Source organism: Xanthomarina gelatinilytica (genome assembly GCF_000348685.1).
GTDB classification, from domain to species: Bacteria; Bacteroidota; Bacteroidia; order Flavobacteriales; family Flavobacteriaceae; genus Xanthomarina; species Xanthomarina gelatinilytica.
On the sequence record NZ_ANLA01000024.1, the window covers coordinates 1 to 56,950 of the forward strand.

At 35.7% G+C, this 56,950-nt stretch carries 62 protein-coding genes and 1 other RNA gene (1 of these 63 cut by a window edge); 25 read left to right on the plus strand and 38 right to left on the minus strand.

The genetic code is table 11. The annotated features are described in order from the left end of the window. Positions 1 to 61 precede the first annotated feature (61 nt). The 6 genes from D778_RS13010 to D778_RS13035 all read right to left on the minus strand — a co-directional run bounded on the left by D778_RS13010 (position 62) and on the right by D778_RS13035 (position 6,696). Positions 62 to 697, minus strand: a complete 636-nt coding sequence (locus tag D778_RS13010; RefSeq protein WP_040492536.1) for a hypothetical protein — start codon at positions 695 to 697, stop codon at positions 62 to 64. A 103-nt stretch (positions 698 to 800) separates the two neighbouring features. Continuing rightward, positions 801 to 1,574: a DJ-1/PfpI family protein gene (locus D778_RS13015; RefSeq protein ID WP_007651498.1), complete on the minus strand. Its 774-nt coding sequence runs from the start codon at positions 1,572 to 1,574 to the stop codon at positions 801 to 803. 226 nt (positions 1,575 to 1,800) lie between these two features. Next, positions 1,801 to 2,319 (minus strand): hypothetical protein, encoded by a 519-nt coding sequence (locus tag D778_RS13020; RefSeq protein WP_007651500.1) that lies wholly within the window; start codon positions 2,317 to 2,319, stop codon positions 1,801 to 1,803. A gap of 133 nt (positions 2,320 to 2,452) precedes the next feature. Then, the gene (locus tag D778_RS13025; protein WP_007651502.1) at positions 2,453 to 2,944 is read right to left on the minus strand and encodes a hypothetical protein; all 492 of its coding nucleotides are present in this window, start codon (positions 2,942 to 2,944) and stop codon (positions 2,453 to 2,455) included. 62 nt (positions 2,945 to 3,006) lie between these two features. Beyond that, a complete protein-coding gene (locus D778_RS13030) occupies positions 3,007 to 4,206 on the minus strand; it encodes a tyrosine-type recombinase/integrase (protein WP_007651504.1) in 1,200 nt (399 codons plus the stop codon). 1,461 nt (positions 4,207 to 5,667) lie between these two features. Then, positions 5,668 to 6,696 (minus strand): serine hydrolase domain-containing protein, encoded by a 1,029-nt coding sequence (locus tag D778_RS13035; protein WP_007651507.1) that lies wholly within the window; start codon positions 6,694 to 6,696, stop codon positions 5,668 to 5,670. Positions 6,697 to 7,063: 367 nt separating this feature from the next. Here D778_RS13035 and D778_RS13045 point away from each other — a divergent pair, with 367 nt between their 5' ends. The 10 genes from D778_RS13045 to D778_RS13090 all read left to right on the plus strand — a co-directional run bounded on the left by D778_RS13045 (position 7,064) and on the right by D778_RS13090 (position 16,276). Beyond that, complete coding sequence (locus tag D778_RS13045) at positions 7,064 to 8,836, plus strand: ABC transporter ATP-binding protein (protein WP_040492573.1); 1,773 nt, start codon at positions 7,064 to 7,066, stop codon at positions 8,834 to 8,836. A gap of 11 nt (positions 8,837 to 8,847) precedes the next feature. Then, positions 8,848 to 9,483: a DEAD/DEAH box helicase family protein gene (locus D778_RS13050; protein ID WP_007651510.1), complete on the plus strand. Its 636-nt coding sequence runs from the start codon at positions 8,848 to 8,850 to the stop codon at positions 9,481 to 9,483. Between the two features lie 68 nt (positions 9,484 to 9,551). Beyond that, a complete protein-coding gene (gene ahr / locus D778_RS13055; protein ID WP_007651512.1) occupies positions 9,552 to 10,562 on the plus strand; it encodes an NADPH-dependent aldehyde reductase Ahr in 1,011 nt (336 codons plus the stop codon). 9 nt (positions 10,563 to 10,571) lie between these two features. Continuing rightward, positions 10,572 to 11,672: a sensor histidine kinase gene (locus D778_RS13060; RefSeq protein ID WP_007651513.1), complete on the plus strand. Its 1,101-nt coding sequence runs from the start codon at positions 10,572 to 10,574 to the stop codon at positions 11,670 to 11,672. Positions 11,673 to 11,675: 3 nt separating this feature from the next. Further along, positions 11,676 to 12,998, plus strand: a complete 1,323-nt coding sequence (locus D778_RS13065) for a sigma-54-dependent transcriptional regulator (RefSeq protein ID WP_007651515.1) — start codon at positions 11,676 to 11,678, stop codon at positions 12,996 to 12,998. A gap of 185 nt (positions 12,999 to 13,183) precedes the next feature. After that, the gene (locus tag D778_RS13070) at positions 13,184 to 13,378 is read left to right on the plus strand and encodes a hypothetical protein (protein WP_007651516.1); all 195 of its coding nucleotides are present in this window, start codon (positions 13,184 to 13,186) and stop codon (positions 13,376 to 13,378) included. A 10-nt stretch (positions 13,379 to 13,388) separates the two neighbouring features. After that, on the plus strand, positions 13,389 to 14,684 hold the full coding sequence (locus D778_RS13075) for a Glu/Leu/Phe/Val family dehydrogenase (protein WP_007651518.1): 1,296 nt from the start codon (positions 13,389 to 13,391) through the stop codon (positions 14,682 to 14,684). A gap of 15 nt (positions 14,685 to 14,699) precedes the next feature. Beyond that, entirely contained in the window at positions 14,700 to 15,116 is a 417-nt protein-coding gene (locus D778_RS13080; RefSeq protein WP_007651520.1) for a GreA/GreB family elongation factor, read from the plus strand. Beyond that, positions 15,116 to 15,493, plus strand: coding sequence for a hypothetical protein (locus D778_RS13085; RefSeq protein ID WP_007651522.1), 378 nt, complete (start codon positions 15,116 to 15,118; stop codon positions 15,491 to 15,493). Before D778_RS13080 ends, D778_RS13085 begins: the two co-directional genes overlap by 1 nt. Positions 15,494 to 15,646: 153 nt before the next feature. Continuing rightward, a complete protein-coding gene (locus tag D778_RS13090) occupies positions 15,647 to 16,276 on the plus strand; it encodes a MarC family protein (RefSeq protein WP_007651525.1) in 630 nt (209 codons plus the stop codon). Between the two features lie 86 nt (positions 16,277 to 16,362). Here D778_RS13090 and D778_RS13095 read toward each other — a convergent pair whose 3' ends face one another. From D778_RS13095 to D778_RS13130, 8 genes are all read right to left on the minus strand, one after another. After that, positions 16,363 to 16,923 carry a DUF1579 domain-containing protein gene (locus D778_RS13095; RefSeq protein WP_007651527.1) on the minus strand — a complete coding sequence of 187 codons (561 nt, stop codon included), beginning with the start codon at positions 16,921 to 16,923 and terminating at the stop codon, positions 16,363 to 16,365. 39 nt (positions 16,924 to 16,962) lie between these two features. After that, positions 16,963 to 18,693, minus strand: a complete 1,731-nt coding sequence (locus tag D778_RS13100) for an APC family permease (RefSeq protein ID WP_007651528.1) — start codon at positions 18,691 to 18,693, stop codon at positions 16,963 to 16,965. Positions 18,694 to 18,766: 73 nt separating this feature from the next. Next, on the minus strand, positions 18,767 to 20,308 hold the full coding sequence (locus tag D778_RS13105; RefSeq protein ID WP_007651530.1) for an acyl-CoA carboxylase subunit beta: 1,542 nt from the start codon (positions 20,306 to 20,308) through the stop codon (positions 18,767 to 18,769). Between the two features lie 104 nt (positions 20,309 to 20,412). Continuing rightward, the gene (gene accC / locus D778_RS13110; RefSeq protein WP_040492551.1) at positions 20,413 to 21,855 is read right to left on the minus strand and encodes an acetyl-CoA carboxylase biotin carboxylase subunit; all 1,443 of its coding nucleotides are present in this window, start codon (positions 21,853 to 21,855) and stop codon (positions 20,413 to 20,415) included. A gap of 142 nt (positions 21,856 to 21,997) precedes the next feature. Continuing rightward, positions 21,998 to 22,483: an acyl-CoA carboxylase biotin carboxyl carrier protein subunit gene (locus D778_RS13115; RefSeq protein WP_007651532.1), complete on the minus strand. Its 486-nt coding sequence runs from the start codon at positions 22,481 to 22,483 to the stop codon at positions 21,998 to 22,000. 100 nt (positions 22,484 to 22,583) lie between these two features. After that, positions 22,584 to 23,258 carry a PrsW family intramembrane metalloprotease gene (locus D778_RS13120; protein WP_007651533.1) on the minus strand — a complete coding sequence of 225 codons (675 nt, stop codon included), beginning with the start codon at positions 23,256 to 23,258 and terminating at the stop codon, positions 22,584 to 22,586. 18 nt (positions 23,259 to 23,276) lie between these two features. Beyond that, positions 23,277 to 23,825, minus strand: coding sequence for an NUDIX hydrolase (locus D778_RS13125; RefSeq protein WP_007651534.1), 549 nt, complete (start codon positions 23,823 to 23,825; stop codon positions 23,277 to 23,279). Between the two features lie 117 nt (positions 23,826 to 23,942). Then, positions 23,943 to 25,031 (minus strand): M42 family metallopeptidase, encoded by a 1,089-nt coding sequence (locus D778_RS13130; RefSeq protein ID WP_007651536.1) that lies wholly within the window; start codon positions 25,029 to 25,031, stop codon positions 23,943 to 23,945. A gap of 147 nt (positions 25,032 to 25,178) precedes the next feature. Between D778_RS13130 and D778_RS13135 the strand changes: the two genes are divergently transcribed. Together D778_RS13135 and trhA are read left to right on the plus strand one after the other, a co-directional pair. Continuing rightward, complete coding sequence (locus D778_RS13135) at positions 25,179 to 25,841, plus strand: DUF4294 domain-containing protein (RefSeq protein WP_007651538.1); 663 nt, start codon at positions 25,179 to 25,181, stop codon at positions 25,839 to 25,841. Then, positions 25,842 to 26,468, plus strand: coding sequence for a PAQR family membrane homeostasis protein TrhA (gene trhA, locus D778_RS13140; protein WP_007651540.1), 627 nt, complete (start codon positions 25,842 to 25,844; stop codon positions 26,466 to 26,468). Between the two features lie 14 nt (positions 26,469 to 26,482). Here the strand turns inward: trhA and D778_RS13145 are convergent, their stop codons facing one another. The 4 genes from D778_RS13145 to D778_RS13160 are packed head-to-tail and all read right to left on the minus strand — an operon-like array spanning position 26,483 to position 28,957. Beyond that, complete coding sequence (locus D778_RS13145; RefSeq protein ID WP_040492553.1) at positions 26,483 to 27,016, minus strand: hypothetical protein; 534 nt, start codon at positions 27,014 to 27,016, stop codon at positions 26,483 to 26,485. 48 nt (positions 27,017 to 27,064) lie between these two features. Beyond that, positions 27,065 to 27,493: a DUF4268 domain-containing protein gene (locus D778_RS13150; RefSeq protein ID WP_007651546.1), complete on the minus strand. Its 429-nt coding sequence runs from the start codon at positions 27,491 to 27,493 to the stop codon at positions 27,065 to 27,067. Between the two features lie 4 nt (positions 27,494 to 27,497). Next, a complete protein-coding gene (locus D778_RS13155) occupies positions 27,498 to 28,172 on the minus strand; it encodes a ZIP family metal transporter (RefSeq protein ID WP_007651547.1) in 675 nt (224 codons plus the stop codon). Positions 28,173 to 28,225: 53 nt separating this feature from the next. Continuing rightward, positions 28,226 to 28,957: a class I SAM-dependent methyltransferase gene (locus D778_RS13160; protein WP_007651548.1), complete on the minus strand. Its 732-nt coding sequence runs from the start codon at positions 28,955 to 28,957 to the stop codon at positions 28,226 to 28,228. Positions 28,958 to 29,175: 218 nt separating this feature from the next. Here D778_RS13160 and D778_RS13165 point away from each other — a divergent pair, with 218 nt between their 5' ends. After that, a complete protein-coding gene (locus D778_RS13165) occupies positions 29,176 to 30,333 on the plus strand; it encodes a THUMP domain-containing class I SAM-dependent RNA methyltransferase (protein ID WP_007651549.1) in 1,158 nt (385 codons plus the stop codon). On the opposite strand, the gene D778_RS13170 is transcribed toward D778_RS13165, so the two are convergent. The 6 genes from D778_RS13170 to rlmD all read right to left on the minus strand — a co-directional run bounded on the left by D778_RS13170 (position 30,330) and on the right by rlmD (position 34,420). After that, positions 30,330 to 30,941 carry a MarR family winged helix-turn-helix transcriptional regulator gene (locus tag D778_RS13170; protein ID WP_007651552.1) on the minus strand — a complete coding sequence of 204 codons (612 nt, stop codon included), beginning with the start codon at positions 30,939 to 30,941 and terminating at the stop codon, positions 30,330 to 30,332. The genes D778_RS13165 and D778_RS13170 overlap by 4 nt on opposite strands. Positions 30,942 to 31,006: 65 nt before the next feature. Next, a complete protein-coding gene (locus tag D778_RS13175; protein ID WP_007651554.1) occupies positions 31,007 to 31,270 on the minus strand; it encodes a DUF2024 family protein in 264 nt (87 codons plus the stop codon). Between the two features lies 1 nt (position 31,271). Further along, complete coding sequence (locus tag D778_RS13180) at positions 31,272 to 31,505, minus strand: hypothetical protein (RefSeq protein ID WP_007651556.1); 234 nt, start codon at positions 31,503 to 31,505, stop codon at positions 31,272 to 31,274. Positions 31,506 to 31,715: 210 nt separating this feature from the next. Beyond that, on the minus strand, positions 31,716 to 32,447 hold the full coding sequence (locus D778_RS13185; protein WP_007651558.1) for a DUF6048 family protein: 732 nt from the start codon (positions 32,445 to 32,447) through the stop codon (positions 31,716 to 31,718). Then, on the minus strand, positions 32,413 to 32,934 hold the full coding sequence (locus tag D778_RS13190; RefSeq protein ID WP_007651560.1) for a DUF6452 family protein: 522 nt from the start codon (positions 32,932 to 32,934) through the stop codon (positions 32,413 to 32,415). Before D778_RS13190 ends, D778_RS13185 begins: the two co-directional genes overlap by 35 nt. Positions 32,935 to 33,010: 76 nt before the next feature. Further along, positions 33,011 to 34,420 (minus strand): 23S rRNA (uracil(1939)-C(5))-methyltransferase RlmD, encoded by a 1,410-nt coding sequence (gene rlmD, locus D778_RS13195; protein ID WP_040492555.1) that lies wholly within the window; start codon positions 34,418 to 34,420, stop codon positions 33,011 to 33,013. A 351-nt stretch (positions 34,421 to 34,771) separates the two neighbouring features. Here rlmD and rocD point away from each other — a divergent pair, with 351 nt between their 5' ends. Then, positions 34,772 to 36,016, plus strand: a complete 1,245-nt coding sequence (rocD, locus tag D778_RS13200; RefSeq protein ID WP_007651562.1) for an ornithine--oxo-acid transaminase — start codon at positions 34,772 to 34,774, stop codon at positions 36,014 to 36,016. Between the two features lie 111 nt (positions 36,017 to 36,127). On the opposite strand, the gene D778_RS13205 is transcribed toward rocD, so the two are convergent. From D778_RS13205 to D778_RS13230, 6 genes are read right to left on the minus strand one after another with little or no spacing between them, the layout of a single operon-like run. Then, positions 36,128 to 36,541, minus strand: coding sequence for a DUF2752 domain-containing protein (locus tag D778_RS13205; protein WP_040492557.1), 414 nt, complete (start codon positions 36,539 to 36,541; stop codon positions 36,128 to 36,130). Next, positions 36,525 to 36,803, minus strand: coding sequence for a CD225/dispanin family protein (locus D778_RS13210; protein ID WP_007651566.1), 279 nt, complete (start codon positions 36,801 to 36,803; stop codon positions 36,525 to 36,527). The genes D778_RS13205 and D778_RS13210 overlap by 17 nt, the downstream gene beginning before the upstream one ends. An 11-nt stretch (positions 36,804 to 36,814) precedes the next feature. Further along, positions 36,815 to 37,156 carry a CCC motif membrane protein gene (locus D778_RS13215; protein WP_007651568.1) on the minus strand — a complete coding sequence of 114 codons (342 nt, stop codon included), beginning with the start codon at positions 37,154 to 37,156 and terminating at the stop codon, positions 36,815 to 36,817. 16 nt (positions 37,157 to 37,172) lie between these two features. Then, positions 37,173 to 37,457, minus strand: a complete 285-nt coding sequence (locus tag D778_RS13220) for a DUF2752 domain-containing protein (RefSeq protein ID WP_040492558.1) — start codon at positions 37,455 to 37,457, stop codon at positions 37,173 to 37,175. Positions 37,458 to 37,498: 41 nt separating this feature from the next. Next, entirely contained in the window at positions 37,499 to 39,355 is a 1,857-nt protein-coding gene (locus D778_RS13225; RefSeq protein WP_162138299.1) for a T9SS type A sorting domain-containing protein, read from the minus strand. A 1-nt stretch (position 39,356) separates the two neighbouring features. Further along, complete coding sequence (locus D778_RS13230; protein ID WP_007651574.1) at positions 39,357 to 40,484, minus strand: hypothetical protein; 1,128 nt, start codon at positions 40,482 to 40,484, stop codon at positions 39,357 to 39,359. A 111-nt stretch (positions 40,485 to 40,595) separates the two neighbouring features. Here D778_RS13230 and D778_RS13235 point away from each other — a divergent pair, with 111 nt between their 5' ends. Next, complete coding sequence (locus D778_RS13235) at positions 40,596 to 40,805, plus strand: hypothetical protein (RefSeq protein ID WP_007651578.1); 210 nt, start codon at positions 40,596 to 40,598, stop codon at positions 40,803 to 40,805. After that, positions 40,777 to 41,358, plus strand: coding sequence for a Smr/MutS family protein (locus tag D778_RS13240; protein WP_007651579.1), 582 nt, complete (start codon positions 40,777 to 40,779; stop codon positions 41,356 to 41,358). Before D778_RS13235 ends, D778_RS13240 begins: the two co-directional genes overlap by 29 nt. On the opposite strand, the gene D778_RS13245 is transcribed toward D778_RS13240, so the two are convergent. Further along, a complete protein-coding gene (locus tag D778_RS13245) occupies positions 41,355 to 42,296 on the minus strand; it encodes a hypothetical protein (RefSeq protein ID WP_007651582.1) in 942 nt (313 codons plus the stop codon). The two genes, D778_RS13240 and D778_RS13245, sit on opposite strands and share 4 nt — an antisense overlap. A 114-nt stretch (positions 42,297 to 42,410) precedes the next feature. Between D778_RS13245 and D778_RS13250 the strand changes: the two genes are divergently transcribed. After that, on the plus strand, positions 42,411 to 43,559 hold the full coding sequence (locus D778_RS13250; protein ID WP_007651583.1) for a cysteine desulfurase family protein: 1,149 nt from the start codon (positions 42,411 to 42,413) through the stop codon (positions 43,557 to 43,559). Between the two features lie 99 nt (positions 43,560 to 43,658). Here D778_RS13250 and D778_RS13255 read toward each other — a convergent pair whose 3' ends face one another. The 4 genes from D778_RS13255 to D778_RS13270 all read right to left on the minus strand — a co-directional run bounded on the left by D778_RS13255 (position 43,659) and on the right by D778_RS13270 (position 48,865). Further along, positions 43,659 to 44,156, minus strand: coding sequence for a hypothetical protein (locus D778_RS13255; protein ID WP_007651584.1), 498 nt, complete (start codon positions 44,154 to 44,156; stop codon positions 43,659 to 43,661). A gap of 119 nt (positions 44,157 to 44,275) precedes the next feature. Further along, positions 44,276 to 44,641 (minus strand): hypothetical protein, encoded by a 366-nt coding sequence (locus D778_RS13260; RefSeq protein WP_007651585.1) that lies wholly within the window; start codon positions 44,639 to 44,641, stop codon positions 44,276 to 44,278. Between the two features lie 63 nt (positions 44,642 to 44,704). Next, positions 44,705 to 47,137, minus strand: coding sequence for a TonB-dependent receptor (locus tag D778_RS13265; RefSeq protein ID WP_238307689.1), 2,433 nt, complete (start codon positions 47,135 to 47,137; stop codon positions 44,705 to 44,707). A gap of 39 nt (positions 47,138 to 47,176) precedes the next feature. Continuing rightward, positions 47,177 to 48,865: a M23 family metallopeptidase gene (locus D778_RS13270; RefSeq protein ID WP_007651588.1), complete on the minus strand. Its 1,689-nt coding sequence runs from the start codon at positions 48,863 to 48,865 to the stop codon at positions 47,177 to 47,179. A gap of 174 nt (positions 48,866 to 49,039) precedes the next feature. Here D778_RS13270 and D778_RS13275 point away from each other — a divergent pair, with 174 nt between their 5' ends. The 4 genes from D778_RS13275 to rny all read left to right on the plus strand — a co-directional run bounded on the left by D778_RS13275 (position 49,040) and on the right by rny (position 51,466). Next, positions 49,040 to 49,330 carry a hypothetical protein gene (locus tag D778_RS13275; protein ID WP_007651589.1) on the plus strand — a complete coding sequence of 97 codons (291 nt, stop codon included), beginning with the start codon at positions 49,040 to 49,042 and terminating at the stop codon, positions 49,328 to 49,330. 18 nt (positions 49,331 to 49,348) lie between these two features. After that, positions 49,349 to 49,642: a cell division protein ZapA gene (locus D778_RS13280; protein ID WP_007651590.1), complete on the plus strand. Its 294-nt coding sequence runs from the start codon at positions 49,349 to 49,351 to the stop codon at positions 49,640 to 49,642. Positions 49,643 to 49,694: 52 nt separating this feature from the next. Further along, a non-coding RNA gene (gene ssrS / locus D778_RS14330) (6S RNA) lies at positions 49,695 to 49,840 on the plus strand. 51 nt (positions 49,841 to 49,891) lie between these two features. Further along, a complete protein-coding gene (rny, locus tag D778_RS13285; RefSeq protein WP_007651591.1) occupies positions 49,892 to 51,466 on the plus strand; it encodes a ribonuclease Y in 1,575 nt (524 codons plus the stop codon). A 91-nt stretch (positions 51,467 to 51,557) separates the two neighbouring features. Here the strand turns inward: rny and D778_RS13290 are convergent, their stop codons facing one another. Together D778_RS13290 and xerD are read right to left on the minus strand one after the other, a co-directional pair. Beyond that, the gene (locus D778_RS13290) at positions 51,558 to 52,727 is read right to left on the minus strand and encodes a PAS domain-containing sensor histidine kinase (RefSeq protein WP_007651592.1); all 1,170 of its coding nucleotides are present in this window, start codon (positions 52,725 to 52,727) and stop codon (positions 51,558 to 51,560) included. 113 nt (positions 52,728 to 52,840) lie between these two features. Beyond that, on the minus strand, positions 52,841 to 53,737 hold the full coding sequence (gene xerD, locus D778_RS13295) for a site-specific tyrosine recombinase XerD (protein WP_007651595.1): 897 nt from the start codon (positions 53,735 to 53,737) through the stop codon (positions 52,841 to 52,843). A 220-nt stretch (positions 53,738 to 53,957) separates the two neighbouring features. Between xerD and D778_RS13300 the strand changes: the two genes are divergently transcribed. The 4 genes from D778_RS13300 (at position 53,958) to aroQ (ending at position 56,523) form a co-directional block, all read left to right on the plus strand. After that, a complete protein-coding gene (locus tag D778_RS13300; protein ID WP_007651597.1) occupies positions 53,958 to 54,494 on the plus strand; it encodes an outer membrane beta-barrel protein in 537 nt (178 codons plus the stop codon). A 163-nt stretch (positions 54,495 to 54,657) separates the two neighbouring features. Beyond that, positions 54,658 to 55,200 carry a hypothetical protein gene (locus D778_RS13305; protein ID WP_007651600.1) on the plus strand — a complete coding sequence of 181 codons (543 nt, stop codon included), beginning with the start codon at positions 54,658 to 54,660 and terminating at the stop codon, positions 55,198 to 55,200. A 159-nt stretch (positions 55,201 to 55,359) separates the two neighbouring features. After that, on the plus strand, positions 55,360 to 55,998 hold the full coding sequence (locus tag D778_RS13310) for a porin family protein (RefSeq protein ID WP_007651602.1): 639 nt from the start codon (positions 55,360 to 55,362) through the stop codon (positions 55,996 to 55,998). 99 nt (positions 55,999 to 56,097) lie between these two features. Next, complete coding sequence (gene aroQ, locus D778_RS13315) at positions 56,098 to 56,523, plus strand: type II 3-dehydroquinate dehydratase (protein ID WP_007651605.1); 426 nt, start codon at positions 56,098 to 56,100, stop codon at positions 56,521 to 56,523. Between the two features lie 150 nt (positions 56,524 to 56,673). Here the strand turns inward: aroQ and lpdA are convergent, their stop codons facing one another. Further along, positions 56,674 to 56,950, minus strand: the end of a protein-coding gene (gene lpdA, locus D778_RS13320; protein ID WP_007651607.1) for a dihydrolipoyl dehydrogenase. 1,100 nt of this gene lie beyond the right edge of the window; only the last 277 of its 1,377 coding nucleotides appear in the window; its start codon lies beyond the right edge, outside the window; it ends in the stop codon at positions 56,674 to 56,676.

Genomic DNA, 56,950 nt, shown 5'->3' on the forward strand with positions numbered 1-56,950 from the left:
TTAATGGGTTTTTACTTGTTTTTTACCACAGTACTTTGTTGTGGTGTCGTTTTTTTTATTTTTAATTGTCCCAATAATCGCCATTTTTAATCTTTTCAGATACTGTTTTGATGAATTGGTCATATTTTCCAATTGGTTCAAATTCCAACAATTCTGGGTTTTCAGTCAACCATTTTTCTATAATTCCTGAAGTCCAAATTTCAGGTAACTTTTCATCGTCCAGATAATTTGACATAAAAGCAAACTCATTTACCATAGTCAATTTACCAAAATCATATTCCGATTTATCTGCTGGGAAATGTTCAATGATATATGATTGATGACAACATTGTAAATGTTCAGCATAAAGTTTGGTAAAAATCAAAGTCACATATTTTTTGTGAGCATTTTTGTCAATAGTTCTCAACTCTCTAAATCCTTTAATTATACTTTTGGGAATTGAGTCCAAAGCAGATGCTCCATTCGGTGAGAAATTCAGAGCAAATTCTGAAACATCTTTCTTATAGTTTCGAGTTTCAGATTCCGATTGAGTTTTCAATTCAGATTCAGAGTGGATTCCGTTCTCAGTTTTTTCCTGTTTCTGATTACAGTTAAACAGCAAAAATAAAATCGGTAGAAAAAGGACTTTGTTTAAATTCACAATGTTTCTCTTAAATGCACCACAACGTTTTTGTGTATGATTAGTGGCGTGTTCCACGCACCTAATTTAGCAAATAAAAACCGAATAGAAAATCCGCGAGGATTTTCGTAAGTAGGCGAGAACTAGCCATTAATTATACACGTTGTTGCCCACAGTACTTTTAGTTTTTCCAATTTTGAATTCGGTCAAGATATAAATAACTTTCCACGAATTTTTTATGTTCCGAACTCGTCATTTTCTCCAATAAATTCAATGCTGAAATATAACTTGCTAAATTTCCATTTGACGAACTGAATTTTCCGTCCTCAACGAAAGTTACCAAACTATCATTCTGTACTTTTAAATTCGGATAGTCTTTTTGTAATTGTTCTCCACCACCAATCCAAGTGACGATTTTATGTCCATCTGCAATTCCAGATTTTCCGATTAATTGAGCTCCAGCACAATTACTCACAACATATTCAGTTTCTTTATTTTTCTCTTTTATGAAGTTTACTATTTTTTCGTTGTGAACTTGTGCGTACATATCATAAGCACTCGGCACAAAAAGAGCTGTTAATTTTGGGCAATTTTCAAACGTAAAGTCAGGCAAAATTTTTATTCCTTCTTCGGTTGTGATTGGTTTTTCAGTTTCTGCAATCGTGATTACATTAAAGATTTGTTTTCCGCTTTCGGTTGGTTTTGCGAAAACATCAGAAGTAGCAATTACTTCGCTTTGTAAAACTCCGTTATACATCAAAAGTCCGATTGTTGGCAATTCCGATTTGAATGGTTTTAAGTGTTTTGTCAGAGTATCCGATTCAATTTCCTTTTGATTTAGGTTCTCTTTATCGAGATTATTTTTCGATTTTTCAGAGTTGCAACTTATCAAAATAGTTGTGAAAATCATTATTGTTAAAACTCTAAATTTTGTCATTTCGTTAAATTTTGTCATTTCGTTCTGTTTTTCTCGTATTGTGGGCAACGGTTTTGTATATGGCTCGTAGCGTGCAAATTAGAAAATTTTTTCGGATTGAGCACAAGCCAGATTTTTAAATTTTACTATTTATCTTTTTATTGGAAATCGTCAAATTTAAAAATTTGGCGACTTTACAAATATGCCTTAACTTCGATTAAGCAACTCAACAGCTATGAGCTATATACGTTGTTCTACACCGTTTTTATTCCGCTGTCTTTTTGTAAACTAATATATAATCTTTTTCATATTCAACTTTCATTTCCGATTCGGTCAGCTCTATAATTCGGTCAGTCGATGCATCAAGAAAATTTCCTTTTTCATCTTTTCGCCATTTTTTATCGGGAAAAAATTTTTGAGTTTGAATTATCATTTGACCTTGCCTTGAGTTTTCTGGAATAATCATTTCATATTCAATCTCATTTGGTGACTTTATTCGCCAAACTCCATTATCCGAATTTTCAGGCGTAAATATTTTGGTATAAGTTCCGTCTGGTTTTATAATAACATCAGGTCCATTCGCATTGAGCGTCATTGGTTTTCCATCAGGCGTGTTTCTGTCGAGAGTAATTTTTTTTATCTCCTTTCCATTTTGGTCAAGCGTTTTGACAAATTCCCAATTTCCGACAAGAGTTTGTTCCGAATTTGTTATATCTATTCCGCTATTTTCCTGTCCAAAAGCAATTGCAGAAATAAAAAGCAATAATGTTATTAGTATTCTCATAGTTTTTTCAAATGGTGTAGAACGGTCTCGTATAACCGTCAGTTACGGATAAATATACGAAGTTTTTCGGTTTAGCACAGACGTTAGCAATTCCGAGTGGATTCGGACGCAGTCGAATCCGCCGTAATTGCGGTTATACATTGTTGGCAGTAGTTTTTTCTTTAATCAGCTTTTTTAATATGCCATAATTTTCAGCCATATCAGGAATAAAGTTCAAATGCTTTCGTTTAATAGTCACTATAATATTATCATTTTTCTTTTCTATTCTAAGAATCGAGTCAGTAATTTTTTGATCAATTTGATATTCAATGTGATTTTCGCTTTCACGGATTTTTTTAATTTTTGCAATCTGAAGATTTAGTTTGTTTTTCAAATCATTCCAATTTTCTTCGGTGTTTTTAATTGAAACAGAATGTTGAGATTCAAGGAAATCATTATACAAAATCTCATTAAATTTTTCGTATTCAAATAAATTCCAAAAGACTATTAGCAAAGCTATTATTAATCCAGCTACAATAGATATTCCAATGTCACTTGTATTAAATCTGTTGGGTAACATCCATAAGAAAAACCCTAAAGGAAGTAAGTAAATAGATTTAATTAAAAACTTTTTGGTTTTATTCATTGTGTTTTTTTCAAATTACTGCCAACTCGTTATATAATAACAAATATAATCTTTTAAGGGATTCATTTGCCGGATAACAACACTTTTTTATTGCTTTTATCAGATTCCATGTAGCCCTTTATCGCTACATCCAATGGGTTGGGTATTTGCATAATATCCTTTTTGGCTACATGCGTGTAAACCATGGTGGTTTCTGGTTTGGCATGACCTAATAATTCTTGTATATATCTTAAATCTACTCCATTTTCTAACATATGGGTGGCATAACAATGTCTTAAAGTATGTGGTGTTACTTTTTGGTTTATTCCTGCTAACTTGCAGGATTGTTTTAAAAAATATCTAACACTTACTGCACTATATGCGTTGCCATCTCTACCTTCTATTAAATAGTTTGTTGGTTGGTAGGTGTTTATATAGTTTATTAATAAGGGTTTTATAACTTCGCTCATAGATACCACTCTGTCCTTTCTGCCTTTTCCTTTTAAGACTCTAATTTGGCTTCTTGCAATATCTATATCTGGCAATTTTAATTGTAATAATTCTCCAATTCTAAAACCACAGGAATATAGTAGGGCTATAATAACCCGATGTTTTAAATTTTTAGTGACTCTTATTAAATCTATTATGGCTTCGTTGGATAAAACTATAGGTAAATGTTTCGATTTTTTTGGTCGTTCATAATCACTTGCATCAAATAATGGCAGCTTGCAAAGGTTTGTAAAGTACTTTAATGCGCTTATACTTTGTCTATGGGTGCTTATGCTGTAGGCTTCTTTTGCAATTACATTTTCCATAAATAAGTCTATGTGTCGTGTTTCCCATTGGTTTTTATTTACGTCTTTTACATAGTTTAAAAAACGTAATATAAAATAACTATAGATAGTTATTGTACTCTCACTTAGTCTTTTACCTTTTAAATTGTTTACATAATCTTTTAAAAGGTCTTTGTGGCTTTTAGGTAATTCCCTGTATAAAATGACTTTGTGTGGAGGCTTAATTTTAATAGTTTTCTTTTCGGGTGTTTTTTTTAGGTAGCTCATGCTGCTATAATCTACAAAATACCCACCATGTTGTAAAAAACGGAATAACTTATGTAGCGTCTGTTGCGAATAGTTAACATAAAACGTTTTGTGGGTATTAGACCATAAAACACCCTCAAATTGCTTAATATATTTTCTAATAGTGTCATGATACCCAAAACCGATAGCAATTTGTTGCTTATTATGATGCCATAATGGTTTTAAAGTGATAATGAGTTTCATAATGTTTTGATATACATAAATTTAATATAAAAAATAACTATTTGCAATAAAAAAAATTAGTAAGATTATACATTCCTTCTGGAATGCTCCCCAAAAACTATTTTTTTAAAAAATACAGTAAAAACGTTTCTCGAACAAGACTCGAACAAAACCCTTAAAATTTATGTTTTTCGGCCAATTGGGTTCCATTAAGGACAAAAGTGGCTAAAAGTGCACAAAGTGCGTCAATTTGTGACAATTCTGGAGAATAATCGACAAATAGGGGCAATTGTTTTCAAGGTATTGGTTTTTTTTTACCAAGATGGCTTATATTTTATTGACATTATTAACCTCAAATTTTTTTATAGTATGGCCACATTTAATAAAGGCATATTAGGAGGGTTCTCATGAAAAGTAGGGAATGTTGTCGGTTCCCGTTGGAGAGGCAAATACGTGATTCGTAGTTTACCACAACATGGCAGCTACACACACCTAAGGACAATTGTTATAACACGAACAATTTAAAACCCTGGTGGTATTTTTAAAACCCATAAAAAGTGTTTCTTCGTCCCACACCTGTTTCAATAAATTCCAGCTCATAATAACAAAACCTCTTAAAAAACAAATCAAATGTAGTACATAACGTATGCAAAACCCCATGTTAAACTGCCTTGTCCTCAATGGCTGGTATATGGCTCAAGTATGGATAATGTATGGAGAGTGTATGGAACCTGTACAATCAATTTAGGTTTAAAAAGTAGTATTGTATCACAATGTCAGGATGTATCTAATAACCACCTATAAAGCTATTTTAGGACGGGTCATTTTTCTATACACAGCTTAAATAATGGCCACTTTTTTTTTGGACTTTAAGAAAAAAAAAGTATCTTAATCTTTCAAAGTCCACTTCATTAGGTCAATACAGGTTATGCCTGTTTTCAACCGCTCTAAACCCTTATAAATAAAGACCTGCTTAGGGGTTCAGCCGTAGCTCCTTCGGGTCTACTTCGGGTCTACTTCGGGTCTACTTCGGGTTTACTTCGGATTTACTTCGGATTTACTTCGGGTCTAGTTCGGGTTTCCTTCGGGTCTACTTCGGGTCTAGTTCGGGTGAGTTCGGGTCTACTTCGGGTGTATAAGCTTACTTCGGGTGCTGTTTTTTTTACCATAAATAAAATTTATGGTAAGCCTTCCTCTACAATAATAAACCAATTTTGTTCTTTAAAACACTGCAATGTCTTGTCCTGTATGGCTGGTATATAGCTTAAGTATAGCTCAAGTATGGATAGTGTATGGATAGTGTATGGAGAGTGTATGAAACCTGTACAATCAATTTGGGTTCAAATAGTAGTATTGTATCTCAATGTCAGGATGTGTTCAATAACCTGTATGGCTATTTTAAGTATAGGTAGTCCGTAGATAGTCCGTAGATAGTCCGTACATAGTCCGTGTCAAAGTCCTTACCTTAAAATAAAATTGTGCTTATTGCTTTTTCAAGATCTTAACAATTCTGTTGTTTATAATCTCCGAAAGGTTCCACAAATACAGTTTTGGGTCTGTGGTACTGTAAAAGCAAACCAGTACAGCATCCAGCTCTTTATGATAGCTGGCAAAACTTTGGTATCCTGGTACCCAACCTGCATGTTCGTATTTATACAACGAGGTGTAGAGGGCCTGTTGTTCTTGGGTGAGCAGCGTACCGTTGTTTAAAGCCTTCAAAAAGCTGCCCACGTCCTGTGCTGTGGCCAACATGCCTTGGTTATCTGCTTTTAAATCGAAAGGATGCCCTTGGTGATAACCACTCATTACCTGGTCCAAAGGCACCTGTTTTATGGAAGCATAGGTGTGGGATAGGTTCAAGGGTTGTAGTATCTGTTCTTGGATGTATCTAAAGTTATCGTAACCCAATGTCTTGTCCATGATTTTGTTAAGAAGTAGATAATTGGTGTTACAATATTCATAGGATTCTCCCGGTTTAAAATTGGCTGGTTGGTCCAAAATCAAGGACAAGCTTTCTTGATAGGTTTCTGTTGGTGAAGCCCAAAAGTTGGGCGTATCCGTAAAATTGGGAATGCCACTACGGTGTTGTAACAGCATCCTAAGGGTTATTTGCTGGGCGTATGCTACTCTGCCCACAAGTTCCGGCAAGTATTCGGCAAGGGTTTTGTCTAAAGACAAACGTCCTTCGCTCACCAATTTGGTAATTGCTACGGCATCGTATAGTTTGCTTATACTGGCAATTTTAAACAGGGCATCGGCTTTGGCTGGGAGCTCCTTGGTTTTGTTATGCCAACCTGCTGTGTAGTGGATTGGTGGTTTGCCTGCTTGGTCCACATACACAATAATTCCGGAATAACCATAGTCCAGGGCTTGGTTTAGCTGTTCCTGAACGCTGTTTGGCAAGGGCAGTAGCCATGCTTTTACCAAAAGCCAGGGAACAAAGAACAGAGAGGTAATACTGGCCATTATAAATGCCATGGAGAGTATCTGTTTAGTATTTGGCTTTTTCATGCTGTTTTGTCCCTTGTTGTGTGCCCGTAATGGGGATGGTGTTGCTTGACTGTTTTAAATATTTTATAAGGCAAGGTTATGGTAATACCCTATTCGGTTTTGGTTCATCTCGATTACAATATCAGATTGCTTTTCAACTATATCATTTAAATTATGGTGCTTTTTGCCATACATGTTTACAAAGATATCAAATTGCTGGAAATATGTCTAAGGCCTTAAATATAGGCAAACTTAACATAGGTAGGGTTTAAGAGCTTTTATATTTTGCTTCGTTTTAAAATTATAACAATATGTCAGTTTGTTATACATGGCATGTTAATTGACAGTCATGTCCCATAAACTTAAGCTTCCTATTACCAACAAACACATGCAGCATCTAAAAAGTAAAACCCAGGCCTATAAAAACAAGAAAAACAAAGTCACCATGGCTCAAGCCTTTAAAACCATTATATGGCCTAGGCGCAACCTCGTATTTATTGGCTTGATCCTGATTGTGTTGAGCAGATTGTCTAGTTTGGTATTGCCATGGAAAAGTAAAGCCTTGTTGGATGAGGTCATTCCAAATAAAGATTACGACCAACTGTATCAATTGTTACTTATTGTGGGCATCGCTATTTTGGTTCAGGCTGTTACCTCATTTTTGCTTACTAAAATCCTTAGTGTACAAGCACAATATTTAATAAGCGAATTACGTGCCCAAGTGCAAAAAAAAGTGCTTTCCCTTCCCATTGGTTTTTTCGATAATACCAAATCTGGGGAACTGGTATCCCGAATCATGACAGATGTTGAAGGCGTGAGAAACCTAATTGGAACCGGTTTGGTGCAAATGGTAGGAGGTAGTCTAACAGCTGTTATTTCTTTAATACTTTTAATTAATATTAGTTGGTCCATGACCCTTTTTGTGTTAGTGCCTGTGGCCATATTTGGTTACATTGCCTTAAAAGCCTTTGGTTATATCAGGCCTATATTTAGAACACGTAGCGTTATCAATGCACAAGTTACAGGACGATTAACTGAGACTTTGGCAGGAGTTAGGGTTATAAAAGCTTTTAATGCCGAAGCCCAGGAAAACAAAACCTTTGAAGTGGGTGTAGAGAGACTTTTTCAGAATGTGAAGAAAAGTTTGACTGCTACAGCTTTGATGACTAGTTCTTCCACGTTTTTATTGGGAATAGCCTCAACAGGAATTATGGGGATTGGAGGTTATAAAATCATGACAGGCGATTTAACGGTAGGGGATTTTTTATCCTTTACCTTGCTTTTGGGCTTTATGATTGCGCCTATTGTGCAAATGAGCAACATAGGAAGCCAGCTTACAGAAGCCCTTGCCGGTTTGGACAGAACCGAAGAACTGATGAACATGACAGCCGAAGAAGACCTGGAGCATCGCACTGTGATTCTGGACAAAATAAACGGCGATTTGGAATTTCACGAGGTCTCTTTTGAGTATGAAGAAGGTAAAGAGGTCTTGCACAACATTAGTTTTCAGGCACCTTCGGGTTCGGTTGTGGCATTGGTGGGAAGTTCCGGTTCCGGGAAATCCACCATTGCTGGATTGGCAGCCACTTTTTTAAATCCGAAGTCTGGTAAAGTAACCATAGATCAACAGGATTTGTCCAAGGTCAATTTAAGCAGTTACCGTCAACATTTGGGAGTGGTCTTGCAAGACGAGTTTTTATTTGAAGGGACCATTAGGGAAAACATACTTTTTCCAAAACCTGATGCTACAGAAGCCCAATTGCAACATGCTGTTAATGCAGCTTATGTGAACGAGTTTACCGATAGGTTTCAAAACGGATTGGATACCCTTATAGGAGAACGTGGTGTAAAACTCTCTGGAGGACAAAGACAGCGCTTGGCCATTGCCAGGGCCATTTTGGCCGATCCGAAGATTATTATTTTGGATGAAGCCACTTCCAACTTGGATACCGAAAGTGAAGGCTTGATTCAAAAAAGTTTAACAGAACTAACCAAAAACCGTACAACCCTTGTAATTGCCCACAGATTGAGTACCATTAAGAAAGCAGACCAGATTTTGGTTATTGAATCCGGACGTATTGCTGAACGAGGCAACCACGATGAGCTTATTGAAAAACAAGGTCGTTATTACGATCTTTATACCTATCAGGCTAAGATTTAATATGCGTATCTTTGCCCAATAATGAATTACAGATGCCTTTTAAAAAACTTATAGAACCTTTACAGGATGCTTTGAAATTTCAAGGATTTGAAGCGCCTTTACCGTTTCAGAAAAAAACACTTTCAAAAATAAAAAGTGGCAGGAACCTCTTTGGGATTGCACCTAAAGGGGCTGGAAAAACCACAGCCATGGTGCTGGGTGTGGTTCAAAACTTAAATGGGGAAGCGTTTGAAGATGCGCCTCGGGCCATTGTGTTTGCAAAAGATAAGGAGGCTGTCTTGGAAATGTACCGTGAATTTAGAAGGTTTACTTCCAAAACCAATTTACGGGTATATTGTGTGTACGAGGAACATAATATCGATGCACAACGTGACGATATTTACAATGGCATTGATATTTTAATAACCACACCCAAACGGTTTAACAAATTGTTTTTTATGAACAATGTAAACGTAAGAAAACTGCAAATGTTTGTGGTCGATGATGCCGAATTCCTGTTTCGGGGATCGCATTTAGCCGATGTATCCCGTCTTCCAGAAAGCCTCGAACGCTGTCAGTACCTGGTGTTTTCTACAACCTATGACAAACGGTTTAATCGATGGCAGGAACGTTTTATGTTCCATCCCCAAATGGTTAAGGGGTCATAATATCTTTTAATGGGATTTTTTTATCTGTTTAAAGTTGTATCTTTAAATGCAATTTAAAACATTCATACATGATGAGAACCGTAAAAGGCTATGCTGCCCTAAAGCCTGGGGCAACTCTGGAAAGCCACACATATGAACTCCCTGAAATAGCAGCCGATCAAGTAGATATCAAAGTGCATTATTGTGGCATTTGCCATTCCGATTTGAGTATGATACACAACGATTGGGGAACGTCGGAATATCCACTTGTTCCTGGACATGAAATTGTAGGGGAAATTGTTTCGGTTGGCAAGGAAGTAAAAAGTTTAAAAGTAGGCGATAAGGTAGGCTTGGGTTGGTTTTCTGGATCTTGTATGCACTGTCAGCAGTGTATGGATGGAAGTCAGCATTTGTGTCAAACTGCCCAGCAAACCATTGTGGGAAGACATGGAGGATTTGCCGATTATGTTCGTGGACATTGGTCTTGGGCCATCCCTTTACCCAAAGATATAGATATGGCCAAAGCTGGTCCTTTGTTATGTGGTGGTATTACGGTTTTTAACCCCATTATCCTGGCAGATGTAAAACCTACAGATCGTGTGGGTGTTATTGGCATAGGAGGATTGGGGCACATGGCCTTGAAGTTCTTGAAAGCTTGGGGTTGTGAAGTGTTTGCTTTTACATCCCATCCAGAAAAAAAAGAACAGATTTTAAACATGGGAGCTACCAAAGTGATAGATTCCACCAATCCCGACGAGTTAAAGGACATTCAAGGACGTTTAAACTTTATATTAAACACCACCAATGTCACTTTGGATTGGAATTCCTTTTTAAAAACCTTGGCACCCAAAGGACGCCTCCATAATGTTGGTGCTGTCCTGGAACCACTGGCCATACCGGCGTTTTCCCTGATAGGGGGAGAGAAATCGGTTGCTGGAAGTCCCTTGGGAAGCATTGCTTTAACAAGAACCATGTTGGATTTTTGTGTTAGACACGATATTTACCCAACTGTGGAGGAGTTTAACATGGATGAGGTAAACAAGGCCATCAAACACTTGGAAGATGGCAAGGCACGTTATAGAATTGTATTAAAAGCTTAAACCTAACACATGTCGCCATTAATTTCAGCAGAGGATAAATTAAGAGAACGTATTAAGGAACTTACCTGTTTGTACAATGTAAGTTCTTATATAGCCAATTCTGATCTTGATAACTTGGAGCCAACTTGGCAAGCCATAGTTTACAGTCTTCAAGAAGCTATAAGATATCCTGAAGAAGCTTCGGTGGAACTACGAATTGAAGATAAATTAATTTCTGCAGGGGATTATCCAGAAGATAAAGTAATTATCCTCTCCGCAATTAAGGTCTTTAACAAACCCATAGGCTCCATTCAAGTTGGTTATTCAAAGTTAAAATACAACGAAAACAGTTTTTTAAATGAAGAGATTCAGCTGTTAAATAATATTGCTTTGGAAATTGGCAACCTGTTTGAGCGTAAACAAATCATTGAAAGTGAAGCCTTGGCAAAAAGGCAAATAGAACGTGCCGATAGATTGGGGATTTTAGGTGAAATTACAGCTGGAATTGCCCATGAACTGAATACACCTTTGGCAAACATTTTAGGCTACACCGAATTGCTGAAAGACCAATTTAAGGACAACCCATCCGTATTGAACGATTTGGATAAAATAATTCATAGTGCCATTTTTTCCAGGGAAGTGGTTAAAAAACTCATGTTTTTTTCCTGCGATATGCCCCAACAAATGGAATTGAGAAACATGGTGCCTATTATTAAAGATGCCATAGGACTCTTAAACCCTAATTTCAAAAAAAAAGAACTGCATTGTCACCTGGACATCTCAAAAGACAAGATTATGTTGCGGGTGGATGCCATTCAGTTAACGCAAGTAATATTCAATTTGGTTATTAACGCCATTTACTTTTCGCCCAAGCAAGGAAAGATTACAGTTATGGTAAAGGATACTGAAAGCCAAGTGATTTTAAAGATTTCAGATGAAGGTCCAGGCATTCAAAAAAAGGATTTCGATCATGTGTTCAACCCCTTTTTCACCACAAAACCAGTAGGCGAAGGGTCTGGCCTAGGTTTGAGTGTGGTACATGGTATTGTAAAAAGTCATAAAGGCTCCATAAAATTCGAGCCCAATCAACCAAAAGGAACTATTTTTACCATCACATTACCAAAAAATTAATCTATGGGTTTGAATAAAGAAAATATCTTATTGGTGGACGATGATGTGCATATCCTGGAATTGTTGCAGCGTCACTTACAAGCTTTAAATTACCATACTTATAAAGCCATTTCTGTAAAGGAAGCGATAGAAATATTAAAGGACAAATCCATTGATTTATTGATTACAGACCTTAAAATGCCAGGAGTGGATGGCTTGGAACTGGTAAAATATGTGTCTGAACACTATCCAGACATTCCCAAATTGGTGGTAACGGGTTACCCTTCGATAGATGGAGCTTTGGAAGCCATGAAATCTGGCGTTATGGATTATTTAACCAAACCATTTACTAAAGAGGAACTTAAAAAAGCTGTAGAAAAATCACTTGCATTAAAGCCCAAAAAACAAAAACAAACCCAAAAAGAAACCACCTCTGTGGCTTATGGCGAATTGATAGGCAATTCTGAAGCCATTAACAAGGTTACAGAAGTTATAGAACGTGTTAAAAACAACAAAGCAACCGTTTTTATATCTGGCGAAAGTGGTACAGGTAAAGAGCTTGTAGCGCGATCCATACATTATATGGGACAGTTTGCCAGAGCCCCTTTTATTGCTGTAAACTGTGGTTCCATCCCGGAAAACCTCTTGGAGGCCGAATTGTTTGGTTACACCAAAGGGGCTTTTACTGGAGCCAACGAAAATAGAAATGGTTTTTTTCAAGCTGCAAACAAAGGAACCCTGTTTTTGGATGAAATTGGCAATGCTTCCATGGCAACTCAATTAAGGTTGCTTCGGGTACTTCAAGAAAAGGAAGTGACAAGGGTTGGATCACAAAAAACCGAAAAAGTGGACGTAAGAGTGATTGCGGCAACAAATATTGACTTAAAGGAACTGATAGAGAAAGGAAAGTTTAGGGAAGATTTGTATTATAGGTTAACCGTTGTGCAAATAACCGTGCCACCACTTCGCGAACGTACTGAGGACATCAAGTTGCTAACCGAAAAGTTTCTGCTTAAATATGGAGTGGAATACAAAGACCGTTTGATTAGCATAACCCCAGAGGCACTAAGCGTATTGGAGCGTTATTCTTGGCCTGGAAATATTAGGGAGTTGGAAAATGTGTTGCAACAGGCTGTTATCATGTGCGATAAACAGGTAGAAATAAAAGACCTTCCTGAACATTTAAAATATCAAATCAATTTTTCGGAAAACGAAACACAGCTTCCTTTAAGGGAAGTGGAAAAACAACATATCCTAAAAGTATTGGCTGCAACAAACAATAATAAAACACAAGCAGCAAAAATTCTTCAAATAGATAGAAAGACCCTTAGTGAAAAAATCAAATAACATCAGGTTTTTTATCTGTGTAATTATTCCCCAAGTGGGTAAATATTACCCAACACCTTCATGTGACCTTATTTTATTTATTCTTATTAATGTGTTGATTATAAGTAAGTTATAAATTAATTTGTTTAAAATTAGTAAAGTTGGCACAAGTGTTGTCTATAGTGGCATGAATTAAAAACTAATTTATGAATACTATGGATAGAAGTTTGTGTAGGACGTGCAGGCATGTAGAATCCTGTAGTTTAACATCAAACAAAAGCTTTATTTGGTCTTGTAGCGAATATGAATTGGCTGAAGACACGAAAACAAACATCAAACCCCAAACATTAACACAAGAGTTTCTTGCAGCCACAGAAAAAAGAGCTGTAGAACTTATTTAATTTTAATACAATGACATTGACAAAGGAGTTAAAACAAAAACAACAACCAAAGCAAGGCATGTTAGAGAATGTTATGAAACAGTTTAATGCTGCTGCTGAGTTGGTTGACCTAAACCCAAATATTAAAAAAATACTTGAGGTTACAAACAATGAATTGATCATTCATTTCCCAGTAAGGATGGATAATGGCGATGTGGAAGTTTTTAAAGGCTATCGTGTACAGCACAATAACGCTTTAGGACCATACAAAGGTGGATTGAGATACCATCCAACCATTGACATAGATTCTGTAAAAGCTTTGGCTATGTGGATGACCTGGAAAACATCTTTGGCAGGATTGCCTTATGGTGGAGCCAAAGGAGGGATTCAAATAGATCCTAAAAAATATTCCAATGCAGAGTTAGAGCGTATTACAAGACGTTTTACCTATGCTTTGGGTGAAAACATTGGACCGGAACACGATATTCCAGCTCCAGATGTTAATACCAATGCGCAAACCATGGCTTGGATTGCAGATACTTACATGTCTACAAAAGGACCATCGGAACGTTCTAAAAACCAACACGTGGTAACCGGTAAACCTATAGGTTCTGGAGGACTGGAAGGAAGAGACAGAGCCACTGGTTTTGGTGTGTTCTTAACCATCAAAAATTGGGCAGAGCATAAAAAAATAGATTTAAAAGGAAAAACGTTTATCGTTCAAGGTTTTGGAAATGTTGGGTATTGGGCTGCACACTTCCTTGAAAAAGAAGGCGCTAAAATGGTTGGAGTGCAAGATGCTTTTGGAACCATTGCAAACCCTGAAGGCATTTCAGTAGAGGAATTAATGGATTTTTCAAAAAGCAACAACGGAAACTTTGTAGGATATCCTAAATCTACATCGGTAGCCAAAGAAGATTTCTTTGCCTTGGATTGTGACATTTGTATTCCAGCTGCGCTTGGAAACCAAATTACCGAAGAAAATGCGCATCAAATTAAAGCCTTTTTAGTAGCAGAAGGAGCCAATGGCCCAACAACTGTAGAGGCAGAGCAAATACTGTTAAGTAGAGGAATAGAAGTCATCCCGGACATTCTGTGTAATTCTGGAGGTGTTATTGGAAGTTATTTTGAATGGCTTCAAAACCGAAATGGTGAGTTATGGGAACTTGATGAGATTTTGGCCAAGCTGACTAAAAAAATGGCAGAAGTTTTCAAGAGAGTTTTAAAAACATCGGAAGAGAAAAGTTTGGATATGCGTTCAGCAGCTTATGTGATAGCCATAGAGCGAATTGAAAAAGCATACATACAAAGAGGTATTTTCCCTTAAAAATTAATTGATATTATGAAATACGGTAGTTTAATATTGGAAAAAAAGGAGTTTGTGACACTTAAAAGACTTCTTAATCTGTCTGGAAATTATAAAGATGCTTCCAGAAAAAATTCTGTTTTAAGATTGCAAAATGAATTGGAATCGGCCATTGTGTCAAATGAAGATGAGATGCCTGACGATGTTATTAGATTTAACTCTGAAGTAACCATCGTCTCAAGCGACGGATGGGAGAACTCCTTTCAATTGGTGTCTCCAACAGAAAGTAATTTTTCACATAAAAAACTATCGGTTTTAACACCTATGGGATTGGCCGTTATGGGTTATGCTAAAGGAGATGTGATAGACTGGGAATTCCCTGGAGGTGCAAAGTCTTTAAAAGTGACAGAAGTAAAGCAAATAAAAACAAAAAGTAATCAAATTCAATTATAATGAATTCAAATACATTTTTTGCCCATGATACAGATGAGCAAATAATTCAAGCAAAACGTTTACAGGATCTACAAACTTGGATATCGCATTTAAGTTATGTTACCAACGAATGTGATTGGCTGGCAAAAATAGCCTCCAACAAAATCCACGATCGGGTTTTAAGAGATGAGCTGTTGGAAAAAATTGAAGTCAATTCAGCGTTGTTGAACGAATTTTATAACTATAAAAGCTCTATACAAAGTTTTCAGGAATGCGACGATTTGGATTGCGATTTGTTTTATATCAATCAGCACGATGCTTATCATAACAAGTACGTGAAGCATATTGATGCTTACAGACAAGTAAAAAATAAAGTATACTTAAAGATTTTAGATTAAATACAATAGTTTGTTAGTTTGTTAGTTTGTATTTAACTTAGCCACGGGAACTTCGGTTCCTGTGGCTTTTCTAATTTAACCATTTACTTGTTTTTTATTAAAGTTTAGGTAATAGAAAATCCATTAATAAACATTGAATTTGCAAAAAAAACCATGGAATTATTTTTATTGAGTTTTGGGGCTTTATTTTCCATTATGAATCCTTTGGGAACAGTCCCTGTTTTTGTTGGATTAACCGAAGATAACACCAAAAAAGAACGAGCTGTCATAGCCTTTTGGACAGCTATAGACGTATTGGCTATTTTATTGTTGTCCTTTTTTGCCGGTAAATTTATCCTTTCGTTTTTTGGCATAAGTTTAAACGCTTTAAAAATTGCTGGAGGGCTTATCATAGCCTCTTCCGGTTTTGCCTTGCTTACAGGAAAGTTTCGGGAGCATAAAGGGATGAAACGTGACCGAATTCAAGAAGATATCCACAACAGGGAATCTATTTCCCTAACACCTTTGGCCATCCCTATGTTGGCTGGACCTGGAACCATTTCTTTATTGATCGCTTATAATCAGGAATACCAATTAACCAATGAGATTTTAATATTGGTTGGTTCCATGATTTTAGTGTCCTTATCCATTTATTTTATTTTAAAAGGGGCTCACTTAATCGTTAAGTTTTTGGGTGCATCTGGAATAAATGGTCTGTCCAGGATTATTGGCTTTATTGTTATTGCCATAGGTGTGGAATATATCATGTCCTCGGTAGTGGCCGTATTAAAAGGGTTGATCTAGCACTTCCTTTAGTTTGCTATACAAAAAAACCTTTTGGAACTTTTTATTGGTTCCAGAAGGTTTTTTTAATGCTAGGTTGTTGTTAATTATTTTCTGCTGTAGTTTATTTCCATGTTTTTAATTTCTTTTCCATCCTGAATCAGATACATCACAAAGTTATGACTGTCATCAGAAGTTTTGGTTAAGACTTCACGAACCTGTAAGTTCTTTCCGGTAATAGGGTCTAACATGTTGCCTTCCAAGGTTAAAGTGTTGGTTTCAGGATTGTAATTGCCTTCCATAAACATGATGCTGCTACCAAAATTATCAATCCAAGTGGCTAAAAATTTCTTTTGTGCTTTGTCGTAACCCGTAATGCTTTCTCCTGTAAACGGCATGCCCATCATGTTGCCGGTATGTGAGGATCTTTGGTACAAGCCACCCATAATCATTTCATTGACAGTAGAACCTTTGGATTCGGTTGGTGGTTGCAATGGATCCATCCACATGCGTATGTTGGCATTCCATTCACCATCCATGGATGCTAACCATTGATGTTCTATACCTGGCGTCATATTTTCCTGCCAAGCTTTCATTTCTTCTGGTGTTTGAGCCATTATACTTAAGCCAAACACTAAAAGGACTGTGGTAAATACTAAGTTTTTCATATGTAAATAGTTGTTAGTGATGTTTTTAAAGATACGAATTTATATGATTAGCCTAACATCCCCCAATTCTTGAATTTTATAAGGAAAATTCTCCCCAGGAGACCCTATAAACATAAAATGCACTGGAATTTGATATTTTTTGGACAACTCTTTGATTTTTTCTGGTCCAAAATGTCCGTGTTCTTCTATAAATTCTATGTGAACATTCGGATAAGCACGATCCAAGACATCTATGTCACTTTTTAAATTGACAGGAACAAAAAAGTCTGGCTTTAAAACTGTGATAATCTTCAATCGTTTGGTGTGTTCATTTTTTATAATGTATTGAATGGCTTTGTTAATAGTGGAAACATCATCATGATTGGTAAAAAAAATAAATTCTTGACTATGAATGTGCCTTATTTGTTTTTGAATGATGTTATCTATGTTTTTAAAAACAGGAGAGTTTGAAGGGATTATATATTCCATCAATTTTAAAACAGTTGTTAAAATCTGAATTCTATATAACATAAAGCCTACAATAAATAATGTAGGTATAAGATACTTAATAAAGATGCCTAAATAGGGAGGATTTAAAACCATATTGCCTATTAGGGCCAAGGTTACGCCCAATATGGCAACAAACAAAGCCAGGTTGTTGGCACGTTCAGGTCTTGGCAGGTTTTTTCTGTTTATTTTAAGTAACATGTTGCCAATGGCAAATAAAATCATGACACTTAAGAAAGCTATGGTATAAACACCAGCTAAGGCTTTTAGGTTTCCTTGTGTGAAAAGTAAAATGGTTACACATAAAAAGAAGAAACTGATAAAAATAATATAAGAGCTGCCTTTGGCGTTCTTTTTTAAAAGGAATTTAGGTAAAATTCTGTCCAAGGTCATGCGTTCCACCAAACCTCCAACCCCAACAAAAGATGTGAGTACTGCGCCACTTAATACAAAAACAGCATCTATGGATACCAAATAAAAAAGCCAATTGCCACCTGAAGTTTGCCCCATAAAGGACAGTAAAGTTTCATTTTCATTATAAATCGTGGATAGAGGTAGTATTGCCAAGGCCAAAAATGCAATCAAAGGATTAAAAATGGTAACAATAATCCACATATTCCTAAGGGTTTTTGGAAACACCCCTTCTTGTTGTTCTTCCACGTAATTGGCTGAACTTTCAAAACCACTAATGCCCAACATGGCAGCAGCAAAACCAAAAAACAAAGCCGTTGTGATACTGCCTTCTATAGGTTTCTTGAAATTGGTAATGAGATTATCAAATCCGTTTTGAAATAAATAAACCGTACAAAACAGGCATAACAAGGTTAAGGAACTAAGATGAAAAATAAAAATACCAGTGGCTACTTTAGAAGATTCCCCAATACCCAAAATTACGATAAGCATAAATACGGACAACAAACCTATGGTTGTGTAAATAATGGGTATGCCATGCCATAAACTATGTGCATATTTTACTGATTCACTGGCAGAAATGACAGCAGTTGCCATATAAGATAAAACCGTTAAGGTTGCTGCAAAAGAAGCTGTTGACTTTTTTGTGGTATTTAACAAGGCATTGTATGCACCTCCATTTAAAGGAAGTGCCCCAACCACTTCGCCATAAATTTTTCGAAATAAAAAAAGGATCAAAGCTACCATCAATAGCGAAATCCAAGCATATTGCCCAGCATATACAATAGCCAAACCAGAAACATATAAGCACGAAGAACTTATGTCGTTACCACAAATTGCTGTGGCTGCCAACTGGTTTAAGCGCTTTTTCATCTTTAAAGTTATTAAAATGAATACTTAAAGATAGAAATTTAAAGGCTTACTCTTAAAAGTTATAGGTTAAATATTACAACGGAATATTACCGTGTTTGCGTTTTGGTCTCAAGACTTCTTTCTTTTCCAACATGGAAAATGCCTTAATTAATTTGCGTCTGGTGTCCTTTGGTAAAATCACCTCGTCTATAAAACCACGTTCTGCTGCACTGTAAGGGTTGGCAAATAACTCGGCATATTCGGCTTCTTTTTCTTTCCACTTGGCTTCTTTGTCTTCTGCTGCACTTATTTCCTTTTTAAAAATAATTTCAGCAGCACCTTTGGCTCCCATTACGGCAATTTCGGCACTTGGCCAAGCAAAATTCATGTCGGCTCCTATGTGTTTTGAATTCATAACATCGTAGGCACCTCCATAGGCTTTTCTGGTAATAACCGTTACTCTAGGAACGGTCGCTTCGCTTAAGGCATATAATAATTTGGCACCATGAACAATAATACCATTCCATTCTTGGTCTGTTCCTGGTAAAAATCCAGGAACATCTTCCAAGACCAGTAGAGGTATGTTGAAAGCATCGCAAAACCTTACAAATCTTGCTGCTTTTTTAGAACTGTTTACATCCAGGACACCTGCTAAAAACATGGGTTGGTTGGCTACGATACCTACACTTCTGCCTCCTAATCGCGCAAACCCAACAATGATGTTTTCGGCATAGTTTTTATGGATTTCAAAAAACGAATCCTCGTCAATAATCCCAGAAATCACCTGATGCATGTCGTAAGGTTTGTTGGCATTATCAGGAATAATATCCGAAAGACTCTCCCTAACTTCATCTGTCAATTCAAAAGGCAATAGAGGAGTGGTTTCTGTGTTGTTTTGAGGAATATAACTCATTAATTTTTTTAGATCTTCCAAACACTCCACATCGTTTGACGAGGTTATATGTGCGACTCCTGATTTGGTAGAATGTGTGCTGGCACCTCCAAGCTCTTCGGAAGTCACTTCTTCATTGGTAACGGTTTTAACCACGTTAGGTCCTGTTACAAACATGTAACTGGTATCTTCAACCATCATGGTAAAATCGGTCATGGCAGGAGAGTAAACGGCACCTCCTGCACAAGGTCCCATAATGGCCGAAATTTGAGGGATTACACCTGAGGCTTGCACATTTCTAAAAAAGATATCGGCATAACCACCAAGCGAGCGAACCCCTTCTTGGATCCTAGCACCTCCAGAATCGTTCAAACCAATAATGGGAGCGCCAACTTTTACGGCCAAATCCATGATTTTACAAATTTTTTCGGCATGTGTTTCAGACAAAGAACCTCCAAAAACGGTAAAATCCTGGGCAAAGACATAGACCAATCTGCCGTTTATGGTTCCATAACCTGTAACCACACCATCTCCATAAAATTTTTGGTTTTCCATCCCAAAATCTTTGGTTCTATGGGTTACTAAAGCACCAATTTCTTCAAAAGAACCATCGTCCAAAAGGTAATCCACGCGTTCTCTTGCCGTTAATTTTTTGCTTTTATGTTGCTTATCTATTCGGGCTTGTCCACCACCTAAATAAGCTTGGGTTAGTTTTTCGTTAAGGTTTTTTATTTTTGAATCCATTTTTCTTGTCTTTTCTCGCAAACCAGCCTGCCAATGGGCAAGGACATAAAGGTGCAATGCTGTTTATGATATTTTATGTATTGACTGATTACTGCAATTGTAAATTATTTTAATGGTAATCGCAGTACCTTTTTATCTTCCAAATATTGTTTTACTGCCAAGATTGCTGCAATTTCAGCTTCTTCCTGTTGCTTGTTTAATAAGGCTTCTGGAGCATAGTATTTTTTCACAAAATGCGTGTCGAAATTTCCAGACCTAAAAGCTTCATGTTCACAAACAAAGGTTCCAAAAGGCAAGGTGGTTTGAATACCTTCAATATGATAGTTTTCTATGGCATGAATCATTAGCTGAATAGCTTCTTCCCTGGTTTCTCCATAAGTGATAAGTTTAGACAGCATTGGGTCGTAATAAATTGGAACGTCCATGCCTTCTTCAAATCCATTGTCAACCCGAATGTTTTTACCTTCAGGCAGTTTATACACTTCCAGGTTTCCTACGCTTGGTAGAAAATCGTTTAGTGGATCTTCGGCATATACACGTAATTCAACGGCGTGCCCTTGAATTTTTAAATCGCTTTGTTTAATGGGAAGTACCTCACCACGAGCCACACGAATTTGAAGTTCCACCAAGTCGGTTCCAGTAATAAGTTCGGTTACTGGATGTTCAACCTGTAAGCGTGTGTTCATTTCCAAGAAATAAAAATTGTGTTTATCGTCCAATAAAAACTCCACAGTTCCAGCTCCAAGGTACTCACAGGATTTGGCTACTTTTATGGCAGCTTGCCCCATTTGTTCGCGTAATTCAGGCGTAAGTACTGAAGAAGGAGCTTCTTCCACCACTTTTTGATGTCGTCTTTGAATGCTACATTCCCTTTCAAATAAATGAATGATGTTGCCATGCGCATCTGCCATCACCTGAATTTCAATATGTCTTGGTGAGCTTACATATTTTTCAATAAAAACAGAACCATCACCAAAAGCATTGACAGCTTCGCTAATGGCTCGTTCCATTTGAGCTTCAAAATCGGTTTCTTTCTCTACTATACGCATGCCTTTTCCGCCACCACCTGCAGAGGCTTTAATTAGTATGGGGAAACCTATGTCTGTTGCAATGTTTTTAGCAGCTGCAATGTCTGTTATGGCTTCTTCGGTTCCTGGAACCATTGGGATGTTATAGGCTTTAACAGCTTCTTTGGCTGCCAATTTGGAACCCATAATTTTTATGGCTTTGGATTTTGGTCCAATAAAGGTGATGTTGTTGTTTTCGCATAATTCGGCAAAATGTGCATTTTCACTTAAAAAACCATAGCCAGGATGTATGGCATCTACTTGGAGGTTTTTTGCTACTTCAATAATCTTGTCGGCCAATAAATACGACTGGTTGGAAGGGGCTTCACCAATTAAAACAGCTTCATCTGCATATTTTACATGAGGTGCATGCCTATCTGCCGTAGAATATACAGCTACCGTTTTTATGCCCATTTTTTTTGCTGTGCGCATCACGCGTAAGGCTATTTCCCCTCTGTTTGCTATTAGTATTTTTTTCATTGAAAACATATATTTTTTACTCCCACTATTAAGGAAATTTGTGTTTATTTCATTTACTGTCAAGATCTTTGTCGCCGAAAAGTCGCGACTTGTTTTACCCTATAATGTTAAAAAAAACTAAACAGGATGGGTTCTATACTTTTTACTCAAACTCTATTAATAATTGGTTTTTGTCCACAGTGTCATTTTTAGAAACACTAATGGATTTTATTATCCCATCCCTAGGAGAAGTCAATACATTTTCCATTTTCATGGCTTCTAAGATCAATAGTGCATCATCTTCTTTTACTTCCTGACCTTCTTTTACGTGTATATCTAAAATCAATCCTGGCATTGGAGCTTTTATTTCATTCACTTTTTTTGAAGCGCCAACTTCAAAGCCCATGTCCTTGATAAGAATGTCTAAATTATTGGAAATATGTATGTTATAGGTGTTTCCGTTAACTTTTACTTTATATGATTTTGAATTGACATTGGAAGTTTCAATTTCGCACTTATAAGACTTGTGACCTTGTAGGACATGAAATTGTGAGGCTGACATTTTTATGGCATCCAAACAGGAAACCTGTTCAGGACTAACATCAAAATCGAAACTATTATTAACGTTTACCTTGTAAATTTGATTCATGTTTTTTTGTTTTGAGGGTGTAAATATAAGGATTAATCAGTCGAAACTAAATAATTAAATAGGTGCTGCTTTTTAGTAAAATAGATCTTGTTGCTTTGGTTTAAACATGAAAGCGTGATTTTTTTTGATGCGCTTTTATGGCTCTTGCCGAAAGAAACAACCCAAGGAATAATGAGGCGAGAGCTCCTAACCATATGCCCGGAATAAAATCTATGAACAAAAAGAAATCGTAGGCACCATGGAATAAAACGGCCAGGAACAGCCCTAATAAATTATATTTGGATGGATACTTGGCAAATTTGGCTTTTCCCATAAAATATCCCATCAAGACAGCAAAAGTGGCATGCGCTGGAACAGCAGTAAAAGCGCGTAACAAAGCTACTTGATATCCTCCTTCCATGACATACATGATGTTTTCGGTAGCAGCAAAACCCATAGATACCATGACGGCATAAATAATGCCATCGTAAGGTTCGTTAAACTCTTTGTTGGGTTGTGCAAAATACCTAACAATAATGTATTTGCTAAACTCTTCTATAATGGCAACAACAAAAAAAGCTTTAAAAAACTGTTGAATAATACTATAATCGTCATCCAAAGTTATAATGGCATCAGACCCATAGTACAAAACGGTAGCTATTAAAATGCTTATAATGGCACCCAATAAAAAATTATAGAGCAAGAGTCTTCGAGGTTCTTTTTCATACTCATCTTTACAGTATATGTAGAGTATAATGGCAAGAACAGGGGCAATGGCTGCAATAAGTAGATTCATGCAATGAAAATAGTGAAATTATAAATGTTGTAAAATATGTTTTAAAACAATTTGATAATAAGTTTTATTGGATGGTATAAAATGCTGATGGTCCTCTGTAAACTTCAAGAACATTTCAAATTCCTGTATGGTTATCAATTTTAATCGTTCTACCTCGTGTTTTTGAGGTGTTAATTTTTTAAGGGGCACTTTCAATTCCACAAGAAAGGTATGATGAAACTCATTATCAACCATCCCATTGTCATAGTTTTGAAAGCAAGGGAATACGCCAATTTTGTGTAATTCGGATTTGGAAATGCTTAATCCAATTTCTTCTTGGGTCTCCCTTATGGCTGCTTGTTCTATGGTTTCTCCAGCATCTACATGGCCTGCAACAGACACATCCCAAAGCAAGGGATAAATGGTTTTTGAGGCTGCACGTTGTGCCAATAGTATTTGTCCCTTTTGGGTGTAAAACCAAACATGTGCTGTATTGTGATAATACCCTTTGTTGTGAATTAGAGATTTAAGGGCAGTTTTACCAGTAGGTTTGCCGTCTTTAGTTATAATGTCTATTAATTCGTCCATAAAAAAAAAACTGTCATTGAGAGTTTTGTAAAACGTGGTTATCTATTAATTAAAATAAAAAACAGATTGCCATGTCATCCCGAAGTGTCGGGATTCCTCACAATGACAGATTATTAGTTATTTGAAGTACGAAAATGTTTCGCCATCTTCTATTTTTAAAAGCGTTTCGTAAATCAGTTTGATAACGTTTTCCACATCCTCTCTATGTACCATTTCTACAGTGGTATGCATGTAACGAAGTGGTAAAGAAATCAATGCTGAAGCTACACCACCATTGCTATAAGCAAAGGCATCTGTATCTGTTCCTGTAGCTCTGGAAAGTGCAGAACGTTGAAACGGTATTTTCTTTTCTTCAGCTGTGTCTGTTATTAAATCCCTAAGCTTTTGTTGCACTGCTGGTGCATAAGCCACTACAGGTCCTAGGCCAAGTTCCAAATGCCCTTCTTTTTTCTTATCGATCATTGGAGTCGTGGTGTCGTGAGTTACGTCTGTAACAATGGCCACGTTGGGTTTAATGGTTTGGGTAATCATTTCAGCACCTCTTAAACCTATTTCTTCCTGTACCGAATTGGTAACATATAGTCCAAAAGGCAGTTTCTTTTTGTTCTCGTGTAACAATCGTGCCACTTCGGCAATCATAAAACCTCCCATTCTGTTATCCAAGGCCCTACAAACAAACTTATCCTTGTTAAGGATGTGAAATTCATCTGGATAAGTAATCACGCAACCCACATGGATGCCCATTTTTTCAACTTCAGCTTTATCCTTGGCACCAACATCTATAGTAATGTTTTCTGGTTTCGGACTCTCTTCCTTGCTTTTATCCCTGGTATGGATGGCTGGCCAACCAAAAACCCCTTTTACAATACCTTTTTTGGTGTGTATGTTAACTATTTTACTTGGAGCAATCTGGTGGTCAGATCCACCATTCCTAATCACATAAATTAATCCATTGTCGGTAATGTAGTTTACATACCAGGAAATTTCATCGGCATGTCCTTCAATCACTACCTTAAATTTTGCTTTAGGGTTTATTACACCAACAGCACTCCCATAGGTATCTGTTATAAATTCATCCACATAAGGTTCCAGGTACTTCATCCAGATTTTCTGTCCTTCCCATTCGTAACCCGTTGGGGCTGCATTATTTAAATATTTCTCTAAAAAATCAATCGATTTTTTGTTTAATATGCTCTTTTTTGCCATGTTAAATTATTTTGCACTAAAATAATAATATTAATACTATTTTAAGGTTAATGCTTTGGTAAATTATTAATTTTACCATGGAATTTGGAACGATTTTAGATTCATTATTTCTTGAAATCACCCAATACATCTGTGAGAAAATTAAATATGAAAAAACTGGTTTACATACTTTTATGCTTCCCCTTTTTTGCCCAAAGTCAAATAGATTCCCTTGGTACAGAAGATATTGATGTGGAGTATATTTTTTTTGAAGGTGATACCATTCCACACACGGCCATCAATTTAAACGAAGTCTTGCTGCTCCATAAATTGAAATTTGACAGCAACGAAGACCGTAAACGCTATTTGATTTTAAGACGAAAAACCATTAAAGTCTATCCGTATGCCAAATTGGCTGCCGAACGCTTGGAAACTTTAAACGAGCGAATGGCTTCCATCAAGAAAAAAAGCGATCAAAAAAAATATGCTAAAATCATTCAAAGTTATATAGAAGATGAATTTGCCGAAGAGCTCAAGCAGTTAACCAGGACCGAAGGTCAAATCTTGGTTAAGCTTATTTACAGGCAAACGGGAGAAACCACTTTCGATTTGATTAAAAGGTTGCGAAGTGGTTGGCGTGCTTTTTGGTTTAACAGTACAGCCAATTTGTTTAATATTTCCCTGAAAGAGATTTACGATCCGGAACACGTAAAAGAAGACTATCTAATTGAAGACGTCTTACAGCGTAACTTCCAGAGTGGTAAGTTGGAACGACAGGATGCTGCCATTAAATTTGATTTTTTGGAGCTAACCGAAAAATGGCTTAATTAAATGCGTGTACAAACCCTTTTTGAAGAACGATTAAATGCCTTAACACATGCAGTAGGTGCCTTAATGGGCATTGTGGCTTTAGTGTTGTTGGTTGTTTATAACTCAAACAAAACCAGCTGGAGCCTGTTTAGCGTTATAGTTTACGGTTTAAGCATTATTATTCTCTTCAGTTCCTCAACCCTTTACCATGCCGTTCAAGCCGAAAAGCAAAAACATTATTTCAGGATTATAGATCATATTAGCATTTACCTTTTAATAGCTGGAACTTACACACCTGTTGCGCTTATTGCATTGGAACAGAGTAAAGGATGGCCCATTTTTTGGGTGGTTTGGGGGATTGCCCTTTTAGGTTTGGTTTTAAAACTGTTTTTTACAGGTAGGTTTGAAGTCTTTTCGGTTATCTTGTATTTAATCATGGGCTGGTTAATAGTGGTCGATTTTTCAAATCTCGCCCAATTTATTGGCACCAATGGAACCTTGTTGCTCTTTGCAGGAGGCCTGTTCTACACTTTAGGCATTGTGTTTTACGCCATTCATAAAATTCCTTTTAACCATGTTATTTGGCACCTGTTTGTTTTGGGTGGTGCCATTTGCCATTTTTTGTTGGTGTTTTTTTATGTGATTTAAGTTTTTAAATCCAATCAATTGACTTTGTATTCTTTTAAAGAGTTATACTTTTTTATAATGTATAATATGTTTTTTTCAGTTCCTTGCATGGAATCGAATTCTTCTAAAAGCTCAGGATCGTCCTTAAGGTATGCTCTTAGTTGTGCATGTGCTTTTTTTCTGGCAAAAGGCATACCCATATCAATAAACTCTAACTCAGAACCTTTTTTAGAGACGTAAAATAGAGGTGTGCTTAGCATTTCAAAAACTTCAATCTCTCCTTCAACAATTCGTTTTAGATACCATGTGTCATATATGGTTACTATGTAACTATCGCCATCTGCACCATTAAACAACTTTAAACTTTTTACCTCGCTAATTTCAATTTTGGTTTTTTTGCCTGTGGCATCCTCTATCTTAAAACCAATATTTTCTTTATCAAACAAATTGAAGCTTCTTTTTATACTTCCGTAAATGGTATCTTTGTTTTTAGTAACCATATATTCACGTTCTTGAGCCAAATGAATATGGGTAATAAATAAGCAAAGTGTTAAAGTAAAAAACTTCATGTGCAATTAGTTAAGTGTGTTTTTGGGTTTTAAACATGTATTGGTTGGTTAGCCTTTGATAATATCTTTGTATTCTTCAAAAAAGGCTTCAAACTTACTCATGGTTTCATAAAAAAACTCCATGACCAAGCGCCAGGATTTTTTGTTATGTATGGAAACCGAAGCATCCAAGAGAACATACACCCTTGAAATTTCTTTTCCGTTTTCCAAAACATATGCTTCTTCAAAAACAGCTTCTGGTAAATATTCTTCTAATAGAATAGATTTTAAAGCCATAAGTTTCCCCCAATGATTAATGCGTTCTTCCAGGTCGTCCTCCAGATCCAAGGCCACCAAAGCCTTTTTAGTGTCAAAATGAAATTTAAAACTCAAGCCCTTTGTTTTGGTGTCGTACAATAACCATTTTCTTGGAAACGACTTCCCAAAACTGGTCCAAAATTCTTGCTTTAATAATTTAGATTCTTCTTTGCTAAACATAAACTTAAATTAAATAGGCAATGGCCACACCAAAAATGATAGCCAATAATTTAGACATATTAAACTTATGTCCTTCGCTGCTTTCAAATAAAATAACCGTGCAAATATGGAAAAAGATACCTATAACAATGGCATTAATGATATATATGTGTTGTTCGGCCAAGCTTGTGTTGTTGGATATAAATGTTCCAAGAGGCGTCATGGCAGCAAAAAATATTAAAAAACCAGCAATTTGCATTTTGCTGTAGTTGGATTGTACCAAAAAACTGGTTATTAAGGTTGCAATGGGAATTTTATGTATTAAAACCCCATAAACCATATCGTTGTGTTGGTGAATGGGAAATCCTTCTAAAAAACTATGGATACACAAACTAATAAACAACAACCAAGGAAATTGGGTATTGTCTTTATGTATATGAATGTGTCCGTGTTCGGCTCCTTTAGAGAAAAACTCCAAAATAATTTGAAGCAAAATACCAAACATAATATACAAACCGGTTAATTTGGCATCCAAGTGGTGGTACACTTCCGGCAACAAATCAAACAAAGTTAAGGCCAATAAAAAAGCACCGCTAAAAGAGAGTAGGAGCTTGGTAAACAAACTGCGTTTTTGTTTTAAAACCAAAACAATCAATGCGCCAATTAGTACAGCAAGTACAGGTAAAAGGTATTTATTCATAAGCAACCAATAACTCAGGGAAAACTGAGAAAAGTTTAATGCCGATTATCGACTTATTTAAAAATCATGATCAAACGTTCAGAACTATTTTTATCAAACTTACGCAATTTATAGTCTCCAAAGACATCCAGCAAATGTACGTTTGCTTTTTCAAAAAGGGTTTCAAAATCCTTTAAGGTAAAGGCTTTTACACGTTCTTGAAAGGCAAAGTGTTGTCCTTTGTCTTCAAAAAAAATATCTTTGAACAAATAACCGTCTTTTACATAACGTTTTAAGCGGAACCTAATGCCTTCAACCGTTTTGGTGTCTTCAGGAACCAAATTGTTCAGAATAAAGTCACTGTTCATAAAATCAATCACCCCAAAACCATATTCGTTTAAATCTGCTTGTATGGCGTTTATGGTTCTTAAATTATCAGCTTCATCGTCAAAGTAACCAAAACTGGTAAATAAATTAAGAACAGCATCAAATTTTTTATTGTAAGGTTGGCACATGTCATGCACTTCAAAATGCAGCTTATCGTTTTCAAATTGTTTGGCGTAGGCAATACTGTTTTCAGACAAATCCACACCAGTAACATCATACCCCAAAGAATTTAAATATACAGAATGCCTGCCTTTGCCACAAGCCAGGTCCAGGATTTTTCCATCTTCGGGTAGGTTTAAATAATTGGTAAGGTTGTCCATAAACATTTGTGCTTCGTCATGGTCCCTATCTTTATATAAAATATGGTAATAAGGTGTATCAAACCAAGAGGCATACCATTTAGTTGTGTTTTCGGTCATATCAAATGTCCCTAAAAATGGGATGTATTTTTTGGGGTTACGCTACTTCGTTTTCACGAAACAGCGTCAGGCTTTCGCAAGTCGCTTTTTATGTTGTTACCAAGTCACTTTGTTCCAGATAACCACAAAAAGAGCTTCAACAATTGCTCAATCCTTAACCCATTTCATTTAAGTTGCCACAAAAATACTGTATTTTTGCAATCTATTTAATGTCTGCAATGGAGAATAATTTTAAAATGGTTGCCAAAACCTTATTTGGCTTTGAAGAATTACTGGCAAAAGAACTCACACAGCTTGGCGCACAAGATGTAAAAATAGGGGTTAGAAACGTAAGTTTTACGGGAGACAAAGGGTTTATGTACAAAGCTAATTTAGGCTTACGTACAGCTATAAAAATCTTAAAACCCATAGAAACCTTTAAAGTGTTCAATGAAAAAGACCTATACGATAAAATTTACAACATGTCTTGGGAACCTTATTTAAAACCTACAGGAACCCTTGCAGTGGATGCCACCATAAATTCCAATGTTTTTACACATTCACTATATGTGGCACAAAAAACCAAAGATGCTGTGGTAGATAAATTTCGTGATACTACAGGACAAAGGCCTAATGTAGATTTAAAATTTCCAGACTTAAAGATTAATGTGCATATAGACAGAGAGATTTGCCATATTTCTTTAGATTCTTCTGGAGATTCTTTACACAAACGTGGTTATAAAACAGCCACGAACATTGCTCCAATCAATGAAGTGCTTGCAGCTGGTTTGGTGATGCTTTCCGGTTGGGGTGGACAATGCGATTTTATGGATCCCATGTGTGGAAGTGGTACCATTTTGGCAGAAGCGGCCATGATAGCATGTAACATTCCTCCCAATTTAATGCGTAAGGAATTTGCTTTTGAGCGTTGGGCAGATTGGGATGTGGATTTATTTGAAAAAATTGAAGAATCGCTTTTAAGTAAAACCAGGGATTTCCATTATAAAATTATGGGTTACGATAAATCCCCAAGTGCTGTGGCCAAAGCCAAGGACAATATTAAAAATGCCCATCTGGAAGAATTCATAAGCATTAAGCACGAAGATTTCTTTAAAACCCAAAAAGCTGGTGAAGATAAGCTGCACATGGTTTTTAATCCTCCTTATGGAGAACGTTTAGATATTGAGATGGAAGAGTTCTACAAAAATATTGGCGATACACTTAAACAAGGCTATCCAGGAACAGACGCTTGGTTTATAACATCTAACTTAGATGCATTAAAGCACGTTGGGTTAAGACCTTCCAGAAAAATACATTTGGTAAATGCCAAATTGGAAGCACGTTTTGTAAAATACGTGATGTATGAAGGAAGCAAAAAAGCGAAATACAATAATTAAGAAGCTTCTTTGGCGTTAAATTCCGGACAATCCACTCTAATGTCAGAAACTTTAAGAGGTTTGTTCAATAACTGACAATAATGGATTGAGTTCTTGTTTTCATAAAATTTGCAGCCATAACAGGTTCTTTGCACTGTTAAAATGCCAATTTGATTTAAGTTATATATAACTTGGCTCAAGGAATGAAATAAATCGTCCTGTTTGGATGTTTCCAAAAGATCTAACTTGGATTTAATGGGAAGGGCAAAATCTTCGATTTGTTTTAAAAGGTTTTTTCCGGTTTCGGTTAATAATATGGAATAGCTTCTACTGTCCAAGTTAGATACATCCTTTGCAATATATTCTTTCTTTAAAAGCACACGAACAGCATCACTAATGGTAGGTTTTGTAACATTGAACTCTTTGGCTAAATGACTGACATTGCATAAGTCTTGTTTGTGATACGCTATAAAAATCAACATTTGAATTTGTATGGGACTCAAGCCAAATTCCTTGGCTTTTTTCCACAAAAGGGCTTTAAAAGCCTCAGAAATGCGTTCCAAGGCCACAATAATTTTACTGGAAGTACTTTGGTTTTGAAACTCTGGGTTAAATATAGAATTGCTCATGTTATAGTTGTAAAATTGCCTATCAAGCACACACTCAATAGGCAAAGTTAGTCATCCTAATTAAATTAGTTGCAATGTTCCATTTCAATAATATAAAAGCCTTTGTTTTTTATGGCATTGATAATGGTTTCCGTAGCTTGTTCCATATGGCAGAATTTACATTCGCTGGATGTTAATTTACCGGTTTTAAATGGCTTGCTTTTTAAATATGTCCTGCCATAATTGAAAATGGTTTCTTCATTAGTGACCAAGTTGGGCACTAAAATATCAAAATGCATGATTTCCCCATCTTCCCTTTGAACATAAGTGTCCCAAACAGATACTTTCATTTTAACCTTTAACTTCTGCCATGGAAGCACCGTAATTAATATGCAACACATTTCCGGTTGGTGTTACCATGGCCGGAACCGATTTAACACCTGCTTTTTCTGCCTCCTCAATTCTGTTTCTGTGTTCACCAATATTAACAATCTCTACGTTTTGTTTGCCAACTAAGTCTACAATGTCGTGTTCTGCACTTAGGCAAACAGGACATCCTGCGTGATAAAAAATGGATTTACTCATAATTTAAAAATTTAAGTTATTGCATTATTGCAATTCAAATATAGTAAGGAATCCTAACTAAATAAAATATTTTTTATTTTTTAACATAGTTATTTGTATAAGATAGAAGAGAAAGCAGCTTAATTTAAGCTGGCAAGGTAGGTTTACAAAGGTTGAGACCTAATGTCACAACATTTATATAAGCACATGGATATTGTTTTTATTAAAAAACTATTTATTTTTTTTGTAAAACGGGATTAAATACGAGATGGAATATCCATAACCAAAACCAAAACCTCCACTGTCATAGGTTTTTTGGAAGCCTGGAATATAAAGGTTTTCAAAATTATTGGGTTGGTCTTGACTTATTAAGTATTTAAACTGAGCGTTCAAGCCAAGATATAGATTGTTTAATACTTCAACTTTAAGTCCTACAATAAACTCTCCCCAAAGTGCAGAAAGACCACTGAATTTTTGTGACTCGTTTGAAGTTAATTGAGGGGACCAATATTGATCTTGGGCATACACGCCATAACTGTTTAAGGTTTGGCTAAAAGTACTGGCACCAACCCTAAATCCTCCATAAATCATGTTTTCCATTCCGTACCAGTTTTCGTAAGCGTTGTAATCCACTCCTGCTTTAAAATAACTTCCTTGGGTTGTGGCATTCAAATAATCGTTGTCTGTATCTTTTTCTTCAACCCCAATTTCCCCAGCCACATACCATTTTTTGGTAAGTCGGAAATCAGCATTAATTTCAAAACCTTTATACTCATCGTCTATAAAAGACCTAATAAGTTTACCTAAATCGCCACCAAGACGTAGGCCATAACTTTCCTTATATTTTAGGGAGTCTGTTTTGGTACTGACTATGCTATCGTTTTGAGCTTGACCAATAGTGCAAAAAAAGAGTATGGCAATAAAAGGGTTAATGATATATTTTATAGTGAATGTCATCTTCATGCTCTACAGTTTGATTATCGTTTACAGATTGTGCTAATTGTATCCATTTGTTACCATCGTCTTCAACGCTAATGACCACATTTTCAAAAATGGTTTTATACCCACAAGCGCGAGACACATAGACTTCTTTTCTTACATAACTTATGGTAATGGTATCTGGGTTTCCTAAAACAGTATCGTTTTCATCTATTTTATATCCTTTGTGAAGGATGAATTGTGTGCTGTTTTCGGTAGTTTTTAAAGGCAAATAGACCTCTTTTTGTGCTTTGCTGCCATCGTAACTGGAAACAACACCTGGGTCTGGATCGCCAACTCCGGTAACCCTTAATCTATTAACATTCTTTGGTGTGTTTTCACTAGGTAAGGTAATATCATAAAATGCAATGTGAATTTTTGGGGTTGTTTCGGTGGTTTCCGAACAGATATCGTCTTTTTCACAGCTGCCAACCGTAAAACAGAGTACAAGTAAAGCGATTATTTTTTTCAACTTAAATAGAATTTTAATGACTGATAATTTCAACTGTATATAACACCAATTGCTTAATAGTTTCAATGGATTTTTGTTAGATACGTTCCAAAAGTACAACATTTTCTACATGATGTGTTTGTGGGAACATATCTACAGGTCTAACTTTTGTTATTTTGTAACTGTCTTTCATTAAAGCTAGGTCTCTTGCTTGTGTGGCACTATTACAGCTAACATACACTATCTTTTTGGGAGCAATGTTCAAAATTTGTGCAACCACGTCTTTGTGCATGCCATCTCTTGGTGGATCTGTAATAATCACATCGGGTTGTCCATGCGTTTTTATAAATGTATTGTTAAAAACATTTTTCATGTCTCCAACATAAAAGGCAACGTTTTCTATGCCATTTAATTGTGCATTTTCTTTTGCGGCCAAAATAGCGTCTGGAACAGCTTCCACGCCAATCACTTTTTTTGCTTGTTTTGCCACAAACTGGGCTATGGTTCCGGTTCCTGTATATAAATCGTAAACCAGTTCGTCTCCAGTTAATCCAGCATAATCCCTAGTTATTTTATATAATTGATAGGCTTGGTCAGAATTTGTTTGATAAAAAGATTTGGCGTTTATTTTAAACTTTAAACCTTCCATATCTTCAAAAATATGGTCTTGACCTTTGTAACAAATAACCTCTTGATCGTAAATGGTATCGTTGGCTTTTTCGTTTATTACGTACTGTAAAGAGGTGATTTCTGGAAAGGTTTCTGCTAAAAAGTCCAAAAGCAGTTCCCTGTTTGCTTTATCCTCCTTAAAAAACTGAATCATGACCATGATGTCTCCAGTGGAAGAGGTACGAATCATTAAAGTCCTTAAAAAACCGGTCTGATTTCTAGTGTTAAAAAATTCCAGATTATGTTTTACTGCAAAATCCTTAACAGCATTTCTAATGGCATTGGAAGGATCTGCTTGCAAATGACATTTTTTTATGTCCAAGATTTTGTCCCACATACCAGGAATGTGAAACCCTAAAGCATTTTTGTCTCCTAGGTCTTTATCGGATTGGATTTCTTCAAGGGTTAACCAGCGACTGTCACTAAAAGAAAATTCCATTTTATTTCGATAAAAATATTCGTTTTCAGAGCCTAAAATAGGAGTGACCTCGGGTAATTCCAAATGTCCAAGTCTGGTTAAATTATTTACCACTTCTTTTTGCTTATAGAACAATTGGTGCTGGTAGTCCATATCTTGCCACTTACAGCCACCACAAGTACCAAAATGTTCGCAAACTGGAGTTGTGCGTTTATCGGAAAGTTTGTGGAATGCAATAGCTTTTCCTTCGTAATAAGACTTACGCTTTTTAAAGGTCTGTACATCAACCACATCGCCAGGAACAGCATTCGATAAAAAAATAACTTTACCATCTGCAGCTTTTGCTATGGTTTTACCTTTGGCACCTGCATCTATTACTTCTACGTTTGTAAAAACTTGTTTTTTATTTCTTCTAGACATGCTGCAAAAGTAGTGAAAGGATTTTCTATTTGCGACTTCAGGTTTATGATTTTTTTCTTGCGACACGATTAAAAAAACCATCCAGAAACAATTCATTGCAAAAGAAGGTTGTAGGGTTCATTAAAATAGTTTCATATCCCTTTTAAAATGGTATTATTAAATTTTAATTAAACGGTTAAATTTAGTAATTTGCAAGCCCTAAGGGATGATTTCTTTCCCACGCTGAATTTTCGAATTTCACCTGTACTTAAGTTTAGGTGAACATAGGTATCGAAAGGATAAAGGTAGATAAGGAATGGCTTTTTTTAGATGCTCGATTCTTTGGGCATAAACCATTAAAACTATTTTAAAATGGCTGTTTTAGACCAATTAACATCGCAACAAGCGATAGATTTAGAAAACAAGTATGGCGCTCATAATTATCATCCACTTCCTGTAGTATTAAGCAAAGGGGAAGGCGTGTATGTTTGGGACGTTGAAGGCAAAAAGTATTATGATTTTCTTTCGGCTTATTCTGCCGTGAACCAAGGACACTGTCATCCAAAAATTGTTGGAGCCATGGTACACCAAGCACAAACCTTAACATTAACCTCCAGGGCATTTTATAACGATATGCTTGGGAAATATGAAAAATTTGCTTGTGAATTTTTTGGCTTCGATAAATTATTGCCAATGAATACAGGTGCAGAAGCTGTGGAAACAGCTTTAAAGATCTGTAGAAAATGGGCCTATGAGGTAAAAGGTATTGAGGAAAATGAAGCTGACATTATAGTTTGCAAAAACAATTTTCACGGAAGAACCACAACCATTATTTCGTTTTCCAACGATCCGGTTGCCAGAAAACATTTTGGGCCTTATACCAAAGGATTTATTAAAATTGCATATGATGATTTGGATGCTTTGGAAACCGAATTGAAAAACAATAAAAATATTGCAGGCTTTATGGCAGAACCTATTCAAGGGGAAGCTGGAGTATATGTGCCAAGTGAAGGCTATTTAGCCAAAGCAAAAGCGCTGTGCGAAAAATACAATGTTCTGTTTATTGCAGACGAAGTACAAACAGGTATTGCCAGAACCGGAAAATTATTGGCTGTAGATCATGAAAATGTAAAACCAGACCTTTTAATTTTGGGTAAAGCCTTAAGTGGAGGTGCTTATCCAGTATCTGCAGTATTGGCCAACGATAATATTATGAAAGTGATCAAGCCAGGAAACCATGGATCTACCTTTGGAGGAAATCCTGTAGCTGCTGCAGTGGCTATGGCCGCACTTCAAGTGGTAAAGGATGAAAACTTAGCTGAAAATGCAGAAAAACTTGGTAAAATATTTAGAAGTGAACTTAACAAATACATACAAACAACAGATTTGGTAAGCCTGGTAAGAGGAAAAGGTCTGTTGAATGCCATTGTTATAAACGACGACGAAGAAAGTGAAACAGCTTGGAATATTTGTTTGGCACTTAGGGATAATGGTTTGTTGGCAAAACCAACTCATGGAAACATCATTCGTTTTGCACCACCTTTGGTAATGAACGAGGAGCAATTGTTGGATTGCGTGTCCATAATCATCAAGACCTTAAAACAATTTGAAAATTAAGATTTTATTAAACCTGCAAGTTCTTAGTTTTTAAGGATTAAAACCTTACAGGTTTCTATATGTTTCAAAAAAGAGCAACCAAACATTCAATTGGGTTGCTCTTTTTTTTATTTAAGGAGCCAAGATGTTAAAAGGATAAAAAGGAATATTTCTGAGTATCCAAAACAATACAACAACCACTAAAATAACTTTTGTTGCCAAAGGTTTATAAAGTAAGTTTTTAATGGGTTTTTTTAAATACTCCTGAGCTATATAAACATAAAGCATGTAGCTTAAGACCAAAGTTAAAAAGCCAATTAAATAGTTATAATTCAAACCTGTTAAGATATGTCCATGCAGAATTTGATGAATGGCTCTCTGTGAGCCACAACCTGGACAATACAAATGGGTAAGGCTATAAAAAAAGCATTTAGGGAATAGGCTGTTATTGGCAGGATTCCAAAAATAGAATAGCCCAAAAACACTGGTACTTGCCAAAATTAGCAATAAAAATACAAGGTTTTTATGTTTAGTAATTCGCTTCACTTAATAAAGCTCCAAACAAGGCAATTCCAAAAAACAGGACATAAATCAGCCAACCCAATAGTGCTACGGCAATAGAAACAATTCCCCATGTTTTAGCGTTTTTGGAGGCGCTTGCAGCTTGGTCGTAATGTCCATCTTCATAAAGACTGTTTACTTTTGTAGCATAAATAATACTGACAATTCCAAAGGGAAGACAGCATAAAATGGTACTGATAATGGCTAAGGCCAGATAACTGTTGGGTCTAGTTGGTTTTACATCCATTGAATTAAATATTAAACTTGTTGCATTTGCTGAAACTCTTCTATTCTATCTTGTAACATTTCAGGATCTTGTAGTGCTTCCCAGCCAATCATGCTAATAATCCAAATAACATAGGCCAAGAAAATAACATTGAGAACAATTCCAATAATGGCAAGTATTTTCCCAGTTTTCACATTGTTGTAACCAGAATATAGTTCTGGATGTTCAGCATAAATAGCTGTGGATTTATTTGCCAAGACCAAGGCTACAATACCTATAGGCAATCCTAAAACGCCGTAACAACAGCAGGTTAAAATAGATAAAATTCCTAATACCAATATAAGTGTGGCGTTCTGTAAAGGTTGTTTTTCCATGTTGGAAGATGTCTGATTAGTGGGTGATTTTTAAAATATAACTGATAATGATAATAGCCACATTTAAAAAAACAAGTCCCATTTTAAGTTTATAAGCGTGTTTAAATTTAAAGTAAAAATTAAAGATAATAAAAATTCCAAGCAAGATTATGGTGTAAATGGCAGGATACATCTTAAAGGCTGCCGTAAAATCCCCTTTAAGCAAGAACACAAATGCCCTTTGAAAACCACAGCCTAAACAGTCAACTCCAAAAAGTTGTTTGTTTAGGCATGGTAACATAAAATCTTCTAATGAAGACATAGTTATATCTTTTGGTTTTAAAGATATAAAAATATCAAGAGTTATTTATTTGAAACAATAATCTTTTTGCTTACCACTTGATTGTCAGCAAACGATACGTGAGCTATATAAACCCCTTGACTTAAGTTTTTTGTTGAAAAACTATAATGTGCCTCTGTGTTTAAGTTTTTTTCATTAAAAATCTGTTTTCCGGTCACATCATGTAGGTTTACTTGTTTTACCTCTAAAAGCTTAGGGTTGGAAATGGTTAATTGTGCTAATTGATTGTTTTGATAAATACTTAAATCTTCAACAGTTATAACTTGGTCTATGTTTAAAGCTTCAGACGTAAAGGTTATTTCAAATCGGTCTGTATAGGTGCCTTGAGGTAAATTTATTTCATAGTTATTTTCCCTTAAATCCACATAAATATCATTATGGATATCATGAATAAAAATAGGCTGATTTTCATCGAAATTTTGCACATCAAAAATTCTAAACCTTATAGGTTGATTGTTTTTTGCCTCAACCACTAAAGGGATTCGTAATTCCATATCGTAATTAAAGGCTTGTATAAAATATGGGACATCATCTAAAACCCAGTAAGCATCAGAATTTTGTGTAAAATCCCCTTTGGCTTCCAAACCATAATCAAAGCCATCTGTAGCAGTATGATGAAAGTTCATTAATAATTGTCTGGTATAGAATTCGCCCTGAGAAAAATCGACATTAATTCTAAAACGCTTAAAATCTGCAGGAACAATATTAAAGCCGTCTTCGTTGTATTGAGTTTCTTCAAAAGTGTTTTCGGAACTGCTATTGTTTTCAGTCCTAAAAAAGTAACTATCTGTACCAGATTGTTTGTAAAATTCTCTTTGGGCGTTGGTAAATGTAACAACACCTGTTGCAGCACCTTCAATCATAAAGCCTTGACCTATTGGAATGTAACGTCTGGCAATTTTAGATCCAGTTCCAGCTGGAAAATTTGTAGGTGTTCCGTCTAATAAATATGTTGTAAATGGAGCATGAGTAAAGGAATCTGTCCCTCCAGATGAAATAGTATATAAGGCGTAACCACCTACATAACTTGAGAGCACATGAGAGGTCGCTCCAGGGGCTTGTTCCCAATATTTTAAAACCCCAGTCATTTGTGGTGGTGCATTTGCAATTAAACCAGTATTTAAAGGGTCGTGTATAAAATCTCGCGCATCCAATGCAGATGGATAGGGGTTCCCAACTAAGGTTTCTTCTCCAGCAACCACAGAAACAGTAATGTTTCCATTATTTGGTTTTCCTCTAAAATCGTATTGTTGTCCACCACTCGGGTTTCCCTTCATGGTAAAGCCATAACCAGGGTTTACTGAACCAGTGGAACCCACATGATCCCATTCTGCATATAATACTCCAGGGTCGTAACTATACAACCAAAAACTGGAAATAACTTGAGGGGTTGGAGGAGCTGTAGCCACACCATTATAACCTGTAGTATAAGTAGCCAACACACTGGTTATTGGATCTAAGGCTGGATTGGTATGCCCAATATGGTCGTAAATATTATCATTGGGAATAAAAGGTCTGTTAGAGGTCGTGTTTGCAGTGGTATTTCCAACTGGAGAACACCAATAATTATAAGCATAGGTATTTACGGTTCCTGTTTGATAAGCGCTTAACTTGCCTCGGCCATTGTTTCCAATATTGTTCCCTTGTAAGAGTTGTGCTTCATTACGAAGATAAATATTACTGTTTGTTCCATTAAAAGTGATTCTACCAGTAACATATAAAGGAGCAACATTTGGTCCACTTGTAAAAGCTGTGCCATCTACATAAATATAGCTTCCACTTCTCACGTACAAATCGGTTTGGGCAAATATGAAAGTACTTGTAGTAAAAAATAATATTAAGTAAAATAAATTTTTCATTCTATTTAGATTTAATATTTGCATTTGTAGTATTATAGAAATTAATTATCTGATTTTTAATCTCTTGTGGAACTTCTAATTTATCTTTTATATTATTGGGGATAATACTTTCTCTTTGATTGATGTTTTTGTTATTAACTTTTGCAACTGCTATCCAATCGAAACTTAATTGATTATCTAATTGTGAAGCTTTTACTCTAAAACCTGTTGGTGTTTTTTCAATAATACTTAAATTAATATATGATTTGTTACCTGTTAAAGTTATTATTGGGATTTGATTATTGAAATCTTCAGTAAATGAAACCCATAACTCTAATGTGTTTAGTTTATTTGTACCAAAATCCTGAATAACCACATTAGAATTTTTAATTTTTTCAATTTCATCCATATTATGTTGAATACCTATTAAGTTTAGGGTTGCCAATGCATAAGTGTCAACACCTGAAAAACCTTCATCAAGAATATAGTCAGGAGACTCATCTGCAATTAAACCAAGCCTAAATGCAGGCCTGTAATGATTTTCTTTACCTACTATCATTTCATCATATTCGTTTATATAATTATACAAAGAAGGCTTCAGGTTCCTGATATTATTGATTAAGTAATTCTTTATACCTGAATCTAAATTTACTTGATGGATATTTCTTTTACTTTCCCTTGCGGATACAGTTATAAAGCCATTTGAATACATTCGATACCATTCTTGCCAAGCTGAGCCAACTCTATACCCTACGTATCCATAACCTCCTGATTCTGGTTCTATGGTTACGTCAGGGCCTCTAAAATATCCGAGAAGTGCTTGACTTCCAGTATTCCCATCATTGCCAATTTCTATTGGATGGAAAATTGTGTGTACAGGAATGCCTAAAGAGAAGGGAGCTGTTGGTACTGCAGAAAAGCCAATCGCATCTGCACTTCCATCAATAAAGAATAAGTTAGTATTGGTGTTTCCTTCAACCCTAAAATCATGGTTGCCACCAGATTCATTAAAAATGGCATCTTCCATAACAGTTAGTTGCGCTGTAGGACTAGTCGTCCCAATCCCAACTTGGGCAGAGGCACTTAGGGAAAACAATAAAAAGGCAATAAATAAGTATGGAAGTCTGTTAAAAAGGTGATTTTTTTTCATATTTTTCTACTTTTAATTAGTTATAGAGGTATATTAAATTAATCAAATTTCTCTATTCTTTATTCTAAAAAAAACGATATTCGTTAAATAGCTAAAAATCATCGATATAAAATGAAATACAACACCTATTTAAACTATTTATTGATCTTTATAGGAAGCATGGTAGCCATTTATGCTCAAGCTGGTGTAAAACAAGATGTGGTTGTTTTGATTCTTGGAATTATTATTTTAATGTTTGGTTTATACCGAATTTCCAGTACACTTTCCAGTAAAAAACAGTCTAAAGAGAGTCATGAACCAAACCAAAAGGATGATGCTTAAAATAGGGGATAAAGTGTCTGTATTAGATGAAGATATCACAGGCAGCATACTAAAAATCACAGAAGATTCAGTGACCATGGTTACTGAAGACGGTTTTGAGATGGTGTTTAATAAAAAAGAATTGGTACTCATTAAAAATGAATCCGAATTACAATCAAAATCCTTTTCAAATGTATCTTTTTCTGAATTGCTTAAGGAGAAAGAAAGCCCTAGAAGAAAATCCACTGTTAAAAAGAAAGTAAAGGAACGTTTTCAGCCTACCATGGAAGTGGATCTGCACATTCATCAATTAACGGATAATGCTTCCAGAATGAGCAATTACGACATGTTAACCTTACAATTGGATACAGCCAAAAAACAATTGGAATTTGCCATTGGAAAGCGCATCCAAAAAGTGGTGTTTATCCATGGCGTGGGAGCAGGTGTTTTAAAAATGGAATTGGAATATTTATTTGGAAGATATCCCAATGTGACTTACTACGATGCCAATTTTCAAAAATACGGGGTTGGTGCAACCGAAGTATATATCTATCAGAATGTAAGTGCCGATTAAAATTCTGGTGTTACCGTTCTTGTGCTGGTTGTATTGGCGTTTTGCAAAGATCCAAAGTCAAACGTATCCTGATTTAAGTTAGGAAAAGAAATATTTTCCACAATTACAGAGACTTCATAGGTTTGTGTAATGGTATGAACCCTATAGGCTGTTGCAGGAACCATAATGGCCACATCTGGATTTAGGTAATCTGCTAAATTTGGGTTGGTATAATCGTTGGAAGGGTTTTGGTCCTGACTCACATTTTCCTCGTCAATGGTTAATACGCCATCGCCATCATCGTCTGTGTCCAAATAATTTGGAATGCCATCTCCATCGGTATCTTGCGGATTTGTTAATGGATCATCGTCATCATCGTCATTGTCATAATCAATCAGTTCTGTACTGGTAAGTACATTATCGCCATCGTCGTCTGGATCTAAAAAATTAGTCAAACCATCCCCATCGGTATCATCATCATATAAATCGCCATTGCCATTAATATCTTCCATTTCAGCAGGAATTCCATCGTTATCGTCTTCTGCATAAGTAGTGGTAATGGTATAACTTCCATCAGAACTTGATAAATCTTGTGTTATCCCTAAATTGGAAGGAGGAACGTCGTTACAAAATAAATTGTCTGTTAATGTATTGTAGCTTCTATAGTTGAATAAGTTGTTGGAGCCATCTATGTTGCCTTGAATTTCAGGATTCACCAATTCCACCAATAAGGGGTTGGTTTCAGATGGTTCCACTTCAAAAATATCTGCCAATGTCAAGGTTGGAGAACTTATTTGTAATGAAATGGATTCGGCAGGACTCTCTTTGGTATTGTAAAACACCAATTCGCCACAGGCTTCAAAGGTATCGTCAAAATCTAATTCCACAAAAATAACATCTCCATCGTCACAAGACATTACTAAAATTAAAAAAGATACTAGGGCAAATATTTTTCGCATGACATGTATGGATTTTAAAACAAAAATAAAAGATTTGTTAAATATACAACGTGGCTTCTTGCAAATAATTTTAATTGCCCTATTTTTGCTACCTCACTAAAGCAAACTCAAATTATGAAATCTGTTTATTTTGATAGTGCTGCAACCACACGAGTACGACCAGAAGTTATTAAAGCCATGCAAGATGTTTTGGAACATCAATATGGAAATCCATCTTCAACCCACGCGTTTGGTAGAGCATCAAAATCAATTATAGAAACAACCAGAAAAACCATAGCCAAGGAATTGCACGCATCTCCACAGGAAATTATCTTTACTTCTGGAGGTACTGAAGCTGATAATATGATTTTACGTTGTGCCGTTAGAGATGCCAACGTAACTACCATTATCACCTCTCCAATAGAGCACCATGCTGTATTGCATACCGTTGAAGAGTTGCGAAACGAGTATGATGTTACTGTTGAATATGTAAAACTTCAAGCCTGTGGCACTCCAGATTATGATGATCTGGAAAGACTGTTAACAGCAAACGACGAGAGGAAATTGGTGAGTTTAATGCATGTGAATAACGAAGTTGGAAACATTTTGGATATAGATAAAGTGTCTTCCCTTTGCAAAGCCAACAATGCCTTGTTGCATAGTGACACGGTTCAATCCATTGGTCATTATAAATGGAATGTAGAAGAAACCCCAATTGATTTTATGACTGCTGCAGCCCATAAATTTCATGGTCCCAAAGGTGTTGGGTTTGCTTATATTAAAAAAAACAATACCTTAAAACCTTTGATTTTTGGAGGTTCTCAAGAACGTGGTTTTAGAGCAGGAACAGAACCAGTACATAATATCAAAGGCTTGGAAACCGCTTTTGTTCTAGCTTACGAAAATTTAGATGAAGAAAAACATTATGTAGAGGCATTAAAAGATTATTTTAAAACCCAAATAACCAAAGCCATACCAGGAGTTAAGTTTAATGGTAATTGTTCTGATAATACCAAAAGTACTTACACCTTGTTGAATGTTTGTTTGCCCATGTCTGCTGAAAAAGCATTGACCCTTCAGTTTCAATTGGATTTAAAAGGGATTGCCTGTTCCAAAGGAAGTGCCTGCCAAAGTGGGTCTGGCAAAGGATCTCATGTGTTGGAGCATATCTTAAGCGAAGAAGACCAACAAAAGCCTTCCATTAGATTTTCGTTTTGTAAATACAACACCAAAGACGAAGTAGATTATGTAGTTGGCGTTCTAAAGGAGTTCGTGGAGAAATAATTATTAAAACCACCAATACGGTTTTATTGAAACAATACATAAAAAAACCTTCAGGGACATAGGCTCTGAAGGTTTTTTGCTGCTTGACCGTAAAAGCCCTTAAGCAGCTTGTGCTTTCTTGAACATTTTGCTTTTTATAATGGTGTTCCACTTATCCAGAAGCGCAATTTCATTGTTCATTTCAAAGTTTACATCTACGTTGTAAAACTCCAACACCTCCTTGTTTTTGGATTTGTAGGTTATTACCAAATCGATTCTGTCTGTTTCAATTTTAGAAGTGGTTTTGTTTTTATGGGTTCTTTGCGTCCTTACAATGTCGCAGGAGTCTACAAGACTTAAATCCACAAGGGTTACTTGATGTTCTGCATCAATAATTTTTGAGTAGATAAGTTTGTTTGCCGTTTCATCTATGGCCATGGCATAATAAGTGCCCCAAAAATCTGGGGTTTTTACTTGTAAATGATGCTTTGAGGCTTCTTCCATAAAGCCTTTTCTAGAATTTTTTTTCTGACGTTTTTGTGATGTTTGAATAAGTATTAGAGGGATTATTATTACCAAGGCAATAACAATACCTATGATGGTGCTATGAGATTCCATAAGATATTTTTTTATTTGTTGAATATAGAATGTCCTGACCTTGTTGGTCAAGATGAAATAATAACAACAGCTCCTGATCATTCAGAACATGAGATGTTTAAGGAATATAATATGAAATTTTAAGAAAAGGTATGAAAAGGGTAGAGCAGTGTCTCAATATCCAATCCTGGTTGAATGTGTTTGCTTTTGTAAAGATATTGACTGTCTTTGGTTAAGGTGTAAATTTCTACCTCTTTAAAGGATTGAAATGTTGTTTTGGAATTAGTTACCTGAACATTATGAACGTTTTCGTTTGCAAGGTCTCCTAAGGGTTCCAGGTCTGGAAATATGGATAGCTCAGGTGTTTTGGAATTCAATAAGTTAACAGCAACATCCTGTTGTTGGCTATTATCAAAAACCGTTTCCACTATAAAATTTTGAATAGAAACGCTTATGCTTAAGGTATAAGCAAACAAGAGGCTCAAGGCAACCAGGTTTCTAATCATTTGTTTCATATACACAAATGTATGACTGTTTTTAATTCGAATTAAAAAAAGTGTGTTAAATTATTAAAATTTCATGGTTGTCCTTACATTAAACACTCGTGGTGTCAGGTAATTAGGAATGGCATACTGCCTTTTGCTGTAAACGTCCCTTACCCAAGTGTTTGTTATGGAGTTTTGCGCATTGAAAATGTTAAAAATTTCAAAGCCAACAGATAAATATTTAAAAGGTTTCCTCCAGCCATTGTATGTTTCGTTTAAATCTACAATAACATATTGCAAACCTATATCGGCACGCTTGTAATCTGGCAAACGGTTTTGGTAAACATAAGGATCGGCATAGCTTGGAGAACCACCAGGAAGCCCAGTGTTGTAAACCAAGTTTAAATACATTTTCATTTTAGGTAAGCTTGGTACATAATCTTGAAAAAGAGCTGCAAACTTTAAGCGTTGGTCTGTTGGTCTGGCTATATACCCTCTATCATTGATGTTTTCTTCGGTTTTTAAATACCCAAAACTAAACCAGGATTCGGTTCCAGGGACAAATTCGCCATTCAATCTGAGATCCAAACCATAGGCATAGGCTTTTGCATTGTTGGTTGCAGCGTACCTAATTCTAACATTTTCCAAGGTGTAAGGGTTTACATCTGTGAGTTTTTTATAGTAAGCTTCTGTAGTTAATTTAAAAGGTCTGTTCCACATTTTAAAGCTATAATCGTTTCCTACAACCACTTGAAAAGATTTTTGGGCTTTAACATCTGGATTTACAGTTCCGGAATAATCACGCAATTCCCTGTAAAAAGGAGGTTGATAATATATACCTCCACCAATTCTAAAAAGCATGTCTTTGTCCCAATCAGGCTTGATGGCAAATTGCGCTCTTGGACTAAAAACAATTTGTGAGGTTTTATCTATGCCATCACCACTTACAGTCCAATTATGAGCTCTTACTCCAGCATTGAACCATACGTCATTGTCTCCTAAACTGGTACGTTTGCTCCATTGTAAATAACCTTGGATTCTTTGAATGGTGGTGTGGTTTTTAGCTCTTACATTTTGATAGGCTGCCAAAGGCCCTTCGTAAGGTGTATAAGGTTGGTCGTTAAAAGCGTCGATGTTGGGAGGATTTATGGAGAACCCAGCCGAATCTATCACTTCCCATTCCACCAACCGATCCCTAATATCTTCGTTGGTGTACTTTAGGGACCATTCAAAATCGTTATCGTCCATAGTATATTTTCCGTTGTGTTCGATATTGGTGATTAGGGCATCCAGATCGTTTCTTCCATGGTTTAATTGACCTCCAATACCTTCACTATATTCCACTTCACCCAAATCTTCATCTCCAATATTGGTATTTACTTCGCCCAACCTATATTGTGCTAAAATATCAAAATGTTCTTCTTCGGTAGTGTGGTAAGTTGCAGTGGTTAAGTTAAGGGTTACATTATCATTTAAAAGGTAAGTTGCTTTAATGGCCCCAAACAAGGTTTGGTATTGATCTTTTTCTTGACCTTCATAAAAAACCAATAATGCCAAAGGGTTTTCCAAAGTACCAAAATTTGTCTGTCTGGTTTTAGGTTCATAATTGTATTTGTTCAAAGAGGCATTTCCTAAAAAGCTGAGACTGAATTTATGGGAAAAATTGTAGTTTATCTGGGTTTGTACATCAGCAAAAGTTGGATCGTAATTGGTTTCTGTTTCTTGTGCATTAACAAGTAAGCTGTTGTTTCTATAACGAATTCCAATTATGCCTGAGAGCTTGGAATCTTTACTTATGGCATCTACAGCCAGGCTTCCACCAAGTAGGCTTAAATCTGCACTCACACCAAAAGCGTAAGGTTTTCTATAGGTAATATCGAGAACAGATGCTAATTTGTCTCCATATTTTGCTTGAAAACCTCCAGCAGAGAAATCGACATTCTGAACCAGGTCTGTGTTAACAAAACTCAATCCTTCTTGTTGCCCAGAACGTATCAAGAAAGGTCTGTAGATTTCAATACCATTTACATACACTAAATTTTCATCGTAGTTTCCACCTCTTACGGAATATTGTGTGCTTAATTCGTTGTTGCTACTTACGCCAGGAAGTGTTTTCAATAGATTTTCCACACCAGCATTCGCACCAGGAATGAGTCTAACGGTTTCGGGTTCCAGTGTGATTATGCCTTCAACTTCTTTTCTTTGCTTGCTGGAAATTACAACGGTTGAGATTTGTTCCACAGATTCCTTCATGATGGGATGGAACTCGTATTCTTCCCCATTTTTTAAGTTAAATGTAGCAGTAATACTTTCAAAGGTAAGGTGAGAGAACACCACAGTAACCTCTTGGTCTGCTGGTATTTTTAAAATAAAAAAACCGTTCTCGTTGGTTACGGTTCCTTTGTCTTGAGCTTTGATATTTACATTTGGAATGGGATTATTGGCATCGTCTAGAATAACACCTTTTAAAGTTCCAGATTGTGAAAATCCTAAAAAGGACATCGAAAAAAGGAACATGCAAAATAGATAAGTTTTTATTTTCAAAAGCTTCATTATTTATTTTCTGTAAAACGTAGTTTCAAAAGTAGAATTATTTCCAACATTATCGGTAACAATCACTTTTAAATTATTTTTTGTTTCGGTAATTATACCATCATTAAAATCGTGGGTCAATGTTTTGGTTTTGTAATCGTACTCCATTAAAATCCATTTTCCATTAACGGTTGCGCGATAATTTGAAATGCCGGAACCTTCATCATCTATCTTCACTTTAAGATAACGGTATTTGCTAAGCCATTGTCCATCTTTAAAATTTATGGGCCTAATGGTTGGTTCTATAGTGTCTGCTACCAAGGCGTAGGTTCCTAAATCGTCTGTTATGGTGTACATCAGGTTTTTTTCTTTTGTCGTGTTGGAATACCAAGGATGTTGTTTATAACCAACCAATCTGGCGATGTAAAGTTTATGGGCATCAGCTGAATCGTAATGACTAATATCGTATGTAATTTTAAAATGTTTTTTAACAGGAATGGTATCGTCATGTAATTTAATGGTATCGTTTGACACTGAAAAGTCCATATAAAAATCATCATAAAACGTCTCTGGATAAAATTCAACCGAAATGTGGTTGTATAATAGCTCGTTGGTTTTGTCTGCATGAATATAATAAGACGATACAAAAGAATCCTTCACTTTAAAGTCTTGTTCTTTTTTACCTTCAATATTAATGGTGAGCCAAGAAGTGTTGTTTTTAAAATCCTTTACTGCCACTTTGTAGACCGAAGAGGTACTGTCTTCAACCCTAATAAAACCATAATTATCAGAGTCTTTATAAATACTTAAGGGGTTATTGGGTTCTATAAAGAGTTTTTGGAGTCTTTCTTTTTTTGTTTTATAATGTCCATAATCTATAAACCGGTTTAAATGTCTGGTTTCGTCAAAAGAAAATCGTTTAAAATCGATGTCTATTTTTTTATTGCCATTAAAAAAAGCTTGAATGTTGTACACGCCATTGTTGTTGTATGCCAAATCCTGTCTGTCAGTAGATTCTATGGCAAAGCCAATTTTTCCATAAGCCTGAATGTTCTCAACTGTATAATCGCCATTAGGGAGGGGTAAAAGCCTTAGTTTTTGTTTTTCGTTTGATTTGTTTACATACGAATGCTTGTCCATGGGATAAGCATAAACCTCTTTAATAACAGGTAAGGTAGTGTCTTTAACATCAAACCCAAAAAGCAATGGATTGATAGGTCTTTCTTGATTGTCCCGAATTTCAAAATGTAAATGTGGACCACCAGACCCTCCTGTGTTACCACTATAGGCAATAACTTCACCTTTTTCTACAATAAGCTCTTCGGTATTAGGGAACACTTCAATTTCAAACGATTCTTTTTCATATTGCAACTTCTTGATATAAGCTTCAATTTCAGGGGAAAACTTTTGCAAATGCGCATATACAGTGGTATAACCATTAGGATGGGTTATGTAAAGGGCCTTTCCGTAGCCATAATGGGAGATTTTAATTCGACTTATATACCCACTAGCAGAGGCATACACCTTTAAACCTTCTCTTTGTTGCGTTTTAATGTCCAAACCGGAATGGAAGTGGTTGGAACGCAATTCAGCAAAAGAGCCAGACAAGACCAAGGTAACATCCAAAGGATTCCCAAAATAGTCTTTTGGGTAATAATCTTGGGCTAGGCCAAAGGCACAAACAAAAAGAAAAAAGGGTAAGGTGAATCTCATAAATTAAGTAATTCTTGCTAAAATATTAATTTGAACGAAATCTACAAAAGATATATTGTACGCTATTTTGCAATAATATCAAGCAATTACAACATTTTGCAAATTTTATGTAAAAACAATTGTAATTTATAGGAAGGTATCTTAACTTTGTCTGATAAGTATTGCATATTGCACATGAGTAAAATTGAAGAAATTGTTGATGCTCTTGAAGTAAAAGTAGGGAAAGTTTTACAGCAATTGGAAACCGTAAAACAAGCCAACTTAAAACTGGAAAAAGAGTTGCAAGCTTCTAAACAACATGCCATGGAACAACAAGAATTGATTGTTTCTTGGGAAGAAAAATACGAAGCACTCAAGATTGCAAATACAATGCTAGGTAGTGACGAAAACAAAAGAGAGACAAAGCTTAAAATAAACACATTAATTCGGGAGATTGATCATTGTATTGCGCAATTGTCCGAATAAATGTAACATCAAAAATCAATGTCAGATAAGCTTAAAATAAAGCTATCCATAGCTAACAGAGTGTATCCTTTAACCATTGTGCCTAGCCAGGAAGAAGGATTGCGTAAGGCAGCTAAGAACATTGAAACGATGATCAATCAATTTGAGCAAAGTTATTCTGTAAGGGATAAGCAAGATGTTTTGGCCATGTGTGCTTTGCAATTTGCATCTCAAGTGGAACAAAAATCAATAGATAAAGAAAATGTAAGTGAACATGTGGAAGAGAAGCTCACGGCTTTGAACAAAATGTTACAATTACATTTGGACTCTTAACGTTCTTTAAAATAAATTAAGGTTACTGCCTACATTAGTTATTATTTGGAAAACTCAACATTAATTCTTTAAAAAGGGTGAGTTTGAACGGTAAAAGCGGGCTGCTAGTGCTGTGTGTGCTGAACTTGTTTCAGTCTCGCAGTATCTCGAGCAGATACTTGATCCGTTTGTTAGCCCTAAACTTGTTTTAAGGAGTTTATTACAAAACAAACTAGTGTAGGCTTTTTTTATATATATAAATAAACTAACATGGACAACTCAATTATATTGATTATAGGTGGTGTTTTGCTAGGAATCATAGTGGGATTCATTATAGCAAAGGCATTAGAGAGAAACAATGCTTCCAAACTTATAAAAAGTGCTAAAAAATCGGCAGCAGCTATTATTAAAGAAGCCAATAGCGAAGGTGAAAGCATTAAAAAGGATAAAATTCTTCAGGCAAAAGAAAAATTCATAGAATTAAAATCAGAGCATGAAAAAGTAATCAATGCTCGTGACAAAAAAATGGCAGAAGCTGAGAAACGTACTAGAGACAAAGAGTCTCAGGTTTCCAGTGAATTGTCTAAAAATCTCAAACTCAATCAAAGTTTAGAAGACAAAATAAAGGATTACAACCATAGAGTTGATATTCTCGAGAAAAAACAGGAAGAAATCGATAGGCTTCATAAAAGCCAGATAGAACAGTTGGAGGTTATTTCCAGTTTATCTGCAGAAGAAGCCAAGGCACAACTTGTTGAATCCCTAAAAGGAGAGGCCAAGAGCGATGCCATGGCTTATGTTCAAAGCACTTTGGAAGAAGCAAAACTAACGGCTCAACAAGAAGCCAAAAAAGTAATTATCAATACCATTCAACGTATAGGAACCGAAGAAGCAGTAGATAACTGTGTGTCTGTTTTTAATATAGAATCGGACGATGTTAAAGGACGCATCATTGGTAGAGAAGGAAGAAACATTCGCGCCATTGAAGCAGCCACTGGAGTGGAAATTATTGTAGACGACACACCAGAAGCCATTATTCTATCCTGTTTCGATTCCGTAAGACGTGAAATCGCCAGATTATCCTTGCACAAATTGGTTACCGATGGTAGAATACATCCTGCTAGAATAGAGGAGGTAGTAAAAAAGACAACCAAACAAATAGAGCAGGAAATTATTGAAGTAGGAAAACGAACCATAATAGACTTAGGGATTCACAACCTACATCCAGAACTTATTAAAGTGGTTGGTAGAATGAAATATCGTTCGTCTTACGGACAAAATTTGCTGCAACACTCCAGGGAAGTTGCCAAACTTTGTGGTGTGATGGCTGCAGAGCTAGGTTTAAATCCTAAATTGGCCAAACGTGCAGGATTGCTACATGATATTGGTAAAGTGCCAGATGCAGAAGCAGATATGGAAACACCACATGCTATCCTTGGAATGCAATGGGCTGAAAAATATGGTGAAAAAGAAGATGTTTGCAATGCCATTGGAGCACATCATGATGAAATTGAAATGACCTCTCTTTTGTCTCCAATTGTTCAAGTTTGTGATGCTATTTCCGGAGCAAGACCAGGAGCAAGACGCCAAGTATTGGATAGTTACATTCAACGTTTAAAAGACCTTGAGGATATTGCCTTTGGTTTTGGAGGTGTTAAAAAAGCCTATGCCATTCAAGCAGGAAGGGAGTTAAGGGTTATTGTGGAAAGCGAAAAAGTTTCAGATCAAAATGCAGCAGATTTATCCTTTAACATTTCACAGAAAATACAAACAGATATGACCTATCCTGGACAGGTTAAAGTAACTGTAATTAGGGAAACCAGAGCAGTGAATATCGCTAAATAACTTACAGCGTTTATTTGCAATGGGAATATCTGCAAAATCATTAAAATAATATAGCTTGGGTGTTTGCCCAAGCTTTTTTTATAAGTTTTTTTTAAACGTTTGTAATTTCAACTACAGCAGTTTTTTTATTGGGTATGCTAATGGTAAAGGTGGTGCCAACATTAACTTCACTTTCCACCTCAATGTTGCCACCGTAAGCTTCTATTTGGTTTTTTATTAAGTACAATCCAATACCTTCGGCATCTTGGTTTTTATGGAATGTTTTGTACAATCCAAAAATGGAGTTTCCATACTTGTCCAGATCTATTCCAATGCCATTGTCACTAATGGCAATTTTAATGGTTTCAGAATCAAACATGCTGTCAACGGTAATTTTGGGATGTCTGTCTGGATGTTTGTATTTTATGGCATTGGTTAAGAGGTTTTGAATGATACTTTCTATGTAGGACTGATTGTAATGTATAAATAATTTAGGGTCTATATTGTTTTGTACTTCGGCATGGTTGTCATTAATAACCACTTTAAGCATCTTTAAAATACGATCGGTCTCTTGTGCCAAGTATATTTTTTCAATCTTGGCAGTTCTGTTGTTTTGTACAGATACAATTTCTTTTAAATTGGCAATGGTTTTACTAAGGGATTCTGAAAGAATTTGGAGGTATTTTATGGTGTCTTCTTTTTCAAATTCTGATTCTGCCTCATAGTAAAAATCCAATAGGCTTTCAAAATTGGCTGCATGTTGCTTTAGGTTGTGGGTTACTATATGGGCAAAGTTTTTAAGTTGATTGTTTTGTTTGGTAACAATGTTTAAGGTGTTTGCCAGTTTTCTTTCGTTTTCAACATGTTTGGTAATATCTACATGTGTGCCTAAAAAACGTATTGGATTGTTGTTGGAGTCTCTTTCCACAACTTTTCCTTTATCTAAAATCCATTTATAGGAGCCATCCTTGCACTCCACTCGATGCACATTCATGTATATGGGCTTCAAACCATTAATGTGGTCTTGATAATCCTGAAAATATTTATTTCTGTCTTCTGGGTGCACACGATTGTTCCAATCGTTTAGGTTAGCTCCAAAATTGGCATCGTTTTCAAAACCGATAATCCGTTTTGAAGCTTCGGAAAAATAAACTTTATTCTCTGTGGCGTTAAATTCCCAGACACCTACGTTGGTAATCTCTACTGCAAGTTGCCACTTGCGTTTTTCCCCAAACCCATTGGGGTAATTATTTAGTGGTCTGTTTGAGTTCGTGAAATCCATATTGTCTAGATTAAATTTTATTAAAAAACGTAGTTAATATGGGAGAATCGATTTAAAACGGCGCTATTACCTACTAAATATAATTAATAATCAGTAATTTAGAAAATAAAATGTTATTTTCTGGGATGAAATGTTTGAAGCACACTTTTTAAATGGCTTTTGTCCACATGTACATAAATTTCGGTAGTGGTAATGCTTTCGTGTCCCAACATTAGCTGTATGGTCCTTAAATCGGCACCATTTTCCAACAAATGTGTGGCAAAAGAATGTCTGAAGGTATGTGGGGAAATGGTTTTGTCTAGATTGATTTTAACTGCCAATTGCTTGATGATGGTAAAAATCATGGCTCTGGTAAGTTGTTTTCCCCTTCTGTTTAAAAACAAGGTGTCTTCGTGTCCTTTTTGAATAGAGAGGTGGTTTCTTACTTCGTTTTTATAACAGGTAATATATTTTTGAGTAGACTGAACAATAGGCACAAAGCGTTGTTTATCGCCTTTTCCAGTAACTTTAATAAAACCTTCATCAAAAAACAAATCCGAAATTTTCAGGTTGGTAAGTTCGCTTACACGTAAACCACAACTGTAAAGGGTTTCAAGCATGGCACGATTGCGTTCACCTTCAGCTTTGCTTAAATCAATGGCAGCAATCAAGCGATTGATATCATCCAAAGAAAGTGTATCTGGTAGTTTCCTGCCTATTTTAGGGGATTCTATCAATTCTAAAGGATTATCCACTCTATAATCCTCAAAAATGAGATAATTAAAAAAACTGCGCAAGCCGGAAATCATCCTGGACTGGGTCCTTACATTTACAGTTTTTGCAAGCTCATAAATATATTGTTGGATGGTTTCTTTTGAAATGTTCAAGGGAGATACACTTATATGCTTGTCCTCCAAATAGCCAATAAGCTTCTCCACATCCAATCCATAACTGGTTATGGAGTTGTTGGATAGCCCTCTTTCTATTTTTAGATAAAGTTTATAGTCTTTTAAAGCGTGTTCCCATTTCATCATCACAAAAATAAATCAAAAAGTATCCAAATAAAGGTTTTAAGGGTGGAATAAGGTTTGGACGATTTCATTTTGTTAATAACTTATTTGTGTAAAATACTGTAAACTAATAATTTAATGTTTATTATTAAATAAATTGTTAATAAAAAAACAGTTTTTATTTATTAATAAAAAAAAAAGTGGTTATTTTGTTTAATCAATTACAAAAACTTAAAAAATTATGAAGAAATTATTTTTATTGACATTTTTAACAGTATTAAGTTTTACTGCTGTAAAAGCCCAAGAGGGGTTTAATTTAGGAGCTTTTATTGGATTGCCTGTGGCAGATGGAAGTGACTATGCTACTTTTTCTGCAGGTCTGGATGTAAATTATCTTTTTGGAATAAACGAAAAATTTAGTGTAGGTCCAGCAACAGGCTATAGCCATTCTTTTGGTGACACTTACTACGGTTTAGACTACGATGATACCCAATTTATACCTATTGCAGGAGCAGGTCGTTTTAATATTAACGAGATGTTTACTGTAGGTTTGGATTTAGGGTATGCTGTTGGTATTAATGATGGCAACGATGGAGGGTTTTATTACCGACCAATGTTTGGATACAACATCAACGATAAGATTCAGGTAAATGCATCTTATAGAGGAGTGAGATCTAGTTATGATAGCGGTTATTATGATGGTTATTATTATTACAACAGAAGTGTTGATTGGAATTTTGGAATTTTAAGTGTAGGAGCCTCCTTTAATTTAAATTAAAAAAACCTGTTATTTTTCTTTTCATTAATAAAACCCGAAGCAAATCGCTTCGGGTTATATTATTAAGTAAGGTGAGGAAGAGCTTTCTTACATTTTATGGCTGATAATTGTGGAAAATAATTATATTTGCCACCTTAAAACAATTAAAAACCTTAAATTTATTATGAAAAAAATTTTACTTATCGCTGCTGTGGCAGTATTTGGATTATCAAAAGTGAATGCACAAGAAAGTGGTTCTAATGGAGGTCAAACAGACAAAGGAAGTATTTTAGTTGAAGCTAATACTGGTTTTGGTGGTGCTCACTCAAGCAATACAGGATTTGCTTTAACATCAATAGATGGAGATACTGGATGGAATGTTGGTGTTGAAGGAGGTTATTTTATAATTGATAACTTAGCTATTAAAGCTGGTTTAGGTTATGGTGATTATAGTAGTGAAGATAATATAGATGGAATGTTTTCTTACAAAATTGGAGCTAAATACTATATTATTGGAATGATTCCTGTCCAAGTAGATTTAAATGGAGCTTCAGGAAATAGTTTTTCTCCTATGTATGTTGGTGGACAAGCTGGTTATGCTTGGTTTTTAAATGAACATGTTTCTGTTGAACCAGGATTAAGATATGACTTTGGAATGAATGAGGATGCTGGAGATGGTGACTTTAACCCTTTATCAGTAAGAATAGGTTTCGCACTACATTTCTAAGAGTTTTATAATTTTCATTAAAAAAACCGAAGCAAGATTGCTTCGGTTTTTTGTTTTAAAACAACATTTTTAGCGTTATTATTTTTTTTGAATAAGTTAAACAGGCTTCTAAAATTGGGGCATTTTTGTAGGGAACTTAAACAATAAAAATATATAACAATGAAAAAATTAATTTTAATTACAGGAATATTTATTTTTAGCACTACGTTATTGCATGCGCAAGCAGACTCCAAAGCTATTCAATTAGGTGTTAAAGGAGGTGTAAACTCCACTAAAATTACAGGAGACGATATAGACGATGTGAAAGCAAGAACTAGTTTTAATGTTGGTTTATTGGCCGAAATCCCAATTACAGAAAGATTCTCATTACAACCAGAGGTTATGTATTCTGGACAAGGGTTTGATGTAAAGGAAATAGACCAGGATAACATCTTCGATACAAATGAGAACATAGAATATCAACTTGACTATATTCAGGTGCCAGTATTGCTTAAAGCGTATCTGGTTAAAGGGTTGAGTATAGAAGCTGGACCTCAATTTGGATTTAAGATCCATGAAGAATTGGATTTTCAGCCAAATAACGATGGAGGCGATATTGAAATTAACGAAGACGACTCTTATGTTAAGGATTTTGATACAGGCTTGGTTCTTGGAGCAGCCTATAAATTCGACAATGGGTTTTTTGTTAATGGACGTTACAACATGGGGTTAACCAATATTTTTGAAGATAATACCATTTTTGAAAATGTAGATGCTAAAAATGCAGTTTGGCAATTTGGTGTTGGCTTCATGTTTTAATCCAACCCTTATAAAAAACCAAAAACCGAAGTTTCAGCACTTCGGTTTTTTTATGGGTTAATTTTTGATACCTTTACTAAAACAAGAAAGCATTTACAGATGAAAAAAATCATCATTATCAATGGTCCCAATTTAAACCTATTGGGAAAACGAGAGCCACAAATTTATGGCAACCTCAGTTTTAATGAATTTTTTGAAACCATAAAGGCAAAATACCCTCAAGTTATCTTAGAACACTTTCAATCCAACATTGAAGGGGAACTTATTGATAAGCTTCACGAAGTTGGTTTTTTATATTATGGGATTATTTTAAATGCAGCAGCTTACACGCATACGTCTGTTGGAATAGGAGATGCTGTGGCAGCCATAGAAACTGCTGTGGTGGAAGTGCATATCTCCAACACGTTTAAGCGCGAGGATTTTAGGCATCACTCTTATGTGGCACCTTATGCCAAAGGTATCATCGTTGGTTTTGGATTGCAAAGTTATGAATTGGCTTTGCAGAGTTTTTTAAATCCTCTATAATGTTTCTTAAATATTTAATAATACTGTCTTAAATTTCACAGTCTATAAAAAAAGCACGATTCAAAATTTTGAATCGTGCTTTAATTTAAATGTTTTAACAGATCACTCCGGTTGAGCGAAGGCTCTTCCTTTGAGAAGGTTAGTAGGGATTTATAAATGTATCACCTCACCATAAGCATCTGCAACGGCTTCCATAACAGCTTCACTCATGGTAGGATGTGGATGTACGGCTTTTAAAACTTCATGGCCAGTGGTTTCAAGTTTTCTACCTAGAACGGCTTCAGCAATCATGTCTGTTACTCCAGCTCCAATCATGTGGCAACCTAACCATTCCCCATATTTGGCATCGAAAATCACTTTTACAAAACCATCTTTTGTTCCAGCAGCACTTGCTTTACCTGAGGCTGAGAAAGGGAATTTGCCCACT

Excerpts from the sequence above, each read along its gene's own strand:
- D778_RS13015 (WP_007651498.1), bottom strand. The coding sequence starts at position 1,574 with ATGACAAAATTTAACGAAATGACAAAATTTAGAGTTTTAACAATAATG.
- D778_RS13020 (WP_007651500.1), bottom strand. The coding sequence starts at position 2,319 with ATGAGAATACTAATAACATTATTGCTTTTTATTTCTGCAATTGCTTTT.
- D778_RS13025 (WP_007651502.1), bottom strand. The coding sequence starts at position 2,944 with ATGAATAAAACCAAAAAGTTTTTAATTAAATCTATTTACTTACTTCCT.
- D778_RS13030 (WP_007651504.1), bottom strand. The coding sequence starts at position 4,206 with ATGAAACTCATTATCACTTTAAAACCATTATGGCATCATAATAAGCAA.
- D778_RS13035 (WP_007651507.1), bottom strand. The coding sequence starts at position 6,696 with ATGAAAAAGCCAAATACTAAACAGATACTCTCCATGGCATTTATAATG.
- D778_RS13045 (WP_040492573.1), top strand. The coding sequence starts at position 7,064 with ATGCAGCATCTAAAAAGTAAAACCCAGGCCTATAAAAACAAGAAAAAC.
- ahr (WP_007651512.1), top strand. The coding sequence starts at position 9,552 with ATGATGAGAACCGTAAAAGGCTATGCTGCCCTAAAGCCTGGGGCAACT.
- D778_RS13060 (WP_007651513.1), top strand. The coding sequence starts at position 10,572 with ATGTCGCCATTAATTTCAGCAGAGGATAAATTAAGAGAACGTATTAAG.
- D778_RS13065 (WP_007651515.1), top strand. The coding sequence starts at position 11,676 with ATGGGTTTGAATAAAGAAAATATCTTATTGGTGGACGATGATGTGCAT.
- D778_RS13070 (WP_007651516.1), top strand. The coding sequence starts at position 13,184 with ATGAATACTATGGATAGAAGTTTGTGTAGGACGTGCAGGCATGTAGAA.
- D778_RS13075 (WP_007651518.1), top strand. The coding sequence starts at position 13,389 with ATGACATTGACAAAGGAGTTAAAACAAAAACAACAACCAAAGCAAGGC.
- D778_RS13080 (WP_007651520.1), top strand. The coding sequence starts at position 14,700 with ATGAAATACGGTAGTTTAATATTGGAAAAAAAGGAGTTTGTGACACTT.
- D778_RS13085 (WP_007651522.1), top strand. The coding sequence starts at position 15,116 with ATGAATTCAAATACATTTTTTGCCCATGATACAGATGAGCAAATAATT.
- D778_RS13090 (WP_007651525.1), top strand. The coding sequence starts at position 15,647 with ATGGAATTATTTTTATTGAGTTTTGGGGCTTTATTTTCCATTATGAAT.
- D778_RS13095 (WP_007651527.1), bottom strand. The coding sequence starts at position 16,923 with ATGAAAAACTTAGTATTTACCACAGTCCTTTTAGTGTTTGGCTTAAGT.
- D778_RS13100 (WP_007651528.1), bottom strand. The coding sequence starts at position 18,693 with ATGAAAAAGCGCTTAAACCAGTTGGCAGCCACAGCAATTTGTGGTAAC.
- D778_RS13105 (WP_007651530.1), bottom strand. The coding sequence starts at position 20,308 with ATGGATTCAAAAATAAAAAACCTTAACGAAAAACTAACCCAAGCTTAT.
- accC (WP_040492551.1), bottom strand. The coding sequence starts at position 21,855 with ATGAAAAAAATACTAATAGCAAACAGAGGGGAAATAGCCTTACGCGTG.
- D778_RS13115 (WP_007651532.1), bottom strand. The coding sequence starts at position 22,483 with ATGAATCAAATTTACAAGGTAAACGTTAATAATAGTTTCGATTTTGAT.
- D778_RS13120 (WP_007651533.1), bottom strand. The coding sequence starts at position 23,258 with ATGAATCTACTTATTGCAGCCATTGCCCCTGTTCTTGCCATTATACTC.
- D778_RS13125 (WP_007651534.1), bottom strand. The coding sequence starts at position 23,825 with ATGGACGAATTAATAGACATTATAACTAAAGACGGCAAACCTACTGGT.
- D778_RS13130 (WP_007651536.1), bottom strand. The coding sequence starts at position 25,031 with ATGGCAAAAAAGAGCATATTAAACAAAAAATCGATTGATTTTTTAGAG.
- D778_RS13135 (WP_007651538.1), top strand. The coding sequence starts at position 25,179 with ATGAAAAAACTGGTTTACATACTTTTATGCTTCCCCTTTTTTGCCCAA.
- trhA (WP_007651540.1), top strand. The coding sequence starts at position 25,842 with ATGCGTGTACAAACCCTTTTTGAAGAACGATTAAATGCCTTAACACAT.
- D778_RS13145 (WP_040492553.1), bottom strand. The coding sequence starts at position 27,016 with ATGAAGTTTTTTACTTTAACACTTTGCTTATTTATTACCCATATTCAT.
- D778_RS13150 (WP_007651546.1), bottom strand. The coding sequence starts at position 27,493 with ATGTTTAGCAAAGAAGAATCTAAATTATTAAAGCAAGAATTTTGGACC.
- D778_RS13155 (WP_007651547.1), bottom strand. The coding sequence starts at position 28,172 with ATGAATAAATACCTTTTACCTGTACTTGCTGTACTAATTGGCGCATTG.
- D778_RS13160 (WP_007651548.1), bottom strand. The coding sequence starts at position 28,957 with ATGACCGAAAACACAACTAAATGGTATGCCTCTTGGTTTGATACACCT.
- D778_RS13165 (WP_007651549.1), top strand. The coding sequence starts at position 29,176 with ATGGAGAATAATTTTAAAATGGTTGCCAAAACCTTATTTGGCTTTGAA.
- D778_RS13170 (WP_007651552.1), bottom strand. The coding sequence starts at position 30,941 with ATGAGCAATTCTATATTTAACCCAGAGTTTCAAAACCAAAGTACTTCC.
- D778_RS13175 (WP_007651554.1), bottom strand. The coding sequence starts at position 31,270 with ATGAAAGTATCTGTTTGGGACACTTATGTTCAAAGGGAAGATGGGGAA.
- D778_RS13180 (WP_007651556.1), bottom strand. The coding sequence starts at position 31,505 with ATGAGTAAATCCATTTTTTATCACGCAGGATGTCCTGTTTGCCTAAGT.
- D778_RS13185 (WP_007651558.1), bottom strand. The coding sequence starts at position 32,447 with ATGAAGATGACATTCACTATAAAATATATCATTAACCCTTTTATTGCC.
- rlmD (WP_040492555.1), bottom strand. The coding sequence starts at position 34,420 with ATGTCTAGAAGAAATAAAAAACAAGTTTTTACAAACGTAGAAGTAATA.
- rocD (WP_007651562.1), top strand. The coding sequence starts at position 34,772 with ATGGCTGTTTTAGACCAATTAACATCGCAACAAGCGATAGATTTAGAA.
- D778_RS13210 (WP_007651566.1), bottom strand. The coding sequence starts at position 36,803 with ATGGATGTAAAACCAACTAGACCCAACAGTTATCTGGCCTTAGCCATT.
- D778_RS13215 (WP_007651568.1), bottom strand. The coding sequence starts at position 37,156 with ATGGAAAAACAACCTTTACAGAACGCCACACTTATATTGGTATTAGGA.
- D778_RS13220 (WP_040492558.1), bottom strand. The coding sequence starts at position 37,457 with ATGTCTTCATTAGAAGATTTTATGTTACCATGCCTAAACAAACAACTT.
- D778_RS13225 (WP_162138299.1), bottom strand. The coding sequence starts at position 39,355 with ATGAAAAATTTATTTTACTTAATATTATTTTTTACTACAAGTACTTTC.
- D778_RS13230 (WP_007651574.1), bottom strand. The coding sequence starts at position 40,484 with ATGAAAAAAAATCACCTTTTTAACAGACTTCCATACTTATTTATTGCC.
- D778_RS13235 (WP_007651578.1), top strand. The coding sequence starts at position 40,596 with ATGAAATACAACACCTATTTAAACTATTTATTGATCTTTATAGGAAGC.
- D778_RS13240 (WP_007651579.1), top strand. The coding sequence starts at position 40,777 with ATGAACCAAACCAAAAGGATGATGCTTAAAATAGGGGATAAAGTGTCT.
- D778_RS13245 (WP_007651582.1), bottom strand. The coding sequence starts at position 42,296 with ATGCGAAAAATATTTGCCCTAGTATCTTTTTTAATTTTAGTAATGTCT.
- D778_RS13250 (WP_007651583.1), top strand. The coding sequence starts at position 42,411 with ATGAAATCTGTTTATTTTGATAGTGCTGCAACCACACGAGTACGACCA.
- D778_RS13255 (WP_007651584.1), bottom strand. The coding sequence starts at position 44,156 with ATGGAATCTCATAGCACCATCATAGGTATTGTTATTGCCTTGGTAATA.
- D778_RS13260 (WP_007651585.1), bottom strand. The coding sequence starts at position 44,641 with ATGATTAGAAACCTGGTTGCCTTGAGCCTCTTGTTTGCTTATACCTTA.
- D778_RS13265 (WP_238307689.1), bottom strand. The coding sequence starts at position 47,137 with ATGTTCCTTTTTTCGATGTCCTTTTTAGGATTTTCACAATCTGGAACT.
- D778_RS13270 (WP_007651588.1), bottom strand. The coding sequence starts at position 48,865 with ATGAGATTCACCTTACCCTTTTTTCTTTTTGTTTGTGCCTTTGGCCTA.
- D778_RS13275 (WP_007651589.1), top strand. The coding sequence starts at position 49,040 with ATGAGTAAAATTGAAGAAATTGTTGATGCTCTTGAAGTAAAAGTAGGG.
- D778_RS13280 (WP_007651590.1), top strand. The coding sequence starts at position 49,349 with ATGTCAGATAAGCTTAAAATAAAGCTATCCATAGCTAACAGAGTGTAT.
- rny (WP_007651591.1), top strand. The coding sequence starts at position 49,892 with ATGGACAACTCAATTATATTGATTATAGGTGGTGTTTTGCTAGGAATC.
- D778_RS13290 (WP_007651592.1), bottom strand. The coding sequence starts at position 52,727 with ATGGATTTCACGAACTCAAACAGACCACTAAATAATTACCCCAATGGG.
- xerD (WP_007651595.1), bottom strand. The coding sequence starts at position 53,737 with ATGAAATGGGAACACGCTTTAAAAGACTATAAACTTTATCTAAAAATA.
- D778_RS13300 (WP_007651597.1), top strand. The coding sequence starts at position 53,958 with ATGAAGAAATTATTTTTATTGACATTTTTAACAGTATTAAGTTTTACT.
- D778_RS13305 (WP_007651600.1), top strand. The coding sequence starts at position 54,658 with ATGAAAAAAATTTTACTTATCGCTGCTGTGGCAGTATTTGGATTATCA.
- D778_RS13310 (WP_007651602.1), top strand. The coding sequence starts at position 55,360 with ATGAAAAAATTAATTTTAATTACAGGAATATTTATTTTTAGCACTACG.
- aroQ (WP_007651605.1), top strand. The coding sequence starts at position 56,098 with ATGAAAAAAATCATCATTATCAATGGTCCCAATTTAAACCTATTGGGA.